We start from the raw sequence: 57,671 nt of genomic DNA on the forward strand, positions 1-57,671 counted from the left end.
CTGAGCCAGGATCAAACTCTCCATTAAAGACCAACCGAAGTTGGTTTATAGAAAGAGCGATAAGCTCATTTTGAAACTGACGAGATAAAATATCTCTTGTTCACTTCCATTTCATACAGCCTGATGGCATGTACTAAAATTTCAGCATTGGATTTTGTAAACAAAATCCGTACTCACTCGTTGTTCAGTTTTCAAAGATCAATCATTTCCGGACATATCAACACCCGGACTAATAATATATCATACTTCGGTGATTCACGCTACTGGTAAATAATACCTCATAGGTGATCCTTTAAATTTTTTTTCCCATCTAACTATTATATCCCTGCCTATCATACGGCCGGATATATAATATATCATTTAGGTTTGCTGATTACTACATGTAAATTACACCAATTAATAATCAAGTTATCAAAATCAGTTCTATTTCTGTACTGCTCATACTTTCGAATTTGTTTTTCTTCATTAAAAGTACCGTGAATCTTTGACCAGATCTACTGCATCCGAAGAATGCTTTTGATGCATCCCCCTTTCAGTTCCAAAAAAGGGACCACTAATAATGAAGCGTTCCAATAATTATCTATGCACATTTGGGAACGTGAAATAGACTAATTTAGAACCATTCCTATAAGCATGCTTTTAGGAACAATAATGAAGTATAAATTTTCACATTATTAGGATATCGCCAGCAAAATGCGGATTTACAACGTTAAAGAGCCTTATATTAAATTTCGTGAATCCGCCTTTAATAATGGATACTAACCCACATCATTTAAGGCAGATTTATTGATTCAGTCGGCCTCAACTGGTAAGTTGATCCTACTAGGCCTAACATAATAAAACAAAAAAGGCTGCCGCGGCAGTCTTTTTTTACTCAACTAATGTTTCCTGCAAGCGTATCAGTGCGCATTTTAAAATTATTTAAAACACCAATTTTAATAGCATTCGAATAAAGAGTTATCCATAGCTTTTTCATCAAACAAACGCTGAATCAATTGGATGTTCGCCAATTCCATTGATGTTGCAGCGAAACTGCGAAAAACGGTTTAACTGAGATTCATGTTCACGCCAATTATATTTTTCCCGTCAATACGAAACAAGGGATTTTAAATAAGTTAAATCAGCACCTCGATCCCAGCCTGAGTTTTCCAATTGATCCGGCCAGCGGATGTGGTGTGATCTTCTCTTTAAATCATTAAGGACTTCCTCTGCTATGTGAATATGAAAACGTTCAACGGACATTATATTTCTCCTCCTTTTTTGTGCACATCTTAATCAATACAGATTTCGCCCCGACCAGACTTACCTTGGTTTATCACTAAGGGAGGCCTGTTTTGGGTTAATGAATGGACAATTCGGAAATAATTCACTCATACCGTCTAAAGGAGGGAACAAATTCATGAATTCTAATGATAATCTATCAGGGCAAAACGCATATTTAAAAGAGCTGAATGCCTTATTTATCCCATTGGACGGAATAGAGAATCTGGACAGCATGGTTAAGGCCATCGGAGATGCAGATATTGTACTGCTTGGCGAGGCGAGCCATGGGACGTCTGATTTTTACCGAGTTCGGGCCGAACTTTCGAAGAAGCTAATTACAAGCAAGGGATTTAACATTATCGGCGTGGAAGGAGACTGGCCCTCTGCTTATCGGTTGAACCGGTATGTTAAAGGGATGGAGGGGGCCGATTCTTCGGCAGCCGATGCACTGGGTGATTTTACCCGCTGGCCGACCTGGATGTGGGCGAATACGGATATTCGTGATTTCGCGGAGTGGCTGAAGGAGTACAATGAGGTGAATCAAGGGGGCGGCAGTGACTGTCCCAAGGTTGGATTTTATGGCATCGATATGTACTCGTTATGGGAATCAATGGAGGCAATCATCGCTTATTTGGAGGATACCAAGTCTCCCCAGCTGAAACAGGCCCGCAGGACATACGCCTGTTTTGATCCATATAGCAGGGACCATCAGACTTATGGCATTGCGGCAGGACTGCTCTCAGAGAGCTGTGAGAAAGAAGTGGTTGAGCTACTGAAGCAGATTCAGAGCCGGCGCATGGCGTATCCGGGAAGTGAGGAAGAGCTGAATGCGGAGGTGAACATGCTCGTCACTTCCAGCTCGGAGGCCTATTATCGTACGATGGTCCGGGGCGGCCCGCAGTCCTGGAATATACGGGACAGACATATGGTTGAATCACTGAAGCGAATCATGTCCTATTACGGCGCCTCGGCGAAAGCCATTGTCTGGGAGCATAATACGCATATCGGTGATGCGCGGGCAACGGATATGATGGCTGATGGCATGGTCAATGTGGGTCAGCTGTTGCGGGAGGATCCGGAACATCGTGTGTTTGCCGTTGGCTTCGGGACCTATCAGGGCGAGGTACTGGCGGGAAGAGCTTGGGGAGCTCCGGTTGAGAAAATGACCGTGCCGCCCGGACAGCCGAGAAGCTGGGAGTATTGCATGCACCGGGTGGGAGACGGCCGAAATGGCATGGTAATGCTCTCCGATGCATCTTCCATGCTGCATACGATCATTGGCCACCGTGCCATCGGTGTGGTATATGAGCCTGCTCATGAACGATTCGGCAATTACGTGCCTTCCAGCATGGCGGATCGTTATGATGCGTTTGTTCATCTCGACCGGACCACCGCCCTTCAGCCACTGCCTATCCTTCAACCGGTTGCAACGGATGCTTTATTTTCAGAATAACAGCTCGCAAGAACCGTTTGTGGGATGCAGGATAGCTGGGTATAGACATGCTTGAGAGACATCGTGTTGATGTTATCTGTAAACATCCGCTTTCCACTCACCCATCGCTTCCAAGCACCAAGATGTTTCTTCCGGGTTGCTCTTTAAGTTTCAAAACTTCTTATCACCCATTATAATACTTTGAATCAAGAGATACCCAATCTATTCACGTATGGTTCTCACCTGTGACAAAACTGTCGGATGCTATTAACTAGTTCCTCCGCATGAGTAAGGACAAGCATATGATCGGCCCCTTTGATTTCGGCAAACCTAATTGCAGGTACACGCTTGAAGTGCTCGGCGATATTGTACATATCCGGCCATTCTATGGTTCCTTGTATAAATAACGTACTCGCTGCAATTTTTTCTAAACGTTCAATCGAAGGCGGCTCTAGCCAAAGGACCTCAAAGCTTCTCCACTCGGTGAATACCCTTGTCATGTAGTGATTATGCATTTCAGTCAAAAAACTCCGATGGGGGCTAGCCATCGTAATGCCTCGTCATCTTGTGCATAGAGAACGAGAGCTGATGAGATTATGCGAAAAGTGATGAACAAACATGGCGGAGACATAGCCTGAACCCTTCTACTCAACATGCCCAAAATATTTTTTATGCCTCTAAATCCCTCTCTTTGTCAGCAGAAAATAAAGTATTAGACTGGCTCTTTAAATTGGAACAGCGACAGCCGAGGACAAAAAATAAAGTCCTAGACGGTCGCTGTCCGCCCCTTCACAGCCCGGTAGGAACCGCTTTCGCTATCCAAGTCTCCATACCAGTTCCAACACCATTCTCTTACGTTGCCAGACATATCGTAAATTCCTAACTCGTTGGGTTTCCGGGTACCGATTGATTTTGTTTTATTATTGTTGCTCTCTATGATAGGCCAGTTCCAGTCTCCAGATAAGTATTTGTCTCCGGCATTTTTCCAATACCATGCGACCTCGTCGGCATTATTGCTTCCGCTGTATGTGTAGCCCTTGCTCGCCTGACCTCCGCCTGCAGCATATTCCCATTCTACTTCTGTGGGCAAACGGTAACCGTTAGCTCCCTGATTGATCGTTACTGTCCATTTTATATTATCATTATCATTTTTAAGGAACATTAATAGCTTTCTCATTGATATATCTCCTTTAAGCTGATAGGAAAAATGATAGGCCATGACGGTCTGAAACTCGCCTCCAGCAGTGTTGAAGGCCGTTCGCCTGGCAGGAAACGGCCTGCAACATCCGCACTGACGGATAGACTGGAGGGGGGTCATCGGCCTGTCTACAATACTTAGGGCTCGGTGAGTCCTCCATGATGGATTCATTTAAACCCTATCATCAGACAGCTCTCAAAACCCGCTTATCCCGTGAGACAGTCCCAACCGCGCCTGTTCGTTGAACAGCTTGCAGTTGAGTGGTTACCACACCGTTACGTTAGAGCTCCCACTACTCTGATACCCCTCTGTTGCCAACACCTGGTAAGACCAGTTACTTCCCAGATTCATTCCTTTGCTCGCCCATGCTTTCACGTGGTTGCTGAAAGTGATCGTGGAGTTGCCCCCGGTCGGTCTCTTCGACTGTCGAACACTCCAGTACTGAATAAACGTCGTTTTTTGGCCTTCAATGGAAGGTGCGTCGTATCGCATTGTTGTGTAGATGTCATATGTGCCCCCATCACTGGTCACCGTACCTTTATACGTTCCGGTAGGTCGATAAGTACCCCAGCTATCAACGACGTAATATTCGATGAGTGAGTTTCTCGTCCACCCGTAGAGAGCCAGATATCCATTACCGGACGGCGCCCAGACACCGGCATTGTAGTTAATCGTTCTGTTTGGCGATCCAGTAGTCCAGCCTTTGCCGACAACAAAATTCCCGGTATCCTTCCATGTTACGCTGTAATTACCCCCTGATCCATTAACAGCATTGACCGTCCCACCACCATCGGTCCAATTTTGCCAATAGTCTGTCGCTGCACTTGAGGTTGTTGCAAACAACCCAAAACTCATGGAAGCTGCAAGAACTACCGTCATCATTTTCTTACTAAAATTAAACATACTCTACCTCCTAAAATTTTTGTGTTTGTCCCATACACCTGCTTGTTAGTTGATTCTCTTTGTAACACATTTCTTATCTGTGCCATATCTCGTTTTTTACTTTTACCTCCTTTCTGTGTAAATTATAGAATGATAGCGGTTACACAAAAACCTAGCAAATTAAAGCTTTAACTTTATTATATTTAGCTTTCTTTGAAATTTATAGAAACATTTTTAAAGCGTTTTTTAGATATTCATCTAATCGGCAACGATACCAAAATCTTGTCCTCCGACACCTTTGTAGTCTTTTGATTGTGAAAACCAACATTTTTTATTAATAGAAACAACAAAAGAGACTGCTTTAAAAAGCGCTCTCTTTGTTGTTGAGGGTTTTCCGGCGGTTCAAAAAGTCGATTGTCACTTTCAATCACAATATTCAATTTTTAGAAGTCAGCACCAAGTTGAACAGGAACGGAGTGGGCGGAATGGTGCTGTACAAGCGATAGCGTTCGCCTTTGTGCCCGGATTTCAACCTTCTTAGCTTGATTAAGAAATCCGGGCACAACAGCGATGGGAAGCACCATCCGACCGCGTAGTGTCGCCTCGTGTACATTTTTAACTCAGCTTATAAAAAAACTTTATGCAAATAACGCATAAATATCAATATTCATCCATCGCATGCTGTAAAATGTGCTTGGGTGATTAGCAGTGCATAAGGGAATTCTCGATTCACGTGAGGACAAACACTTAACTTTTCATAGGGAGGCATGATGAAAATGATTTTGGAGGATATGTATTATGGGAATTGGCGTCCCAGTGAACAAATAAAGTCAACCGACCCTGAATCTCAAAAAGTTAATCAAAAAATTAGTGAATATATGGAGATGCTAAAAAATAAATTACCAGAAGTCGATTTTGAGCAAATGGAAGTCATATTTGATTTATTAAACGAGTCCACCTCCCTGCACTCCGCAGCAGCATTCATCCACGGGTATCGAACGGGAGCCTTAACGATGATTGAAGTATTTAGCGAGGAGAAGTAATTGGTTGTTCGTAATAAATAATGAAACAAGTGTGAAGCGAACCAGTTATGGATGGGGAGATTTAACGAATGAGTTCAGAAAAAAGCACCTCAAACGGCAAAAGTAATCTTTTGCCTTGAAGTGCTTTACTTTGTATGCAAATCCCTTAACTTCGCTTCTAGCGCTCGGTATTGAGCCAGTTGAAGAACAATCTGCACGCGCAGCGCGTCCCCGACACACACTCTAACAAGCAACTATGTTTTTAAGCTTCCACCCGATTCAAAAACACTTTCGTCCGCTCCAGCTGCGGATTACCGAAAATCTGCTCCGGCGTACCGGATTCCGCAATTTCGCCATTATCCATAAAAATGACACGATCCGCCACATCTCTCGCAAAGTTCATCTCGTGGGTCACGATGACCATCGTCATATGCTCCTCAGCCAGCTTTTTGATAACTCGCAGCACCTCACCCGTCAGCTCGGGATCAAGGGCCGAGGTCGGCTCGTCAAACAGTAAAATATCAGGGTTCATCATCATTGCCCGGGCAATCGCCACGCGCTGCTTCTGTCCCCCCGACAGTCGGGATGGATACGCCTCTGCTTTATCTGCTAATCCGACTTTAGCCAGCAACTCAGCGCTTTGGCGACGCAGTTCAGCCTTGCTCACCTTTTTCACCAGCTTCGGAGCCAGCTCCAGATTATCCTGCACCGTCAAGTGAGGGAACAGATTAAAATGCTGGAACACCATGCCCATCCCGGTGGTAATGCCCTTAATGTCACTTGCCGGAGCGTACTGACCGTTCTCCACCAGTGCTTTGTCATGAATGCGGATCGTCCCGCCCGTCACATCTTCCAGATGTACCAAACTACGGAGCATAGTGCTTTTCCCTGAACCTGAAGGGCCAATGACGGCTACAACCTCGCCCGCTTTAACGTCGAAGCTCACTCTTTTCAGAACGTCGAGCTTGCCGAACGATTTTTTCAAATCGGTTACTTCTATTGCGTTAGTATTCATATCCCGACATTCCTTTTACTCGAATTTAAAACGTTTTTCCAGCGCTCTGAAGAATAGCGTCAGCACCAAAGCTAACAACAAATAAATAACCGCTGCTACAACATAAGGTACAATCGAGAAATCACGGTTTACAGCCGTATTGGCAAAATGCAGCAGTTCCGGTACTGCTACTGCATACAATAGTGCCGTATCTTTTACCAGTGTTGTCGCCTCATTGGTTACCGCAGGCAAAGCGATCCGTACCATTTGCGGCACAATGACTCTAATCAGCGTCTGCGACTTGCTCAAGCCCAGCACTTGCGAAGCCTCGTATTGCCCTTTATCAATCGACAACATCCCGCCTCTGAAAATTTCTGCAAAATAAGCCGCATAATTCAGTACAAATGCCAGTACCGCAGCCGTTGTCCGATCCATTACCAAATACTCCCCAATGACAGGCAACATCGGCAGTCCAAAACAAAAGAACAATAATTGCAGCAAAAGCGGCGTGCCGCGTATAACATAAATGTACGTATGCATCAGCCAGGCAATAGGCTTAATCCGGCTTTTCGCCAGCAACGTAACGATAAAACCCAGCGGAATGGACAGGATAAGCGTGATGAAAAATAAAATAACCGTCATCTGCGCCCCTTCAAGCATAGGCTTCATAATTCGTAAAATATATTCCATACTCATAACCTTCGACTCCTAAACCCTTAGTTCAATACACTACGTATTAATTTAATACTTTATCTTCACCAAACCACTTTTTCGAAATTTCAGCTGCCTTTCCGTTCTTGTGCAGCTCATCCAAAGCGGATTGCAACTGCGTCAACAGCTCTTCATTTCCTTTTTTCACGCCGATGCCGTATTCCTCAGGAGCCAGTGATTCATCAAGCAGCTTATACGTCCCTTGTTCCTTCGACATATAATACTTGGCAACGACTTCATCAATGACAACCGCATCCAGACGCCCGGTTTTCAAGTCCGTCAAAGCGAGAACATTATCCGGGTACTCGGACACAGACTTCAACTGGCTTTTGATCGGATTCGCATCCAATGCATCGGCTGCTGAAGACAGCGTCTGGAGTCCCACCGTTTTGCCCGCCAGATCAGCCAGCTTGGAAAGACTGGAAGTAGCCGGAATGACAATCACCTGACTGTTTTTCAGATATGGCTTCGTGAACAGCACTTTTTCCTTACGCTCATCCGTAATGGTGTATCCATTCCAAATGAGATCAATACGTCCGCTGTTCAGCTCGGATTCTTTGGCAGACCAGTCAATCGGCTGAAATTCCACCTGTTTACCCATTTGTTCCCCGGCCGCTTTCGCGTAATCAATATCAAAGCCGGTCAGCTCATTATTTTCATCCCTAAAGCCCATCGGGGCGAATTTATCATCAATGCCAATAATCAATTTACTGTCATCCTTACCGCCGGAACATCCGGCCAACACGATCATCATCAATCCAATTAACATCGTAAACATGGCTGCTTTTCTCATCTTATTCCCCTCCAACAATGGTGACCCCCGTATCCAAGAACAGGTGGCAAACGCTTTAGTTCGTTAACACGTTATCAGAGTATCATCATAACACACCGCAGGATACTCGTCGAGAGGAATGAGCGGAATCTTAGCCTTATATAAATGGAAAACCTGTGACGAAAATTTGACCTGTGTTCTATAATGTAAAACCTTACCTTGACATGTCACCTAAACCGTCTTATTATTTCCTAGTATTCTTATATACTTTTATTTATTTTAAAATTTCAGCAGCTATAGTATGTAAATCAGCTTGATAGACAGGAGAAATTAAGCCCCATGTACATTTTAAAGCGTCTTTTTACGATGTTCATAACGTTGTGGATTATCGTTACTTTAACGTTTATCATCATGCACATCATTCCGGGTGATCCATTCTCGAACGATTCCAAAACCATTCCGGAAGCCGTATTGCAAAATATGCGTGCCAGGTACAATCTAGACAAGCCGCTCGCTGTGCAGTATGTGTTGTATCTCAAAAATCTGCTAGTGCTGGATATGGGCCCGTCTATTCAATCGAAAACGACGGACGTCAATATGCTCATTGCCCGAGGTTTTCCACCTTCTGCATTGCTGGGTATTCAATCTATCGTGGTCGCGATTATTGCAGGGATTTCGCTCGGAACACTGGCTGCTCTGCACCATAATCGACCACTGGATTATATCTCGATGTTTATCGCCATTGTTGGTATTTCCGTACCCAGCTTCATATTGGCACCGCTGCTAATCAAGTATGTTGCCGTCCAATGGCACCTGCTTCCGGTCGCCTCATGGGGAACCTGGCAGCATACGGTGCTCCCGTCGCTGGCTCTCGCAGTTTCGCCTCTTGCTGTTATCGCACGCTTTATGCGGACGAGTATGCTGGAAGTCATGCATGAGGAGTACATACGCACTGCCAAAGCGAAAGGGTTGTCTTCTTGGGCAGTAGTTCTGCGTCACGGATTACGCAACGCGTTGGTTCCGGTGCTTTCTTTTATCGGACCGCTATTCGCTTCCGTCATTACAGGTACCTTTGTCGTTGAAAAAATATTCGCCATTCCCGGTATCGGTAAATACTTCGTAGATAGTATCTTTAACCGGGATTATCCAGTGATTATGGGGACGACCATTTTCTACAGTACCATTCTGGTCGTTACTTTATTTTTAATTGATATTTCCTATCGCCTTGTCGATCCACGAATCAAATTAGTCAGCAAAGGAGATTAACATGAAAGCAGCACCTACTGTCGAAAAGGATAGCCTGTTCAGTCTTGTAGACCGCAGCCAGATGCCCACCCCCACGTTGACCAGACCCAAAGAATCACTCTGGCGAGATCGGCTACGCAGACTTTTTAACAACAAGCTTGCTCTGTTGGGGCTTTCCCTACTTATCATTATTATTGTGCTGGCGATTGTTGGACCTTCCTTGGTTCCTTATGCACCCAGTGATCAATCTCTTTTGAAGACAAATCTCTCTCCTTCGAAAGAGCATTGGTTTGGCACGGATGATCTGGGAAGGGACGTATGGGCACGAACATGGGCCGGAGCTAGAATTTCACTTATGATCGGCTTTGCCGCTGCCGCCATTGATTTGGTGCTTGGCATTCTCGTCGGCTGTGTTGCTGGCTATTGCGCTGGGCACGGTAAAACGGGCGATCGGATCGACAGCATTCTCATGCGTATTATTGAAATTTTGTATAGTATTCCTTATCTGCTGGTCATCATTTTGCTGCTGGTCATTATGAAGCCGGGACTGCTCACGATGATTATTGCACTATCTATTACTGGCTGGGTCGGTATGGCCCGTGTAGTGCGTGGGCAAATCTTACAGCTGAAGCAGCAGGAATATGTGTTAGCAGCCCGGAGCTTGGGAACATCTCATTCACGTATTATCTTCAGACATTTGCTACCAAACGCAGCGGCAATCATTATCGTGAATTTGACGTTCACTATTCCGTCGGCAATTTTTGCCGAATCATTCCTGAGCTTTCTTGGTCTGGGGATTCAGTCTCCTTCGGCCAGCTGGGGGACGATGGCTAACGATTCACTTGGTGTTATTTTAAGTGGTCAATGGTGGCGCCTATTTTTCCCGGGGCTGATGATATCGCTCACCATGTTGGCGTTCAATACACTTGGAGACGGGCTTCAGGATGCACTTGACCCGCGCTCACAACATTAACAACAGAGAGTCCCAAATTGGACAAGGAGGGGTGTCACCATGATCCGCAGCTTCTCGCCTAACGGCAGGAAAAACGGAAGTTCCTTTATCGAAGTGCGCACACGCGGCATACCTGCGGGAAAGGAGGATGAATAAATCCCGGTACGGTGTACCTTATTTTTTTGCATAACTAACCATAATAACGGAGGAAAACCACGATGAAAAAAATGCATTGGATGACGATCATCTTACTTTTAGCCGTAACGGCTTTGGCAGGATGCTCTGGCACTGCGGATAAGACAGCAAGCAACGACCCGTCCGCTGCACCTCAAGCAGATATCCCGCAAGAAATTACTGCCAATCTGGCAGGTGGAGAACCTTATACACTAGACCCTGCTTTCGCATCAGATACAACGTCCTACTTTGTGATTGATAACTTGTACGAAGGGCTGTATACATACGATAAGGCTGGTAAAATCGTAGAAGGCGCTGCCAGCAAAGTAGACGTATCTCCTGACGGCAAAACCTACACCTTTACGATCCGTGACGGTGCAAAGTGGTCGAATGGCGACCCACTGACAGCTAAGGATTTTGAATACTCCTGGAAACGGGTACTGAATCCGAAAACGGCTGCCTACGATCCTTCTGCTCTCTACTACATCAAAGGTGCCGAAGCGTACAACACAGGCAAAGGTAAAATTGAAGACGTTGGTGTTACAGCCAAAGATGATAAAACTCTGGTAGTTGAGCTGAAATCACCGCTGAGCTTCTTCCCAACGATCGCAGTGGGTCATGCCTATCTGCCAGTAAACCAATCGGTTGTTGAGAAAAATGACAAATGGGCAGCAGAAGCGGGCACAATTGTCGGCAACGGTGCGTATGTAGCCAAGGAATGGAAACATAACGAGCAAATTACGCTGGCGAAAAACGATCAATTCTGGAACAAAGATGCCATTACAATGGCAACGATTAATTTTAAAATGGTTCAGGACTCCACAACGTATTATCAAATGTACAAAACGGGCGATCTGGACCTGATTTTGAGCCTTCCCGTAGATACCCTGGATCAGGAAAAGAGCAACAAGGAATTCCTGTCGCATCCATCTTTCAGTGTGTACACCTATTCTTTTAACGTAAAACAAAAGCCGTTTGACAATAAAAAAATCAGACAGGCCATTGCCTACGCGATTGACCGCGAAGCACTGGCTACCAGCGTAACCAAAGGAGGCGAAACTCCAGCTTACGGTTATGTTCCATACGGAACAACAACGCCATCCGGCAAGGACTTCCGTGATGAGGCACCGAAAAAATACTATGAGTTTGACGCTGCAAAAGCGAAACAATTGCTGGCCGAAGGTCTGAAAGAAGAAGGTTTGACACAGCTGCCACCGATCACCTTCAAATACAACACTTCAGACAAGCATAAAAAAGTAGCTGAAGCGATTCAGGAAATGCTGAAAACAAACCTGGGCGTTGCAGTGACGCTGGAGAATCAAGAATGGAAAACGTACATTGATACCTTTAAACAAAAGAACTTCCAGATCGCTCGTATGGGCTGGGAAGGAAACTTCCTGGATCCACTCGGCGTATTGGGGCATTATACTTCCAAAAATTCGAACAACTTTACCAACTGGAGCAACCCGGAGTATGACAAACTGATTGAATCCTCAACCTTTGAGCTTGATCCGGCAAAACGCTTTGAACAGCTCCATCAGGCAGAAGACGTATTAATGGAAGATCTGCCGATTATTCCGATCCAGTTCTCTGCGGACACTGCATTGATCAGTCCTAAGATTCAAGGTATCGTATTTGATGCTCGTTCGAACCCAGACCTGCGCTTTGCGAAACGGGTCGAAAAATAATGATTTTACGTTTCGGGATCACTGCCCTGATTGTCGGTACTTTAGGATTTATGTACGCCACCCCCCATCTCTTGTATGGTCGTGAAAACATGGCTACTGCGAATCTGCTATTCCTGTTGGGGTTGCTGGGCTTGGTGATCGGTGCAATCTTCCACGTTCTGCAAAGCGGTTTTCTAACCCTCTTCTTGCGGGGATTTGCTGACATCAGACAGTTGTTCATTCGTCAATCTAAGGCATTACGAGAGGAAAATGAGCGTTTGCGTTCCGATGAATCTCTGTCAGCCTGGAAAACATCCATGTTCCGCCACCTCAAGGTGTATACTTCGGGGTGCGGGGCGGGGCTTACACTTTGCTCGATGATATTAATGGGGATAAGTTAGTTAGGGCGTATGAGAAGCTTTCTTGCGGTTGATAGTCGCTGCGCGTGCAGATTGTTCTTCCGATCGCCACCGCCCCCGGATTTTTATTATTGTATACAACCTGTAAAGGTTAAAATCCGGGGACAAAAGCGAACGCTTCGCTTCTCCAAAACAATTCTGCCCGCTCCGCTGGCAACCGCCGTAATGCTTCTATACGTTTTAGAGGTGTGTAAAGAAAAAAGAGAGTTTCGCAAAGGCGTTTGCTGCGGAACTCTCTCTTTTTGCATTTTTTTATATATTAAGCTTTGAAAAGGGCTCATAGTACAATACTTAGTAGCCTTAATAAATATGCTTTTCCTTCGCTTCTTGCAGCCATGAGGGGAACTCATTAAGCAATAGTTCGTAGAGTTGATTGTCTTCCATAGATTCGATATCTTGTATTTGAAAAAAATTAGCGTTATCTACCACACGGCCTTCTATATTGTCCAGCTTCTTTAATACGCCAAAATCGGATTCACCCACACCGATAAATTGCCAGAAAATCGGCTCTCCTGACGAATCAATGACTGCGTTGTCGATATTATCTCCTTTTCCACGCTTCACACCGCCATCATTAATAAAAATAACAAAGGCCGGATCAGAAGAGGGTTCTTCGTTGGTGTATTTGGCGATAACATCGCGCATCACAGGCGGCTCATCATTACGACCGAACTTGGGCAAATAATCATTGGACAGAATATGTCTTTCAACATAGTTGTCAACGTCATTTTCGGTAACGGACGGCAAACGTGAAAAACGGTGATCATACACCCATACGTCCAGTACACCATCATCATCCAAAGCACTCGCTACTGCAACAATTCGTTCCAACACCTTTTGAACGGTACCATTTTTGTACAAACTTCTCATAGATCCTGAAATATCGAGCACCAATCCAACTCTCGCAGTCACATTTGTTAGATTCTTTTTAGTCAGTACCAGTTGCGCATTCTTTTTAAGTAAAGAAATACTGCTCATGTTCCCCACGCTCCTCTATGATGTTTGCGTTTGTACGTCTAGTACGTCTACTCTACCATCTGCGTCGTTCGTCGCCTCTCAGGGGAAAGTCGCTTAATTCTCCGAGTTGGTCATGTGCAGCCTTATAAATGCGAAGAATAGCTTGTACCTTGTTAAAATCATTATCTTCCGGGCCGAATCCTTCCATATACATTTTTTGAATGATGTTTTGGAAGAAATCCATACGCTCGCGGACAGAATCCTGCTCAATTTGCAGTACCTCTTCAAAGCTGTGTGTCTCAGCAAAATCAGACAGCTCATCAAATTCCTGTTCCTGATATCGCTCTCCCCGAGTTTCGGGATTGAGATCAATAGAGGTACGCAGGGTTGACAGCAAAATATTTTCGCGTGCCAGCATGACATGAAAATCTTTGTTCTTAAACAGATCCGTAACGATCAGACGGCACATTTCCTTGTTCTGCAGCAGAATCCCGTCAAAAGGATGCAGCGTCCACACACCGTAGTTAAAAAATAAATTAAAATTAAAGTTGCTGCTTCCATACTGATATACAATGTTGATTTTCGATTCGTCAATGATTTCAAATGAAAATTCCAGCATGCATTCTCCTTTGGGATTCCAATATTTAACTCTATCCTATCAGAAAATGCATGATTTTCAATAAAAAATTTTATTTCACAGAATCATTTAACTCCACAATTGAATCTGCTTTTTCGCTACTGGCAGCCACGAGTAAATAGACAATCACACACCCTAAAATAAAGGACATCATACGCTCGCTCTCTCCTTTTGTCATTCGCTTTTTAAGAGTTTATGCACGAGAATGCTATGTATGTTCATCATGTCCTTTATTAGCTGCTGCCAAACCAAAAAAAGACGCCTTTCGGAGTCATCCCGGCGTCTTTTTAATAGATTTCTAAATTATCATCAGTTCAAAAACGAGCTTAGACCCTCAGAAGAATTACTATCCTTCAGCGGTTTGGATGGTTCTTTTCCTTCGATCCCCAAACGTTGGCTAAGGTTGGCATTGATTGCTGTCATTTTACTTGTGTAATCATGGCAGCTTTCAATAATCCGACGGTTTGATTTTTCAGACAGATCCAAAGCAGATACCAAATCACCAATCGCCTGATTCACAGCCTCCAGTGACATAGAAGGCTTGCTAAGCAGATCTGTCGTTCTCTCGGTCGTCGTTTTGAGAAGCTTCGCATTTTCCTTGAATTGATCTTCAATCGTACGGTTGGTCGCATCGACGGCTGAAATGATTTTATCCTGATCCGCCAGCGCCATCGCGATCATAGCCGACACAGTGATCAGATTCGATGTTTTATCAATCGCATTATTTACAGAATCAATCAGTTTATCATTATTATCATTAATAATATCCGTTGCCGCAATCGCCTGATTGTATAACAAAATCATTTCAGTCATCGACTGCGTACGAGTAACCACCTTGCGCAATCCCCGCTCCAGATGAGGCTTACGGTTTTCGTTTTCTGGCTTGGCAATCTCGGTCTCAAACAGTTCTTTCAAACGATTACCAAAGGCAATCTTCGTCTGTAAATTGTAGATTTCTTCAATGGAAGCCTTCTTCAACTGCCTCATGCTGACGATGTTTTCTTCCAGATTATCCTTACCATCTCTCAAGGCAGTAATAATTTTCTCGATGTTCGTCTTCACCGACTGATACTTGTAAATGTAGTTTTTTAACGGACTTTTACGCAGAAGCTTGCCAAAAAAACTCACATTTTTGCTCTGCTGGAGCGTTTCGCATTCATCACGTAGCTTTAAGATCATATTGGATACCTCAGCCCGATCACCGGACATGAGGTCGTTTACCGGTCGATCCAGCATTTTAAGGGTCTGCCCCGCACGTTCCTGCGTTTTAACCCCCAGCTTACCGATATCATCCATTAAGGTATCCAGACTCATGACATCGCTTTGTGATACCTTCTGAATCAGCTGTGAAGCCTCCTCAGTCACCTTTTGTTCATCTTCTTTTTTCAATTCAGCCCATGGGGTCGCCATACGCTACCTCCTATTCTGAAAACAACTGTTACCCAAGTATAATCGTTGTTATTCAGAGCAGCTATACTGCTACTTTTTTATTTTCTCAAAAATCGCCTACAATTCGGAGCTGCTATATCGCTGGTGAATAAGCTCCGCTTTGCTCTGTAATTCCAGCAGATCCTTATGCTCCACCGTAGACACAATTACCGATATTTTGCTGTCCACATCCCGTAATCCGTTTAATAACGTCCTCCGGTTGGTCCGCTTCGCATCGCCGCTGAGCCGAAGAAACGGATTAATCAGTCCGTTCAAATCCTTCAAAATCAATCTCCGAACCGTATGATTCACTTCGCTGTTGCTCAGTTCATGCAAAAGCGGAATGACCCGTTGCAAACGTGCAAATAGAGCCAGCGCCTTCTCGACAATCTCGTTATCAAGCGCATCCTTCTGTCCCTCGGAGATCACCATATCCTCCAGTACCTCCAAATACTCCATCACCTGAGCAAATTCACTGCTCACCTGACCTGGTTGACGTACTTGTCCTGTTATAGACTCCGGTCGAACGCTGGCTTCCTTTTCATGCTGCTGTGTCTCACCGACCTGCTCCTGCACCACCGGAATCACGGAACCGGTCAGATTGGGGCGAGGATGGCGAACGGCCATGATGGCGCTGTATCCTCCCAAACCAATGATCGGAATCGCCAAACACACAAACAGTGGCAACCAAAAACTTAGTAAAAGCGCAATCAGGTAGCTAACCACAGCAATCGTGGCACCCCACATTTTTGACGTCATAGCTTGTACCTCCTGACGTAAACCCTTACCATATTGTAGAAAACAATATTTGTGTGTGTCAATGTACGGATTTACGTATGGTGATTGGCTGCTCGATATGACTGGCTAAAATGTCGTATTGCGGATGAAGTGAACCGATCTCATGACCCAAAGCCGATTTCACCGCTAGATAAGGAAAATTGATACCCGACAAACAGGATACATGAAGTCCTCCGGACATCCGCGGATTGATCTCTAGCAGCTTGGCATGCTCGCCGTTATATTTTACCTGAATGTTATAATTGTACGGAATGTGATACGCCTCAGCGACCTTTTGTGCCACCTCCAACAGCTCGGAATGCTGCTCCAGCAGCCGTAATCGTCCTCCTGCCTTCCTACGCGGAACTGCCGCTAGTAGCTTCCCATTCCGGTCAGCCAGGCAGTCAATACTGTATTCGTATCCCTCCAGCAGCTCCATCACCATCAGATTGGGAAATGATTCTGTGGATGACAATACGCGGTGTGCTTCCTCGAACGAAATATGATTCAGCGCATGGCCGAACAGTTCCTCCAGCGGATTACGTTCATTGTCGATGATACGAAAGCCCATTCCACCTTCTGCATTACATGGCTTGAAGCATACCTTATGCCCAAGTGCTATTAACGACTCATAGGCCTGTTTAAACTGCTCGGCATTGCTGGCAATGGCATAATCGGGAATCGTGACAATGTCCTTTTGACGAATGGATTCATAAAACAGATCCTTTTCCATCAGTTGCTCCAGCAGTTCGGTATCTTGGCATACCATTACTTTTGTCCCAATATCATCGAACAAATAAAGATGCTTGCTAATATCGAGCATATTCCACCGTGGGATAAAGACATCAATTCCGTGCCGCCTGCAAAAATCAGCGCAAAACCGTGCGTACTCCACACCACTGATGCGTGGCTCTACTTCAGCTACATCACTGGCCTGTAGCGCCATATGCTGCGGATCTGAGTGTGTCGCATAGATCTCGAACGGAATACCGTCCTCATTGTTACGAATAGCATTCATATAATGATACGCCACTGAAAACCAGCGGTTAAAATACACCTTAACCTTCTTCACAGAGCCACGTCCCCTATCTATTCTGAAAATGAAGTTTGAGCTGCGAACACACTCCGGTGTATTTTATGAACATACGCCATGATTTCGTCCGCTGCATAAACCCCCGACACTTCTGTAAAACGGTAATTGACCTCCAGCTTATCTCGCAGCTGTTCCCGATACAATTCACCATGACGCGGAGCAATCGCATAATCGGCATAGTCCAGCAGACAACGGTCCAGCAAAGAGTCACCGGACGCAACTACAGCCCCTCCATTCGTGAGATTACGGATATGCTCCACGGCTACTTGTTTATTCACGGCTGCAGGCACCAGATATATCTTACGACCTTGAATGGATACCTCCCAGCCCATTTCACGCATAATCCGCGCCTTCTCCAGCACCTGTTCCAGCGGCATACGATCCCGTTCAATCATGAAAGCATAGAATAACTCGTCGCAAAAGCGTTCGTTTACCACCCAGTCTTCATGCAGCACCTGTCCGAATACCTGACGTGCTTCTTCCGCATGAGCACCATCACGGCGTACTTGTTCGTGAATACGTCGATTCCACTCTCGATCCACTTCGCCTCCGACGATGATGTTTCCGCCATTACTCGTCACGGCATATGTGGGAACCAATTCCGTCTGAAACACAGTGATTCGTCTATACTGTTCTATCGTCCGAGTCGTCACGGGCATAAACATCACATCTTCAGGCAGTGCCTTTAGCAATTGCAGGGCTTGTTCAGAAATAAAAGCCGATGTCGCCCCGTCTATCTGCTCCGCAGGCAACAGCCCAGGGGACTCCAGCGGCACACCAAGCGAACGCTTGGAGTAAATCAGTGTCTGATCCAGATCACTTGCGTAGATCATTCTTGTCCCCCCTTGAGCGGCTTGATAATTCCGCAGCAGGAATAAGTCAATCCTTCAAATACCTCTACAGGCACTCCACGATCCTTTGCCAACAGCATAATATGCTGGAGATTCGGATTATCTTCGCGGTCAATCAAAATTTTCCACGGCACTCTGCGCAGCAGTACACGAGTCGTCTCCCCCACTCCGGGCTTGACCAGATTGATATCCCGAATACCAAATGCCTGCTGAATCGCCTCAATATCCCGTAAGCCCTGCCATGTCACCGCAGGCGGATTCATTGTCATTTGGTCAGCATATGCAACGGCCGTTTCAGCCACGTCTTTAAAGTAGCCGGATACCGTATCCACAAACGTATTGGACTGATCCACTGACCGCCAGGATTCATAAAATTTGGCCCCATGGAAATCGTCAGGGCCTATGAGATCTTCGCGTAATACCGTCCGACTCATCAAACCTGATACAGTCGAATTCAGACAAGCGCTTGGGATCAAATAATCTTCTCGTGTACCAAAGGTTTCTGAACATCTGCCCGGATCGGCCAGCACCGCCAGATCATCATTTAGACGCAACCCGTAATCCGTGTTCATCTCACGACAGGCCTCAATCAATACCTGGCGAATCGCCCCTTTCCCCGTCCAACCATCGACAAACTGAAGTTCAATCCCCAGCCCATGCTGCTGTAAAATGTATAATATCGCATTCCGGTCAATGCCTTTGCCACGAATAATAGAAATGCTGTAATGCGGCAAGGATACGCTATACTTCCAGTCAATATAACGCTTGATCAGGATACCAATGGGCGTCCCTGCTCTAGCCAGAGAAACAATCGCCGTGTTTAGGCCTCTTTTTCTCACAATCATCTCAGCCACAGAAGCTGCCGCTAATGCAACCTTTTCGGCAGATTGGGCAAGCGTTTCGTGAAACAATGCAATATATTCTGCTGTGGGCTCGTATTCCACTGGCAGCATTTCTGAATAATGGACTCCCGACTGAATCGCCTCTTCACGATCCTCCGTCCCTTTTTCCAACGTAACCCGGCTTAAATCCTTCAATAAAAAAGTGACATCCGAGGCAGGATAACTGCCCAGCGATTCGGGCGGATGAATGTTCTTCTGCTGTATTTGCTCCATGAGTGCTTGCTTCATATCCGCGCTCCTTTACTCTCCTGTCTAGTTAAACCGTTAAAATAAACGACATGCACTTTATCGCAGCCCAGACGGTTCAAAGCCTCCAGCATGGGGTTCATCCGCTCCGGGTCCGACTCCCTTTCCATCAAAACGAATATCTCGTCATACTGACCAGGGTCTACATTATAAATAAAATTGCGTATCGTACTGTCCTCAGGCGATGGATATGTCACACCACAAGCGACTCCATACCCTTCTTCTCGGTGGGGATACACCGGGCTGCGTGTCGTCGATTGAAAATATACATCCGGGCCTAACTCTGCTGCAATCCGCATTGGAATGTACATGAATTCTCCCGTGCCCATAACCAGCGTGCATTGCCCAGAACGAAGTTGGTTCAGTCGTTCAGCTGTACGCGTGATTTCTGCATCCAACGCTGAATTGTCAGCGGATTGTAGACCAAAACGGCCTGTATATTTTAGATAAGGAGCTGTATTGATGTACCCGTCCGTTGACATGGAGCTGTGTACTACCCGCTCAAAACCGGAAGTATCCTGTTCAAAACGGTGGTCAATTATTCCAGAAGCCTCTTTATTAACCTCTGCCATGCTAGTGGCTGCATGTTCTGGGTGCCCAGCCTGTCCAGCATATTCTGCGTGATCCAGTATCGGTACTCCCTGTACCTCAATCTTTCCTTTGAGCAAGCTTAAAGGCGTAATCGTAATGCCTAGCTCTACCTCCAGATCAGCGAAAGCCTGCTCGTCGCTGTCTGTCCGCCAATCCAATAACGAAGCAATCACATACTGTTTACGCGGAAAATGCTCCTGAATATCCCGTATGATATTAAGCGTTGTTTTCCCCGTCGTAATTTCATCATCTACCAGCACAATCGGGCCATCACCCGCAAAAGCACCTTCATCCAGTGCATAGCAACGATGATCAACAGCGTGCGAATGCTCTTCTTCAAACCGAATAATAGGTCGAAGGTCCGGAATATCCTCGCGCGTCGTATGAATATACGAGGCCCCGTCGTCAAACAACCGATACATGCTGTGTCCCAGTGCTGTAGCCGTCTCGGCAAAACCAACAAACTTGATCGGCTCCGTAAAAGCAAAAGCTAAACGTTCATCCATCAGCTTTCGGTAGGCCTCTTTCGCATAGTCCGGGTCAAGAAGTCCTCTCACGGCCTCTCCTATCAGTTCGTCCATCTGTTGTCCCGCTTGTGGGACAAGCTCCTTATATAGTAGAATCGCCAGCGCTGCACCACTGAGTAGAGAAGTGTATGGGTTTACCGGAATATGCTTGCCCAGCACCTTACTGACAAATAAAAACGAACGCTTTTTATTGACCCGTGCCGCCATCGCAAACAGCTTGTCCACAGGAAGGCGGAATGGATTATGTGTCTCCGTAATTTTAACGTTGAACTGCTCCAGGATTGGCAGCAGATGTGTTTTCGTGGTTGGGTAAGAGACTGACAAAATGTTGTTGTTCATGTAACACCCCGTATACTTTTGATCTATTGATAATACGATGAGCCCAATTCAAATGCGGCTTAATTTCATTCATTTTGTTGGCATAGGTACTTTTGAATACCCCCAGACTACCGTCGTTACGCTCAATAATTTCAAGCGCATCCATATACTCTTCATGTGTCACCGCATACATGGCCTGTACCGGTTTAATATGGGAGGGATGAATAATTGTTTTGCCGATAATCCCATTCTCTTTGTCCATCATGACTTCTCGGATCAGACCGTCTACGGCATCTGAGATGAAATCCATCCGCAAGTGTCGACCTGGCTTCCCAAGTGCATCTTCGAAAGGAGACACTCTTAATTGAGGTTTAAAGACACGTTCTCGGTGAGAAAAATATTCCCATACAGGACCGGAAATGACGTAATTTGAGCCCACGCGTCCAAACAAGTTAATAATATCTGCGATACAATCCCGAATGACGGCAATTTCATAAATCGTAATATCCGGGCTGCGTCTCAAGCCATATAGACTGGAGAAATCGGTTGCCCCAATTCGTACATTCAGCACATATTCCTCATACTCGTCTAAAATTTCTTTTATCGACAGCAGCTCTTTCCAGCGGGTTTCCCGATAAATGATTTTGGAGCTTTCAAGAATCGGTAATCCGTACAGCACAGGCATGTCGCTTGCGCCTCCTACCCCTGTATGCATACTCTGGTTATATTCGGCAATGAGTGCAAAATACGCCCGGCCATTATCAGAAGAGAACTTAGGTAAGACAAAGCCCGTGAGCAGCGACAAAGATTCTCCTAAACCATTCAGTAGTCGTTCCAACTGCTCCACAGAGCGCACACGCACAAATAACAAAGGTAATTGCTGTTCACTCATCATCCCCGTCCGTACATAGGATAATAGTTGAAGCAGTTGCTGTGCCAGCGATTGTTCTGCCTGTCCGACCTGCTGATCCCCTATAGCATCCTCCAAATCCAAAATGACCGTTGTTAGTCCTTCATGTTTTCCATTTTTAATCTCTTCCGCTACTTCCGAGCGGGTGGCTGGCATGTACAAAGCCGCTCCTATCGCATAAGCCAATATACTTTTGGGAGAACGGTTATGAAACTCCAACGGTGGAGTATAAAAGATCGCTTCTACTTCCTCAGAGGTTAAATCATTAAAATATTTCAGGGCCCTTCCCCTCCTCTTGCTCTTTCTTGCCTGACTAAAGCCCTGTGCTTCGGGTATAAAAGAAATCCCCCCTTAGTTTCAGGAGGGATTTCGCTATACTTTGTACATTAAGCCTCTTTGTCGGCCTTTTTCTTTCTTTTCGCCGAGCTGATAACCATTGTGCCTACAAAGACAGCAATCAAAATGCCGAAGAATAAAACCTGCGACATATGAAAGCCAAAAGCAGCAGCCAGCATTTTACCCCCGATAATGGCGATCATAATAAAGGCTGTCTGTTCCAGTTCCGGAAATTTATCAATGAGCTTGAGGAACACTTGAGCAACACCACGCATCATCAGAACGCCGAGAATACCACCCAGGAACAGAACCCATACTTTCTCGCTCACACCGAAAGCCGCAATGACGCTATCAATACTGAAGGCAATATCCATCAGTTCGACCATTAATACCGTTTTCCAAAAAGAAGTAGGTTTGTTTTTCACTTCTCCATCACCTTCGGACTTGAATAAGCCCTTATAAGCGATATAGAGCAGATAAGCCGCACCCAGTACCTTAATCAGCGTGAACTTAATCAGGAATGTACCCAGGCCGATAGCCAGGAACCTGAATATATACGCACCCAAAATCCCGTAAAATAAGGCTCTCTTCTGTTGTTCCTTGGGTAAGTGTTTAACCATAACTGCGAGAACCAAGGCGTTATCCGCCGATAAAAGTCCTTCCAGCAAAATGAGAGTTCCTATAATCCCCCAACTCACTGGATCAGTAAGCGTAGCTACAACATCACTCCATGAGAAGAAATGACCGTAGTTCTCGCTGATATTTTTAAATAAATCATTCAACATGAAAAGAGTGCCTCCGATAATTCAATTTATTTGCTACCCTGCGACCAGCGCATGCCCCAGTTATAGGCCCGATCCAACTCACGATGACCGCCATAGAACTGCACGAGTCTTTCAATGCTGAACGTTTCATCGTTTACATTTTGGATCATGGCAATCGCACACATCCCTTTACGATTGTCATGTTCATTCATGTGAACGATAATGTCTGGCCCGTCCTTCTGGTACAGCGTGACCACACCGTCTGCTTGTGACCAGTTCGTGACTCCTTCATAGATGAAGGTGAACACCAAAATTCGCTTAATTTCCGAAATTTTAGCACCATTAATGCGGAGATTTTCCCCTGTTTTCACAGAGCCTGTACGGTCGTCGCCATCCAGAGCAATGTATGGGAAGCGATTTAGAGAACCGAAAACTTCTCCGAGCGCCTGCACAACGCCTTTGTCTCCGTTCTTCATCTCATACAAGCAGCCCAGATCCAGATCGACCCCCTTGGATCCGCGATTGAAGAAGCCCTTGCTTTGCTGCACCTGATTCCAGTTCAGATTGATCAGGATTTCACCCAATCCGCCTGAGCCTTTTTTCAGGTTGATGGTGTCGCCTTTCTTTTTCAGCTCAATTTTCCGCAGATTCAGATTCACCGGTGTTGCAGATGGCTCTGGCTTCGGAGCAGGTGGTACTGGTGGCGGTGTTGGTGCTGGTCGAGGCGCTGGAGACGGAGGTGTAGGCACTGGTGTGGGAGGAGCCGGATTATTTTCCACTTCAATCCCAAAATTAACGCACAACGCATCCAATCCACCGGAAAAACCTGCGCCAATCGCGTTGAATTTCCATTCCCCGTTATGACGATACAGTTCACCAATGACAATCGCCGTTTCCACTGTAAATCCACTGTCCAAATTAAATCGCAAAACCTCTCCGCTAACCGGATGAGCAAAACGTATAAATCCGCCTTGAACCTGTCCAAAATTTTGCTGTTTCTGATCCGCATCATAAATCGTCAGCGTAAACGCAATCTTCTCGATGTTTGCAGGAATTCGCGTCAGATCAAGGGCAAATTGTTTCTTGTCACCGGACTGTTGTCCATCTGAATAAGTGATAAAGGGGGTGGTCGGATTATTGTAAAAGATCAGATCCTCATCGCCCGATACTTTTCCTCCAGAACCCAGCAAAAATGCCGAAGTATCCAGCTCCAGAGACGCTGGGGACTCCCAGCCAATCCCTACGTTGACATGGGTCAGGCCCGGATTTGTTTTCGTCAAATCCGCCTTCTGTCCCTTTACTACGATAACAGCCATGATTGTGTCACCTTTCTGTCCGTTTGTCATGTGTCAGCGTACGCTAATGTAGCATTTTGCATCATTCGATTCCCAACGCTCATAAGTACAATATATAGACGAATTAAAGCGTTTCGATCTATATATTGCTGATTTGAAAACGCTCTTGGGATTTATGCAAAATGCTCAATGTAATAGCTTAAAAAGAAAGGGTAGCGCCCTATGGACACCACCCCAAGTGGATATTATTGAGCGTCCAAGCCATAGTTTTTAGCAAGCGCACCCAATCCACCAGCAAAGCCACTACCGATAGCCTGGAATTTCCAGTCCGCATTCTGACGGTAAAATTCACAGAATACGACGGCCGTTTCGGTGGAGAAATCTTCTCCCAAATCGTAGCGCAGCACTTCACGATCCGTTGCCGCATCTACCACACGTACAAAAGCATTGGACACTTGTCCAAAGTTTTGCGCGCGTGCCTCGTAATCATAAATGGTAACCGTGATCCCGATACGGTGGATGTTCGCAGGAATCTTCGAGAAATCAACGATGATTTGCTCGTCATCCCCATCGCCCTCACCTGTGCGGTTATCGCCTGTATGAGTAACCGATCCTGCTCCGCCTGTCGGGTTGTTGTAAAATACAAAATCATCCGCAGCTTTGGCTTTACCGTCTTCATAAAGTAGGAAAGCAGAAGCATCCAGGTCAAAGTCCGCGCCACCACTGTATTTATTCGTATCCCATCCAAGACCTACAACGACACGAGTCAAGCCGGGATTCGTTTTGGTCAGATCAATACGTTGTCCTTTGGAAAGGCTAATGGTCATTTCGCATACCTGCTTTCGTTGTATAGATTTTTTTACGCCAAACCGTAATCGCGCGTTAATCCTGCAAGACCATCTTGGTAGCCGCTACCAATGGCATTGAACTTCCACTCACCGCTATGACGATACAGTTCGCCTACAACAACGCCTGTTTCGATCGAGAAATCTTCTCCCAGATCAAAGCGGACCAATTCTTCATTGTTCGCTTCGTTTACGATACGAGCGTAAGCACGGGACACTTGTCCAAAGTTTTGGCTGCGTTCTTGTGCTTCATAGATTGTAATCGTAAAAGCGATCTTTTCAACGTTAGCTGGCACGCTACCCAGATCAATTTTAATTTGCTCGTCATCTCCGTCGCCATCACCTGTGCGGTTATCCCCTGTATGAACGACAGAGCCGTTCTCATTTTGTGGGTTATTAAAAAAGACAAAGTTCTTATCGGATTCTACTTTACCTTCCGCATTAGCCAAAAACACGGATACGTCCAGGTCAAAATCTTTACCGCCATCATATTTGTTTGTGTCCCAACCAAGACCTACCATGATTTTGGACAAACCTGGATTTGTTTTCGTCAAATCAATTTTTTGACCTTTGGATAAGTTAATTGCCATGAGTAAGAACCCCTTTTCACATTAAGTTTTGTATGAGCAACCTAAAATTACATATAACGCTGAGCCAGCACATCAATATGTACGGCATGGGTTCCTTCACCGATTGCAGCAAACTTCCATTCGTTGTTATGACGATAGAGTTCTCCACAGACCAGTGCGGTCAGTCCCTCATAATTATCAGATAAATTAAACGTCACCAGTTCCTTGGAATTAGCACCGTCCAGAATGCGGATATACGCCTTCTCGATCATGCCGAAATCCTGTTTCCGGTTTACGCAATCATATATATTCACAACAACAAGCACTTTGTCGACATTGGCAGGAATACGTGCCAGGTCAATCGCAATTTGTTCATCATCGCCGTCACCTTGTCCAGTCAAATTATCACCGGAATGCACGACAGAGCCGCATGGACTTTTTTTATTGTGGAAACACACTACGTTATCTGACTGAGTCAGTTTTCCGTTGGCGTCCAGCAAAATGGCAGAAGCATCACAATCAATGTTCGGTTGCTTCTTGATGCCAAAAAATCCTTTGGACTGCACTGGGTCCCATCCCAATCCAGCTATAACCTTGGTTAGTCCTGAGTTCCCTTTGGTCAAATCAATTTTCTGGCCCTTGACCAGATTAATTACAGCCACTGATTAACACACCTCCCTTCCGTAAAATTTACAGACTAAATTCAGACGGATTCAAACCAAGCGCGCCACAAATCTCAGCCACAATTCGCTGCTCATTGGCATCAAAGTCACCATCAGCTGCGCCAATAGCGCTACATACACCAACGACGATTCGGCCTACTTCAGGCTTACCTTTCAATCTACCAATCGCTTTCAGTGCTTCCTGTTTGCCGATTTCAGGTGAAAACTCAAAGTTCGCTACATAGTGATTGAAACGGTTGATGACCTCCCCCATATCAAACACTTTCAATTCTTCACTGATATTTATGTATCCGGCCATTTTTGTTTTCTCTTCCGGACTAATCGTACCGTCAGCAAACGCTACTAATGCACAGCCTGCAACAACAGCCTCCATAAAATCTTTATTCTTAAACTTCTTAACTTGGTCTCCAAGTCCCTTTTTAGTTGTATTCAACCAATTTTTAAAATTACTCATGTTTCCCTCCACAATTACGTATTTGGGTAAAGGCATCCTAGTTAATTTCTTCCTTTACTATAACCTGAATTACGATCTTTTTCTACAATAATATACAAAAATACGGTAAATCCGATCTACCTTTTATAGGTATCCTCTCTATCTTTAGCCCTATTTCTACATAAAAGTCCCTCTTCTATCATCCATCATTTGGTACCCCAATTGCAAGTCTGTGGAATGGTAGAGTTGATAGAAAGGCACAGTCTTCCAATTCAACAGAAGCACTGTGCCTTTTACCATAATCCACGGTTCACCACCGCTTTTTTTAAATTTGTATAGAACGCTTCAAGATCCGTGTGCTCAGGCAGTCCCGAAACTTGCCCATCTCCTAATTCTATAATAATCCATTGCCCTGCTTGTGTACGAGCAATATCCATTGTGAAAAATGGACTTTGGATTTGACGTGCAATCTGAATAAATTCATCCAGATCTGTAGGAACGGTTTCATATGCGGCCTCATCCCAGTAATTAACCGTAAAAACAGGCTCTCCGAACATGAAGAAAAGACGATATTCTTTAGACAAGGGCATACCACTTTTGGGGTGAAGGGTAAGAAATTCTAAAGGTACGAACTCCCTTAACACAATTCCTCCATTCAATTCTGTCCCTTGAAGTTCAACAAAACGACGAATCACCCGTTCCACATGCACCTGATCTGACGCATCCGGGATATAACAGGCGTCCAGCCAATCATGTTTCCGTGATTTAACGAAATCCTTCACTATTATTGCTGTCGTTCCAAAAGGCATGACCGCCTCTCGAATATACTCCGCATCTAATTGGTCCCGCTCCAGCCATACACTCCGAGGCGTGAAATTTTGAATTAACGAGTATGAATCGGGAAAATAGTGACAGTTCCTATAACTCTCAGCACTTGTCAGCATCCTGATTCGATTTGCCTCCAAGGCTGCAGTCCAAGCATCATACACTTTGGGCCTTAACATCCATCCACGGTATAGCGCATTCACGTACTCGCTTCCCTGTTTAGCAATATACTCTCGCATATTCTTAGAAACAATATATGGGTTAGACCCTGATCCTTCCCGTTCAGCCTCAATCAGATTATCGAAATTGACCAACCCTGTATCAAAACCAAGACTCCGTGCAACCTCACACTCTTCACGGTAGTCCATATCTACACTTTTAGAATTCAGAGGATCGCTACAAAATAGAAGATACATATGAGTTCCTCCCATTAACAAACGTATTAGGAATTTATTTTACTTACCAGTAATACAATCATTTTCTATTTAATTTGCTCATTTTGTCTATAAATTTATAATCCCATCTCTCTGATCCGATCTTGGTTATCAACAGTTCTTTGAATTGTCGGCGCTCCAGTCTACTAGAAAAAATCCGCTTGGGGACCAATATAAATTTATGATTAGGCAGCAATATATAAAAGGCAGTCAGCGTATTAATGACCCCCTTTACTTCATCCCAGTTGTAACCCGCAGAGTACGTAAAATGAAGACCCTCCTTTGAAAACTCATAATCTTTTTCAATAGGCCATTGTGGGTGATTTAGGTAGTTAGCTTTCACTTCTTTAATAGTAAAGAAAGGAATAATTACAAAAACTAAGAATGGAAAGAAAAACATCGCTATCGTATTAGGATCTACTTCATTATCTACTATAAGCTTGTATGTAGCCATAATGACCAACAGAAACTGGATTGATGCCATCAACTTAAGCCCAGTAGACTTCTGATACTTCAAACAAAAATTAAATAACATGATATCTTTCAATGTTAGCCTGTACGTGTACAGTAATGTCTCTGATTGTTGCATATAGTAACGCCTCTCCCTACCCTCTCAAAACAACACGACTACTAATGGATGTTTTTTTCATTTACTATTTCTCCCTCTAATTCAGAAAAAATGGTAAACAAAAAAATCCACAGACCTCTCCGGCTAGCGAGTTGACAGTTTCCACTGCCGCTCACCTGTTCCAGAAAAAAAGACTGTAGATTTTATAGACACTCCTATTCACGTTGCTATCGTTCACAGCTCAAGATCTAGTTATAATCTTCCCAATAGCGATACTCCATTTCATTCTCACCTTTGGTGACGATGATCATGTTCTCAATATGTCCGGTTTCTTTATTCGTTCGGTAGATCATGGTACGAGTTTCGCCCTCATCGGGTACGGAGAAGAGTACTTTGTCACTGAGCATGCCGCCACCAATGCCGACGACGTGTTCCCCCCAGCCGGAGGCTGCGCCAGTACCGATGCCCGAACCTGTCCCACTAACACCAGCCCCGCGCGACAAAATAAGACCTATTCCATATCCGGTGACGGTCTGGGCCGTTTTACCTAGAGCGTGCTCTCCGGCTGATTGGGTATGCTTTTGGACCCAGTAATCGTATTTATCCGTATTTTGCTCATAACTCACAACATTCCCTTTTTTATCTATAGATATATCCGTTTTGCTTCCGTCTTTACCTGTCAGTTCGGTGACAGCGACAAGGGAATCGGATGTGATCTTGGAGGTCTCTCCTGTATTGTAATCTGTACGGGTAACGGCGTCCTCATATTGCAGCTGTAGGACATTCATCTGGTCGTGAATCTTCTGCATAACCTGCTTGTCGCCGATGGCCTCGGCGTTTTTCAGTAGTTCCTCATATTGACGATATTTATCCGCGTCTGCCTGATCCCATTCGTCTATGTTTTTGGGCTGCTTGGCAATTTCTCCACCATGATCTCCAGCCTCTCCACTGCCTGCCAGCGCTGCGCTAGCGTTCATTGCTGCTGCTAGGGCTGTCCAGAAGCCACGTGTGCTTTCACCATCCGCATTTCTAAACTTCGAAGCGATGCTTTTTAGCTCAATTTCAATGGATTGAACCTTATTTAATACAGAAGAAAGTGTATATTTAGCCGTTCGATAGTCATTATAAAAACGATTCCTCTCCATACCATCCCACTGGCTGTGAAGGCGGTTCATTGTGCTATCCAGGCCGTTTAACTGGTTATACAGTGTGCCGTGGGCATTGGCAAATTGGGAGGCCACGTTGTCCAGCTGCTCCGGTGTGACTTGGATTTTTGTCATGGTGATCACATCCCATCTAAGAAAATAGGAGATAGAAATTATATCTTACAGTAATCCTTATTTCATATTGTAAGCTATAGAGGTCGGACATTCATGAGGATTTATACGTATTTGTGTATTCAGAAGCAGTTCCTTTGATATAATGAATCCATATGAGTTCATTTCGACAATACATTATTGAAAGTCAGGTGTAGGGACATGTCAGACAAAAAAATTATCTTTTTCGATATCGACGGTACATTACTGGACGATGACAAGAAAATGCCGTTAACGGCAGAAAAGGCCGTCTTTGCTTTGAAAGAACAAGGTCATGAGGTAGCCATCGCAACAGGCCGTGCGCCTTTTATGTTCAAAGATATCCGCGAGCAGTTGGAAATTGACTCCTACGTCAGCTTTAATGGGCAATATGTCGTGCTTCGCGGGGAAGTGGTCGCTACCAATCCGTTGAACAGAGAAGCCTTGCAAGCGATGACTGATCTGGCCCTCACACATAATCATGCTCTCGTATATATGGATCATATGGACATGAAGGCCAATATTCCTAACGATGAGCTTGTAGAGAAGTCGGTACAAACGCTTAAGGCCAAGATTTCAGTTGGATACGATCCGCTCTATTTCCAAGGAAGGGATATTTATCAGACGCTGTTGATGTGCACAGCAGAAGAAGAGCCTTTCTATGAAGCGGTATTCAAGGCGTTTGACTTTGTGCGCTGGCATCCGAGTTCTGTGGACGTTGTTCCTCATGCTGGCTCCAAAGCGAAGGGTATCCGCGAAATTACGTCCAGACTGGGCATTGCCGCTGAAAATCAATACGCCTTTGGCGATGGCTTAAATGATGTGGAGATGCTGACAGCTATACATAACAGCGTCGCGATGGGCAACGGCTGTGATGAAGCCAAAGCCGCAGCTAAAATGGTCACAAAACGCGCAGATGAAGACGGTATTTTGTACGGACTGCAAAAGCTTGGTTTGTTAAGCTAACAGGATTGCTGACAGACTGGACATGTTTCGGAAAAAATAAAGTCTGTTTAAAGACTTACATATGAGAAAATAGGAGGTTGTCCTTAAATATGGAGACGGAAGGCTTACGCAATGTCGAACAACTAGCCATGAAGAAGTACAAAATTTACAAGCAGAGCCTACTCCGGTATTTGGCACGTTCCATGCTGGCGAGTATGTTCATCGGGTTCGGCGTTATTGTAGCCTTCAAGACGGGCAACTTTTTTTACATGGAGCATTCTCCATTCACTTATCCCATGGCGGCACTCACGTTCGGAGCGGCCATCATTCTGATCGCTTACGGCGGCGGGGATTTGTTTACAGGTAACACCTTCTATTACACTTATGCTGCGCTCCGTAAAAAGCTGCGCTGGGGGCAGGTGCTTCGATTATGGGCTGCCAGCTATGGCGGTAATTTGCTGGGTGCGGGGGTATTTGCACTCCTTATTTACTTGACCGGGCTGTTTGACTCCTCCAGCGTGAACAGCTTTCTACTGAACGTGGTTGAGCATAAAATGGAAGCGCCTGCAATGCAGCTATTCTTCCGAGCTATTTTGTGTAATTGGCTGGTCTGTCTTGCCTTTTTTGTTCCCATGTTTATGAAGGAAAATGGCGCAAAGATGTTTGCCATGATGCTGTTTGTATTCTGCTTTTTCATTTCGGGATATGAGCATAGTGTGGCTAATATGTGTACTTTCGCCATTGCGCTCGTGCTGGACCATCCGGGTACGGTTTCTGTTGCTGGCGTGATCCATAATCTCGTTCCGGTTACGCTCGGAAATCTGGTTGGTGGCGTGCTGCTTATGGGGGTTATGTACTATTCGGTGAATCTCCCGTTTTTGGACGAGGAAGAACACTAAAAAAAGAAGCCGTGGGACTTAGGTTCCACGGCTTCTTTGCGTTATTTTAGTAATAGATCATCAGTGTCTATAGGTGCTTTCTTGCCTTTTATCCTTCTTGAGCAGGAAAATGGATAAACTCCTCCAACTCCTTGAACAGCTTCTTGGGATTAACATTGTCAGGTACAACCAGAGTTAGCGGCTCATCCAGCTTCAGCACATACATGCCTAAAATGGATTTGGCATCTGCCATGCCGCTTTTGCCATGAATCCAGATGTCGTAGGTATAATTCGAAACGATTTGATTGATTTTTTCAATATCCTTAACGTCTTTTACCTTGATGGGTGTCATCATTGCACAGCACTCCCCTGCATTGAATTGGGGCTTACGAAACAAGCCTTAACATCACTTTACCCCATATGAAGCCTGTTGCAAAATCTTAATTTAGAAAATGACATGCGGCGCGGAGCTGATTTTCCAGTAGCTGCCGACCTTTTCAAAATTCACAGTGATTTTCTCATTCGCCTGCTTGGTTTCTGCCGGATAAGGCACGGTCAGCAGGTAGCTGCGCTTCACCGGAGTCATGGTTACCATTTTCGCCGTAGCCCGGTTGAACTCTAGCAAATTGCCACTATCTGCGTTCAACTGAGCTAGTCTGCCATTAACTTCAACGAAAAATTTACCGACAAATTGCTCACTGGCCTGTTTAGTATAAGCCTGCGTCAAATAGTTGATGAGCTTGCTCTTCGTGCCGATGTCCTCGGACAGATAGCGGTAGCTTTTGCCGTTCAACTGGAACGCCTCACCTACCGGGCTACCACCGCTGACCGCATACTGATAACGAGATTGTGCCTCCAGCACAAGCGGAACCGCACTCTCGTGATTCAGCTTGTCCAGCTGCGTCGGTTTCACGCTGGTAGCCGCGGCTGCTGGCGCCGAAGTGGACGGCTGTTGCGGCTTAGACGGCTTCACAGTCGACGGTACGGACGGAGCAGCCGCTGGCGCTACCGATGTAGATGGACGCTGTGCTGGTGCAGTCGGAGCTGCTGGTGCAGCAGCTTTGGCAGAACCTGCGGCTGCGGCCGGGGTCGAGGCTGCTGGAACCGACGGTGCTTGTGCTGGGGCTGGGGTCGTAGCCGACGCAGACGCTGCTGGTACTGGCACCTGAGCCGGGGCGGCTGCGGCCGGACTGGCAACGCTCGGTTGTGTCGCTTCCGCAGGAACGGTCACGGCGGGCGCGGCTGCGGCGGCCTGTGCCACGCTCATAAGTGTGGCCGCAATGCATAGTGCGGATAGCTTCGTATTTAATTTCATACTTATATACACCTCCATAATCATATGTCTGCATAAACTGCACACGTTTCTATTATAAGAATTTCGCTTCTCGATTGGGTTGCTAAATTGTTTCTATTTGCCTTTTTTTGTTCATTCTGCACGAAGTTTGTCCGTATTTGCCGGGGACGGTTGTTCTGACTGTTTCACTTGCTTTGCCTCCATCTCTTCCAAAGATAGCGACAGTTGCTTAACAGATCGGTCCAGCTCCTCCAATCTGCGGCTTAGGGTGACGAGGATGTATTTTAACAGAATCAGACTTAAAGCAGCAGGGAATCCGACATTAGTTACGAGCTCGATCATACCTTCAGTCGTTAAAGAACTCACAGATTCCGCCTCCTTTTTCATACATATATTCCATTGATAAGAACTAATGTTCCCATTTTTATGGAAATCATACGTTGTCTTGTGGGCTGTCATGACAAAAAGAGCTCCAATTAGCTTGGAGCCCTTTCTCTTTTTGTTCATTTCCCTGCTTTCAGACCACTACCGAACGACATATCAAGGAGTATATATATTCGGCTGCTGGGGCTTGGACATCCCTTCTCCCAGATAAAACCCGGTGTGCGGTGGCTGATTATAAGCTACGTTCTGCCAGGCAACACTCAGGCGATACACTGGATCATGCATAAGCGTATAGAATCGATGTTCTGACTCGTATGGTGTTGTGTAGATACGCAGCGCCGAATTATCACTTTTACGCCAAATGACTTCCTCACGCCAGTCACCGAACAGATCGGCCTGCAAGGACGGCGTTCCTTTGGTTCCGTTATTGGAACTCGTTCCTGTTGCCGTAAGCAAGTTGGAAGTAGTCGAGTTCGTATAGTTCCACTTGTCTATCTTACCAGCGCTTGATGAGGTATGATCCAGCAGTTCACGGAGGAGATCCCCATCCCACCAGATGCCAAAATTAATGGAAGACGGTAGCGTGTTGGTAATGAGCTGCCCCTTGGCTGAACGCAACCCAATACCCGGTGCCCACTGCTCGTTCCCTTTGGTCCGCGGGTCAATGTCTGCTGACATGCCTCTTCCGGTATCCTTGCCTGTATTTACGCCCCATAAAATATTTCCATTACGCGGGTCGTACATGGCAGCTCCGTAGGTGGCATTTTTGTCCTCATTCACCTTGAACACTTCATAACCTGAACGATCGGGGTCCAGATCGCCAACATGAAGTGCATCTCCATGTCCCATCCCCGTGTTAGCCAGCTTCGCTCCGTTATCGTCTACAACCAGCGAGCCATACACGATCTCATCCTTATCATCTCCATCCACATCCGCCACACTCATGCTGTGGTTCCCCTGTCCAGCCGTCCCGGTATTAGTGGAGCTGTTACTATCAAAGGTCCAGCGTCGGCTCAGGTTACCGTTCCGCCAATCATATGCGACCAGAACGGTGCGGGTGTAATAACCACGTGCCATCACAATGCTGGGTCTCACGCCATCCAGATAAGCAACCCCGGCGAGAAAACGATCTACACGGTTACCATAATTATCTCCCCAGCTCGATACCGTTCCGCGCGGTGGCACATAGTCAATCGTACTAAGAGCTTTGCCTGTATCACCTGAGAATACAGTTAGAAACTCGGGCCCTTTCAAAGTATATCCACTCGTGTTTCGATGATCAACCGAAGCGTCCCCAATCTTTACACCTGTACCATCTACCGTGCCGTCTGCTGTTTTACATACGATCTCTGCTTTGCCATCTCCGTCAAAATCGTAGACGAGAAATTGCGTGTAGTGGGCTCCAGCCCGTATGTTCCGTCCCAGGTCGATCCGCCATTTGCGTGTTCCATCCAGCTCGTAGCCATCCAAAAATACATTTCCCGTATAACCGGATTGCGAATTATCCTTGGCATTGGAAGGGTCCCATTTTAACACAATCTCATACTCGCCATCCCCATCGAGATCCCCTACGCTGGCATCATTGGCATGGTACGTGTAGTTCACGTTGTCCGGAGTTGTGCCTCCCGTGGGCTGCTGGATCGGAACATCCAGATAGTTGTTGCTCCATACCTTCACTGCAGTAGAAGCGGCCTGCTCTGCTCCATTGACCACGGCACGAACGGTATACGAAGATGAGGTCGTACCTGCCTTGTCCAAAAAGTTGGTTCTCGATGTAATCGGCGCATCGTTCACCTTGCTTGTCCCTCTGTACAAATTAAAGCCGACCGCATCCGCTTCCGCGCCCAACAAGCGCCAGCTCACCAGTACACCCTCAGGCACCTTAACAGCGACGGCTCCCCGGTTCAGCTTTTCCATTTGCCTCGTAGAGGCAGCAGAGACCTGGCTATCCATCGGAGTGACCACTCCACTCAACATGACACCGAGACAGAGCAACACAGTATACCAAAACCTTTTGTTCATCTGAATCATTAGCTCCTTTCATGGTTTGTATTTTCAATAAATTTATTTTATGTGACTGATAAGTTATTGTTGTTTAAATTTTATGATAGCGCTTACATATATGTAAAGGGACGAATACGTCCTTTTTGTTCAATAATCCGGGCTAATGCTTTAAAAATCAGAGGTCCATGAATAATCGTTCTTCATCCGCGATGCTCTGGATATCCTCCGAGCTGATGCTGATATACTGATAGCCTTCTGCCTGTTGTTTTTTCAATGCCAGTTCCTTCATAAAACGTGGGCTGCCCTCTCCGGCATCCTCATCGTAAACAAGCAATAAACCATCTGTTTTGCGGAAAAGAAGTTCATCCCGTGCCTTGAGTTGCCATATTCCCTGATAAGGCTGACGGCTGACCACTCCCACATAGTCAACTTCGGCACAAATCTGCTGAAAATATTCTTTTTTGTCCTCTTTCCATTTTTCCTCCATATTTTGATAAGCCATCATAATAGAGCATTTTAGGTGGGGATATTGCTGTTTTAGTGCAGTAACGACCTCACAGGCCCACAAATCCACCCCGTATTGGCCAGGGGTAATCACCCATTCCAGTCCTTCTTCAATCAGGGGAATAAGCCTACCTGCAATCGCCTTTTTAATGTATGGAATGCCTTCGTGCTTCTGACTGAAAATATTCAGTTCATGGGCACGATAGCCCGAAACGAGCAAGTTTTTCATCTTCTCAACGTCCTTCTCCGATTATCATAAAGGTTATTGTACCACTTCAGAGCAGGCCACTAAACACTTCATTTTTTTGGAGGAACGAATTGAATATAACGCAAAAGACGAACCTCTTCCAATGGGGCTGGATCAGGTTCGTCTTTTGGAAACTTGGTGTTAATCAGAATTGCTTTTTTGGTGCTTAATGAATTCCTATTACCTCCGCGTATCACTCCTCGGACGAGTTCACGCGCCGATCTTGAATTCTAACATTGCTACTAAATATACCGGCATCACTACTTAGCTTGAACGACGGGTAACTAGGGTCTGCCTCAAGCCGCATTCTGCTATCGAACTGCTGCTCCTGCTGCTGATCTACCCAAAAAGAATAAGGCTCAGACTGTACTGCTTTATCAGTTGCATTAGGCGCGGTGACAACCAAGATAACAAGTACACCGTTGCATCCGCAATCTTCTGTATCATAAAACAACTTGAACATTCCCGGTCGTCCTGAAAGGGCCATTTCTAGCCTTTCAACGGATAAGGAATCCAATTCCAAATGTATGCTCATGAGATGAATCCTCTCCTTTGTGAGTGAAGTGTGTGGAACCGTCAGCCCAAAAAGACTAAATTTAAACTATATGTACATTATAGTCATGTTTTTGTATATGTCTATGTGACTGCACTCACTGCTATAAATGATCTCTTTTATCATTACCTCTTTGTTGATACATAAAAAGGTGTAACCCTCCATAGTTGATGGGTTACACCTTTTTAAGAATTCATGACCTGTCTTCAAAAAACAGCGATCGCAGACAAACATACCATTTATGGTGTATGAATGCCGACAAATTGAAAGGTCCCTTTCGGGAACGCATTCCACTCATCTGGCTGATTATAGGCAGACGATCCGTAGGATATTCCTGGCTTGCGGACGAACGTTCCTCCTTGTGGAGTAAACTGTTCATGTGAATTTGGATTTCCTAATACATCCACCACTTGTCCTTGGTATTTTAAAACGTATGCAACAGTGTTAAATTCGTTCGGGTTGTAGAAATCTCCCTCATCATTGAAATACCAAGCATTCGTAATATCCATGAAATCATAAAAGATAGTGTCGATGATTATATATGGCATGGCAGGATAAACCGGATTAATCGGTAGAGTGGTAACTTTCATTTGGTTTGTTTTCTTCATCCATTGATGAAACTCCAGTGAGTAACCGTCTGCCTGATGGGAAGGACCTCCATTCCCGTTATAATGCAATTGCAAAACAATTCTTCCATCCCCGCCATCCACATATTGCGAGAAATATACAGCAGGCGCTTGCTGTGGTTCCTGTTGGACCTGAAACACGACAACTCTTCCATCCGCTCCTACCACCCATACCAGTAAAGGTTCGGGGGAAAGGGGAATGGAGGTGCCCATGAGTTCTACAGGACCGATGAATGTCGATGATGGCGTTCCTCTATATACCAGGAATTTAGATTGTCCTGGGAAATAACTGGACAGATCCACGGTTCTGTGCGGCAACCCGTATTTAACCCCTATCGGAGTGATCCCGCCGGAAATCAGTTCGGCATTGCGTGTATTCAGCGTGTATTGCACAGAGCCTCCCCGACCATCCGTGGCTGTAATGGTAATAACGGTAAGACCGCTACCTGTTCCAGAGGCCACCGTTAAGATACCGCTATTAATTGATGCACTCACCAAAGTCGGATCACTGGAGTTGACCGTAAACTGAAGCACATCTCCATCCTCATCGCTGAACAGCTGCTGCAGATCATAATCTCTTTCCTGTGTAACTCCGGGGGTTAATATCTGCTCGTTTATCACGGAAACGACTTGAGGAGCATGATTGAGCTGAGGCATGCTGACGGTAACCGGGAACGTCGCTCCCTCTGCACGTCCGTACTGATCATACACACTGAGTGTTACACTTGTGGTCCCTACACTCACTGGGTTTAACTGTAGTTTCTGACCATTCATATGGGCCGTAGCAATTCCTGGATCATACGTGTCTGCTGTCACTGACAGGGATACTAGATCCCAGTTCAATAGGAACGGTGAAAGATCCAGTTCTGATGCAGCATCTCCCAATTGAAGCAGCTGCTCAGGGATCGCTGTAATAGCTGCATTTTCCAATAGATGAACCTGTAGGTCTGTGCTAATCTCTCCGCCTCTATCGTCTTTAGCCGTGATGGTAATCACGGTATTGCCGCTAGTCAGCCCATGAATGACAAGCTGATCATTTTGAACTGTAGCATCTGCCACGGCTGAATCAGACGAACTGATCTCATAACGAATCGGATCATGATCCGGGTCAGCAAAGATGGTGGACAGATCCACGGTTCCGTCAGCCTTGCCTAAAATCAGATGTACAGCGTCTGGTGCACGGGTTACTACCGGGCTACTGTTAGGTATGGGCAAAACCGTTACAATCAAGGTAACAGTTTCTGTTCCACCCTTGCTGTCGTCTGCCGTCAAGGTAATACTTACACTCCCCGCTTGCAGCGACTGCAAAGAAAGCTGATCTCTCATTATGGTAGTCTGCACGATGGAAGCATCCGAACTGATCGCTGTGAACACAAGTGGGTCGCCATCTACATCCGTAAATATCGTTGAAAGATCCAGTGTCATATCCGGCTGACCCAATGTGACGGTTAACGGCTGAGGAGCTTGTCCATGCGGAGCATGGTTAGGAGCGCCCTGAACTGTTAGCTTGAAATCAATCTGCTTTTGGCCTGTACTGCCATCTTCTCCTTGCTGTCCGTCATTGGCAGTGACATGAACGCTCGTACTGCCCGCTCGAAGCGGACTCAGACGCAATTCATCCTCCGCAAGCACCACTGACGCTACAGCAGGATCATCAACAGTAACCTGATACGTTAGGCTTGCATTTTCAGGGTCCTGAACATAGTCGTTCAAATGCAGTACCGAATCAGACTGCCCCACAGTAAGCGCCTTATCGGGTATACCTGCAGATACAGGATTGCCATTCACGATAATTTTGAAGGTAGACGACACCCTTTTCCCCCGTCCATCATTAGCCGATACACTGATGGATGCTTTTCCGACACTGACTGGCGTAAGCTTTAAGGTATTGCCTGATACAGATGCTCGTACAATGCCGGATTGAAGAGAAGCTGCCGAAAAGGTCAAGCTATCCCCATCAGGATCGGTAAAGAATTGGCGCAAATCATACAATTGTTCACCAGCGCCTTCTGTAATTACACGCTCTACAGAAGCATTCACAACTTCCGGTGAACGGTTAGCGCTGCTGGATGAACCGGATGAGCTTCCAGAAGATGAGGACGTACCTGTTACACTTGCTGAAGCTAGACCCGTAACAGCGTTGGAAGCTACTCCGGTACCCAGTGTGACCGCAGATACCTGTACATTTCCACTCACATTGACCCTAGTTGCCGGATTGCTGACTTGAATATTTTCAATACTACCTGTAGTTTTCAATTCCAAGGCACCCGTCCCTGTGACGGTCAGCTGCTGGATTGTGCTAGTACCTGTCATCTCGACGGACTGGCTGCCAGTTACCTGAACGGTCTGAACCGTTCCCTGAAGATTGACTTTGTCCGCCCCTTCATTAACATTCAGCTGCGGCAAGGAAGCATCCGCGCCAACTTCAATGCTTGCGCTGGATTGCACGTTCATGACTGTTGCACTTGCGGTACCACTAAGTACAACGTGAACTTCCGGCTTTGTGACATCCATTTGTGTCAACGTTGAGCTATCAAATACAACTGTATTGTTATCTCCGCCATTAATATGGGTCTGTCCCTGCACCTGTACATCCTGTGCATAAAAATCCTGCTGAACCCGGGCATCTACCGTTAACTGCTGTTCCACTTTCAAATGCAGTACCGATGTAAAATCCCCGGCGATCACCAAATCTCCGTTCAGCGTGGAGCCGTGTCCGTCCAGCACAACGTTGCCACTGAACTCCGCTTCGCCGTCACGAGCCGAAGTCCCGCTGCTGCGAAGCTCCAGCCAAGTGACCTTGTCCACCGTCCGGCCTGTGGCATGGAAACGGATGCCTGCGTTGCGCAGCGCGGTCTGATTATCCGCGTGAAAAATGCCGCGCAGCGGCTCTGCCACGTCATAAGCGATGCCATTGATCCGTATCTGCTTGCCGTCCATTTCTTGGAGCTGCGAAGCACGCTCCTGTGGAAACAAAGCAGATACGAGCAGGCTGGCCGCATCTACGCGGCTTACCGAGTCTTTGGCGTGTAGATTTCCGCCAAATTCACTCATCAGCCCGTTATTCAGCGCCGCCCGAATCATCGGGGCCGCCCACGGGCTGGCATCCTTCCACGCCGTCGGCAGCGTCTGTGCCGACAGCGAGTCGGTTGTGCTGGCGGGCGTGCCCGCAGACGTACCCGTCTCAGCAGACCTGACCAACAGCGCGATCAGTTCCTGAGCGCTGATCAGGTCATTCGGACGGAAGCGTCCGTCGGTGTCGCCCTGCATCAGCCCGGCCTTACGGGCTGCCTCTATAGCTGGGCGCCCCCAACTATCGGCGGGCACGTCCGTGAAGGAGGCAGCGCCGTCCAAGTTGCCTGTCGGAAGCTGCAACGCTTTGACGAGCAGCACGGCTAACTCCTGACGTGTGAGCTTCTGCTCAGGTCTGAGCGTTCCGGCTGGATCGCCTTGGATGATCCCGAGTTCACGGGCTTTTTGCAGTTGTTCCAATTGCTGTGCTGTAAGCTGCTGTACGTCCGTCCAGGTGGCAGTATTGTTCCCTGTGGACTCCTTGGATACGGAAGCCGTATCTATCACGGTAGCTTGTTCTGCTCCGGCAGGAAGCGAGGGGCTCAGCAGCAGCAAAGCAGCTGCCAGCTGAGCGGTTAACTTCTTATTTTTCATGGTGCCATTCTCTCCCTACCGATAAAGTCACCTAAATTAACAGGGTAGTTCGTCCCCTCAACATTCCATTCGCCAGCTTGATATGGATCTGTATTACCAATGACCGTACCACTGTTCCGTCCCAAGGCCTGCCCTTGGCCAATAACTGCCATATCAATGAGCACGTTATTGTAGTACAACTTAAGCGTAACGGGTTCCGAATTGTTATTTTGTAACTGCAGGAAGGTAAAATACCACTCCTCCGATACGAATGAACTTAGATCATCCGCAATAACAAAGGTTTGCCCAGGCATAATCACATCCCCGTCATTGGCATTTATGATAATCGGCTCCGGTTGGTCGGATCGCTCAATCCAGATTTTATTTTTCTCCAACGGTCTGTTGGTAGGGTTGTACAATTCAATCGCCTGGTCCAGATAATCTGGTTCGCCTTGCCACACGACTTCGGAAATGAACAAGTCTCTTTTCTCAACAATCACTGGAATCGTAAAAGATGTTGTTTCACCACGATTATCATTTGCGGTAATCGTAATGAACGTCAGACCATTACGCAGCGGTTGTATGGAAAGTGCATTCCCTTCTACCTGCCCTCCTGCCACCAATGGATCAGAAGTCACCACAGTATAGGTCAGCGTGTCGCCATCCTCATCAGAGAACATATCATTCAGCTGCAATATTTGCTGACCATCTCCCGGGTCCAAATATTGAGGTTCAGGCACACGGGTCACTATCGGACGATGATTTACGGGTTGAGGAGCTTCAACTTGGAGCATAAATGAAGTGAAAGAAACGCCCCCACGGCCATCATTTGCCGTAATTCCAATCATCGTAATACCAGCGTTATGCAGTGCTACAAATGAATCTTCTCCATTCTCCACCACACTGCCTACTTGGGGATTGGAGGAAGTGAGGGTATACGTCAAGGTGTCGCCATCCTGGTCCATAAATAACGAACCTGGATACAGCATCAGCTTGTCCTGTAACACATTAGTTACTACGATAGGTAAATGAGGCAAAGCCACAGGTATGTGATTCTCAGGCTGCGGATCAGGCAAAGGCGCATTCACCATAGCAGCAAACTGAAGCGAGGCTGTGCCTCCTTTGCCATCATGGGCTGTTATCGTCATTAGACTAGTGCCGGCTTGAAGCGGCGTAAGCATGAGCTGATCGCCTGTAACTTCTCCTGTGGCCACTTCTGGCGAAGCCGATTCCACCGTGTAGGTCAGTGCATCGCCATCCTCATCGTTAAACAAATCAGACAGGCTAATCTGCTTGCCACCTTCATTTAAGAGCAAAGGAATATCATTTAGGCTATTGCTCACGACAGGACTGTGATTAATGTCCTCCTCATAAGTAGAGCTGGTCACTGTATAGTTGAAAAACACGCTCGCTTTACCGCCTTTTCCATCCTCTGCCGTAACAAATACCTGCGTGCTTCCTACTGATTTAGGTTTTAGTGTAAGCTGTTGATTTGCCACTTCTGCTTCTGCTACGTATACATCCGAAGTGACCGCATGATACGATAGCTCATCCTGATCGGCATCGTAAAACACATTTTTCAAATCCACTAGCGTATCTCCGGAACCCATAATGGCATATTGATCGGAAGGAACGATAGCTGAGACAGGTACATGATTAGGTTTTGGCGTTGGATTCGTTGTAGAACTGCCACTGCCACCGCCACCACCGGATGAACTTTTTTTAGTGCTTGTTGAGGATGTATCCGAAGATGCATCCAACGTGGTATCACGTATAATTTGAGTCTCTGTTCCCCGCTCCGCAAGACGGGTCTGTACAGTCTGTATCCCATTGGCAAGACGTACCTGTGTGTCGGCAAAATTCAGTTTAAGCTGCTGCCATACACCACTTCCCTGGATCTGAATAGGCTCATGCGTATCCACGATCATTTCGTTTACGTCTGCATGTATCTCTACATTTTTGGCGCCCTGCATCAAGGTTACCTGAGGTAACGTATCTCCTTGAATTCGCACAAAATCCGCTGCAATAGCTAACTTGCCTTTAAATTCTGACCCTTTGCTATACAAAGTCACCGGATGTTGGGCTGTACCACTTTGCACAATTTGAAGCGCCGACAGATCAGCTACGTTTCGGTTCGATGCCTGATAGGTCAGGGTAGCCCCTTGAAGCGCCGGCACATTGTCCGCTCCGAACAGTTGCTTCAATTGCTGGCCGATCAAATAGGGCTTTCCATCCATATAAGCGATATCCCCGTCGATACGAGAAAGGATTCCCGTCCGTTCACCCGATTGGAACACATTCACCAGAAAGGCTGCGATATCTTGACGTTTTACCTGTACTTTAGAGTCAAACCGATTATCCGGCGTATCCATTAACCCCAGTTTGAGAGCTGCTTCTACGTTGTTTTTGGCCCATGCGCTCACCTGATCCCCATCAGAAATGTCTTGAACATCTCCGCCTTGAGCATGGGTTCCTCCAATCGCTCTCACCAGAATGGCTGCCAATTCCTCACGGCTCACCGCAGCATTCGGGCGGAAAGCACCTGATTCATCTCCGGTCATTAGACCTGCCGCACGTACAGCTTCTATATAAGAAGCGGCCCAACTCCCCTGCGTATCCTTAAAAGTTACTGCTTTCTCCGTTGCGTCAAGCTTAAGTGCATTAGCCAGCAAAGCTGCAATTTCCTTGCGCGTTAACGGTTGATCTGGACGGAAGGAACCATCTGGATAACCCGTGATCAGTCCTTGCTTCACAGCCTCCTGTACCGCCTGTAATGCCTGGGATGACATAGTGGATTGATCTGTAAAAGATACTGTACTGGCTTTAGCCACAATCGCAGACGTCTCCCCTTTCGTTTCCGCATGAACAAGCTGGGGCCCCCATGCCATACCTGCCAGCAATGTCACCATCAGCACTTTTTGCCATTCTTTATTTGTTTCTTGATTCATCAGACTCTCCCCCGTAAACGGTTCATTCTTGTTATTAGTGAAAAGATCTTATCATCCGCCTCTGAACCAATTCTGAACAATATTAAAATTTTATCTTTTTCACAGTCTGGATTTTGCTAGCAAATGAAAAAAGAGCGCTCAGCCAGATGGGCTAAGCGCTCTAAAACTTCTATAAACGTTAATGTACAGACCATGTCAGGAAGAAGTAGGATCATCCCATTGAAAGGTAGCTGCGGACTTGGATGGAAGGGTAGATTTGAAAACCTTATTTCCCTGCCGAACCTTAAATGTCTTTGTGTTCTCTCCCGTATTGGCGGCAATCAGGACAAGCGTACCGTCGGGGTTGCGGTAGGCGACCGTTTCGATACTTCCACTATAATGTGTAGAATCAATACGTACCGCACCTGGACGGACGAATTTGCTGGCGTGCCCAATCGCATAGTATTCCACATTCTTCGTAACGGCACCGCTTAAAGGGTCAATGGTCACTACACCTCTACAGTTGGTGCACCCCCCATTGGTCGGACCCCCGGACGGGTCAAGTGCGATATTCCAAAAGAGGACATTTTGCGACCAGTTTCGGGGGGCACCAATGATCAGCTTGGACATGTCCCAGCTCAAATCATCTCCAAAGCCCGGGCTCCACGCCCCCCCACTACATTCTGTCATATATACAGGCTTATCAGGAAAAGCATTATGCACATCTGACATCGCTGTGGGCTCACCCTTGTAGCAATGAAAGGCCGTTCCGTGCGTGTAATTACGAGCCTGTTCATCTCCTAACACGGTCTTGGCATATTCACTCCCTGTATCCCAGTTATGGTCAAAGGCAATAATGTGTGTGGATAAATGGTTTCGACTTAGGGCAGGACCCAGATATTGTTTAATAAAATTCGCCTGTTCTGCTGCTCCCATACTCATGCTGGGATACTTGGACGTCGTGAATTCTGGCTCATTTTGAATGGAAATCGCCTGAATCGGGATTCCCTCGTTCGCATAAGCCTGTAGATAACGAACAAAATAGTCAGCATACGCCTGGTAGACACGCGGATCGGTATAGTCCAAATACCAGCCGTTATAAATCTGTTCCCCATATTTCATCCAGGGCGGGGCCGTCCATGGAGTCCCCATAATGCGCAAATCCTGGTTTCTTCTCAGAATTTGCTTTAGCACATCAATTACATCCCGATCCTTTGCAATGGAGAAATGGTTCAGCTCATAGTCTTTGCCTGTTGCCACATCGTCATAGGTATAGCTGCCAGGCTGTCCCTGTTCATCTACGGAATAATCTGAGGCTCCAATGGTATGGCGAATATAACTCAGTTGAACGCCACTGGCTGTAAACAAATCATTTAGCAGCTGATCGCGCTGATTGGCAGACATGCCATAATTCATCAGGTATGCGGACGAACCAGACACAGCTGCGCCAAACCCTTCCATCGTCTGGTAATGAATATCTGGCTTAATCTCAACCGTCAGTATATCCGTATTCGCTACATTTTCTTTACTGTTATCCTTATCCCAACGGATCGGGGCTTGTTGGGTTAGGCGATTCGCCGGATCGGGTGTTGTTAGCCACATGTTGACGTTATTTTCTGCTTTCGGCCCCGGAACATTCCGTATAGCCATACTGGCCAAGACCGCACAGATCAAAATGGCTACTGCAGCTATAAGCAGCCAGATGTCAGTACGTCGTTTCTTTTGGAGTTTCTTCATCTAATATCCTCCTCTCCCCATCATTAGCCTGTCCCCATCCTCCCTACTATTTCAGCTTTCACTTGGGTTTCCCGTTGCATACCTGTTGGACGTTACATACCGATAGCAAAAAGAGAGCCGGTGCTTGTGCCCGCGCTCTCTTGAATATAACCATTTTAAAACAAATGTAACGGGATTACTTTTTTGCCTTTTCTGTAGAGGTGGCCGGAATCGTAACACTTCCTGTCAGTCGTAAATCCTGAGAGGAACTGCCCACATAAATGGGCACTTCACCCGCCGGCATAACCCATGCTTTGGACTTTTCATCCCAATAAGAGAAAGCTTTCGAGTCGAGCTCAATGCGAACCTTCTTCTCTTGACCCGGCTTTAACTCTACCTTGGACCAGCCTGCCAGTTGACGGGATGGAGTCTCTACATTTGTCGGAAGCTTACCGCTGTACACCTGTACAACCTCAGCCCCGGCTGTTTTGCCAGTGTTCTTCAATTTTAGCGAAACTTCGATGGAACTCGTACGATCGGATTTTTTTCCACTCGCATGCTGTTTTGTTTTTAGATCGCTATATCCGAATGTCGTATAGGATAAACCGTGTCCAAAGGAGAACGCCGGTTGAATCCCCGATTTCTCATACCCACGATAGCCTACAAAAATACCATCTGAATAGTCACCTATACCGTTCACACCCGGAAACTTCTCTGGTGAAGATACAGGTGTAGACTGCTCGTTAACCGGGAAGGTTACCGGCAACTTGCCTGAAGGATTTACATCTCCGAATAAGACGCGAGCTATAGCATTCCCTTGCTCTTGTCCAGCAAACCATGCTTGTACGATGGAAGGGACTTTATCCTGCCATGTATCCATTTGCACGGCTCTGCCGCTCATTTGTACGACAATGGTTTTCGGATTTGCAGCCGCAACCGCGCGGATCAGCCGATCCTGATTGTTCGGGAGTTCCATATCGGAACGCTCAACATATCCTTCGCTCTCATACGTACGCGTAACAACAATTGCAACATCCGATTTTTTCGCCAATTTCACAGCGTTGTCAATCAACTTATCTGACGTATCTGCCGGAGGTTCCCAGCCCAGACGAACCATACCACCGGAATCACGACCATTGGTCGGATAATCAGCGCGGTATTCAATACGTATCTTGTGCTTTTCACCCGCTTTAAGGGAGATGTTCTTCTTCGTAGTGCCCAGCTTTTCACCTTGATTGTCCACGAAAAGCTTATCGTCGAGATACAGCTTGCTTGATCCCAAACTGGTTAATGACAATGCATAGTCACCATCCTTGGGAGCTGCAATTGCCCCTGTCCAGCGTGCAGATATCAAGCCGTTCAGTGTCGTTGGTGTATTTGGAACTTTAGGGGACTTCGCATTGAAGCCCTGATAATTATAAAATCCAAGGTTCATATTGACTTGGTCATCATTACGTACAAGAATCGGATTGCCTTCCATCTTGTTATTCTTCCAGTATTCGCCTCGAAGCCCCTGTTCGCTATCTCCATAAGTAGCATATCCAACACTGATATCCTCTTTCTGATCAGATGTAGTCAACAGTGAAGACGGAACAGCCGATGGGCCTGGCATAATGTCTCCTGCAGAGATCGGGTCTGTACCCGGTGCATATTGGACAGTAACTCCTTTACCGACACGATTGCGGATGCCCTCTAATGGACTCACGGTATACGTCGGGTTCACCAACGAACTCCCTCCGCCTGCCACAGTGCCGTTATCTGCATCGGGGCCAATCACTGCAATAGACTTGAGTTTATCTTTAGACAACGGTAATGCGTTGTTTTTATTTTGAAGCAGCACCATACTTTCCTCAGCCAATTGACGGGCTGTCTTGCCATGGTCACGGGCATCAATTTGATTATTTTGAGCCGGGTGATCGAACAGACCTTTGCTGAACATTTGCACCAGAATGCGCTCAGCCTTATCATCAATCGTTTTTTCACTTACCTTGCCATTTTTGACAGCAGCCAGCAGCTGATCTCCCCATTTACCATATGGTGTACCCGGTGTTTCCAGGTCCAAGCCACTATTTGCCGATTCGACTGTACTCAAATTCGCGCCGTAATCACTCATCACGAAGCCCTTGAATTGCATTTCCTTTTTCAAGAGATCTGTCATGATGGTCTTGTTTTCACATGCCGATTCACCGTTGACCTTGTTAAAGGAGCACATAGCTCCGCCCAAATCTGCTTTGGCAATAGCCTCCTGAAACGGACGTATGTAAATTTCATGCAACGCACGGTCACTGACTTTGACATTTGTTGTGAAACGCTCTGTCTCCTGATTATTCATAAGGTAATGTTTGGCAGTCGCCAAAACAGGATGGCTTTGTATACCTTTGACATAAGCGGTCGCCATTTGCGATTGCAGTAGCGGGTCCTCGCCCATAGATTCAAAGTTTCGCGATCCCCATGGAATACGGGCAATATCCATCCCGGGTCCAAGCACCACATTATGAGTTGTATTAAAAGCCTCGTCTCCGAGCAAATCCCCATACTGTTTGGCAGCTTGGGTATCCCACGTTGCAGCCAGCGCAATTGGAGCAGGCAACGCCGTCGATTGCTTGTCCTGCACATCTGGATTAGCGATGCGCACACCCGCAGGTCCATCTGCCATTGTCAGCGCCGGAATGCCCAACCGCTCCATCGAATTATTATAGAATCCATAGTAATTGTTGACCTTGCCAGTCACCAAATCTATTTTTTCTTCCAACGTCATTTCCTGCAGCAGCAACGCTGTCCGTTTCTCAGCCGACAGGGCCGTGTTCATCCAAGGCCGATCTGTCCGACTTCCCGCCGCTCCTGCAATATTCATAGGTCCGATCACAACAGCCGCGATAACTGTCATCATCACCATACGGAACAACCATGTTGATTTTACTTTCACGTTTGTAATTCCTCCTTGATGTTTGGTCATGAGGTGAATGCCTATTCAACGCTCACAGGCTTGCAAAGGCTCTCGATCCTGCGAGCTCCGACAAGAATCCAGAGCCACGGGATAAGCAAGCAAGTCAGCAAAAGCCGCAATGGCTCAAGTGACACGTTTACCACCCTACCGTACATTTTCGAAAATTTCATTGAAAGTTTTTGGAAGTACAGCACTAGGACCATCAATCTTTTTCATGAAAAGAGAGCGTTAACAATTCAGTTAACTGATCATAAGATTACACTTTTGTAACTTTTTAATGACGGTTTTTTAACTAATTTCAATCACAAAAAATGATTCATATGTCCCACTCTTGATTTACTCATATGGCGTTTCCTAGCGTGCGACCAAAGTCACTATTCTTAAATTGGAAATACTTATGTATGAGGATTTTGCAAAATCCTGGTATAAAAAAACGCTCATAAACAAAAAAATTCCAGAGAACCTGAAAGGTCCCTGGAATGAATGTGATTATTCAAACGGATACCGAAGCCCCCACTGTGAACGAATCTGATCCATCAGTTTCATAATTCCTAATGATTCATCCAAAGAAATAGTAGAACTTTCGAGCAAGCCTTCGTTCAAGCAACGCCCGACTTCTTCTGCTTCAAAGGCATAGCCTGTAGAGGATCGGTCATCCTGAAAGTTTTGTGCCTCTTCACCGTCCACAACTAAAGTAGCCGATGTGCTATTCAGGAATGACGGAATGTGAATATAGCCTTTTGTTCCATGGATGTATGCCTCATTCGTCAATCCGAGACGAACTGCCCCGTTAAGCATAGCCGTGCGTCCTTGTCCATAATCCAGCAAGATCGAAAATGTCTCGTCAACGCCTGTCTCCCCGATATGAGCAGTGCTCCATACATGCTCAGGTTCAGGACCGAAGACCATTGAAGCAAAAGAAACCGGATAAATTCCTGCATCTAATAGAGCACCTCCGCCCAGCTCAGGGTTCAAAAGCCGCCCTTCCGGGTTCCAGTCTACTCGAAAACCAAATTCCGCCTTAACCAGCTTTACCTCGCCAATGTGTCCTGCATGTATCCACTCCCGCACTTGGCGAATCGGAGGCAAAAAACGTGTCCACATTGCTTCCATCAGGAATAGCTTACGCTCACGTGCAAAGCCGATCATTTCCTCCAATTCTTTGCTGTTGACGGTGAAGGGTTTCTCACACAAGACCGCTTTGCCCGCCCGAAGAGCCGTCAGAACATTTTCTTTATGAAAAGGATGAGGAGTCCCTACGTAAATAGCATCTACCTCGGGATCTTGTGCTAATTCCTCATAGCTCCCGTAAGCCCGTGATATTTGATGCTTAGCTGCAAATTCGGTAGCGCTTTCAATAGTGCGTGATCCAACAGCATACCCTTCTCCATTCGAAACATGCGCCAAATCCGCCACAAATTGATCTGAGATCCAGCCCGTGCCGACAATTCCCCATTTAATCTTTTTGCTCATACTTGTATCCCTCCCAGCAATTTGGTTAACGTTGACTTACAACATACCCTTTTATTCTAGCAAACGCCTGTCCTAAACAAAAGAAACATTTGCTAGACGACAGTTTCTTTTGTGGCCCAGCAGCATCTTCTTTTATACCCATTATTGAATGACGTATCTGTAAAACTTTTTATCCACTTTCATGACTGGAAAACCAATCGGCAATTCTCCTGGACCTACACTAACAAAGCCGTTCTTCTCATAAAAACGATGAGCTGCTACGAATTGTGGTGTTGTTCCAAGATAGATTTCTTCAATAGACCTCTCCCTGGCCCATCCTATGGCATGATGCAATAATTGATTCGAAACATTGAATGTTTTACCTCTATAGTTTTGTTTTACAAACATCTTTCTGAGTGCTGTCTTATGGTCCCCAATATCTAACAAAGCTATAGTCCCTACTACGGTTCCTTCACTAAGAGCCACCCAGAAGTTGCCGTTACCACGCTGATAAAAGTTTTCAATTTCAAGCAAATCTGGCTGATCTTCTTTGGTTATGGCGATATTATATTCATCTTTTTGAATATGTAAAATTAAATCGACAACTTGTGATTGATACTCGGTTGAGTACTCTTTTAAAAAGATACTATTAATCATCGCTGTGTTCTCCTATGATCGTCAATTGATTTGTCGTCACATTACTTTTAAAGCCTAATATATGACCCATATCTTCTAATTCGTGCTCGATACACGCTCAATATTAAATAACTCAACCTCCGCAACTAAACTAAGTTTCCACCTACACAGTAGAGGATTTGAAACCATTGTCTAGGTGCGAACGTTGAGTTAATTATGAATCTATATATAACAGAATTCTATTCTACGCTTGAAGCTGTGTAAGAATTTGCGGGTCCTTGATCTTCTGATCCTCGGCCAACAACACAATTTTGGATAGAATCTCGGCTGTTCTTGGGTCTTCGTCCAGAAACGGCAGGAAGATGCGTCCACGATGCTGCGAATGCACCGGAATAATATGCAGTGCTCCCTTCGCTTGCTTGTAGACACCCCCGCTTCCCAGATGCACAGCATATTCGCCAAGAGTCCCCTCTACACGTGCATAATTCCCATCCAAGCGTACATTGCTAATTTTCAGCAGGCGAAGTGATTCCTGCACAATGACCCTACGCATCTCAATCGTCGTCAGACTGGCCTCTGGATCAACGCCGCCTACATGGGCAACACTGACGACCAGATCCACGTCCCGCATAACTTCAGAGAACAGAACAGGAGGGACTTCGTCCAACGGAACGCTCTTATACGTTGTCCGATCAAAGAACTGCACTGTCTCCAGTGTAGGAGCCTCGGTATCCGCTGGTGAGAACCAGTCTGCCATGGCATACAGGTTCGCAATCAGATTCTCGGCATAGTACACCTTCTGGAGTCCGTCCTCATAGCTGACCGTCCATTGGCGACCTTTCAATAGGGATACCGTTTTATTGGGCTGTACCTGGTGTCCCGCATATCGACGGGAAACGGTCACATTTGCACGTTCATCAGCATTCAGCAGGTACAGCTCACGGAACACCTGCTTAAATGGCTGGCGTATCTGGCGGTCGAATAAGTCCTTCTGGAAGTCGCTCCAACGACCACTTTCGAACAAATGAAGGGGATGAGCGATAATCAGCTTGTCCTCTTCTCCTATAGTATGCTGTTCAGCAAAAGGGGCCGTCAATACCAACGTTTCCTCATTAAAATATCCGAGGTGATCATCAGCCTTGAAAACCAATGTCCGCACCAACGGAGCAAGCACAGGATTACCCAGCAATCCTCTCAATTCCCTCACCATAAAGGTCGTACCAGACTCCATAGAGCGTTCCAATTCTTTGCGAGCTCTGCGGTACTGATCCACTAGATCTCCTTTAAGCTCCTTCAGCGACGTAACATACTCATCCTTCTTGAAACGAGCCGGAATGGATTTCAACGTCTTGCCTTTGCTGACAATTTCAATATCTGCCGCTCCTTCATCATCAATGACGAGCTGCACGGTTGTAGCCTCGTCCAACGCATGTGGCTCAAAATAAGACCGGAGATCATCCAGCTTACGAGCTTCCATGTCCCATACGAGACGAGTTACATCATCATAACCTGCGTTACGTGCCAAATTACCGAGCGCAATTCGTGAAACGAGTGCCTCACTGGCCTTACGTTGTGCCCCGAATTTTTTGCTTTGTTCCAGAAACCTCTGGATAAAATCATAACGTTCGCGTACATCTGGTTCAGGCGGCTGAGCCAGTGGAATCAGACTGTAGGTCAGCAAATGGTCTTTGTTTCGCTTATCTTCCACTGATTTTTCCATTTCACTCCGTTTAAGCTTACCCAACGTCGCATCCGCAAACAACTGGGATCGACGATGATTAGCTCCAGCCGAAATATACTTGGCACAATCGTATAGCAGATCAAAACGTTCCCCGCCCAACGTCTCATAGGCCTCATGAAACCAGTGAATATCAAAGGCACCATCATTAAAATCTTGTGGAGCAATCGGCGAGTAATGAGCTACAATCGTTTCCTTCTCGGCCGAAAAACCTTCATTGATATGTGCATGGAAATACCAGGCCGCACTGCGAAGTCCTTCCCATCCGAGATAATCCGCTACAATCTCAATCCACTGCGGGGCATACATAGCAGCCTCCAGCAGACGTTTATCTGTAATTTTAGTGTTTTCGAGCTTTTCCTTGAGCAACGTGGCATCCTCGCCATCACTCGGATAACATGCTTTGAGCAAGTGGCTGAACGATTCCTTTTTAGTAATGCGATCACCGTAGCCGTACACATAACCACGTACAAACGTTTCCTTGTCAAGACCCTCCAGAATACGGATGAAATAATTCATGCCTTCAATATGACTCAAGCCCATAACCTTTGGCGTAGCCTCGGTAGGCAAATCGCCTCGAACCAATTCAACCTCTAACAGTCGATCAATAACCGTACGACGTATTTCCAAAAATTCCGGTGTGCCGGAAATCCATGCATTGCGAGCATTGGTTAAGGTACTCATATGTCTTCTGCTTTCACTACCGGCCAGCAGTTCCCGATATACTTCCCCTACACCGATCAACCCTTTTTCATAGGCTTTGAAATAATCCTCCAGATCCAGCGGAGAATAAAAACGATTTTCCGCTCCTGGCAGTTCTGAGTAGTTCACAAAAGTATGGAAAAAACGCTTAAAGGACTCATCGTCATGGACCTGCCCCTTCTCCAGTGCCACCCACGGGCCGGACAAGAGATGAAACATTCCCATATCCTCTGCAGGTCTGTCCTTAGGCACGCCCTGCATTAGTGAATTTAAAGCAAGGTCAATTACATCAAATGTTTGGTCACCGGATGTATCCATAAAATAAGCATTAACTAATGTGCTTACCTGATCGGAATAGGTCAGCTCTGCCATCCACTTCTGAACTTCGTGAATCCGATCCAAAGGATACATTTGCTCAGCGAAGTCTTTACGCCATCCTTCCAGCAGCTTGTGCTTGCTTAGCTCTGAATAGTCCATGTTAAAAGAAAAGTATCGATAGTAGCGATCAAGCGTTCGGCCCATAGACTCCAATCGGTCATAAAAAACAAGCTCCAGCAGTTCACGCGCTTCCATGCCGCTTTCCTGCAAATAACGGTCCCACTCCTCATAGAGAGGATATAAAGACAGTCTGGAATCTACTTCTTCATCGACCTGAACCAGCCGTAGAGGACGAAGGTTCGTCCCAATAAGCAATGTATCTTTGTAGCCCGAATAATACTCCGCAGTATATTCCACATCACGATGCTGATGAACAAGCTCATCCAGTCCACTCAAGAACTGCTTGAGCTTCTCCAATGGACTAACAAAAACATCGGCCAATCGAAAATCACCCAGATCCACTTTCTCTTCCAGCCAAGCTTCCTTGACATTCGGATCGTACAGGCCAAAACCGTTAGCCCCTGTATAAGCCTCCTCCTGTCCCAACTTGGTCAGCAGTTGTTCCTCTTTGGCTGTCGGCTGCTGAATGATATCCGCCAAAGCCCGCAGGCTTTCATACTGTTCGGCACGATCCGGGTCTGCATATATCTTCGTCAAAACTTCTAGTCCACCCAATCGTTGCAGCTCCGACTTAGCACGCAGCAAGCGTTCCAATGAGCCAGCGAGCGGCTCTTCCGATTGTGAGAGCAACACACCAATGACACTTTGTCGCAATGATCCCGTCTTGAGCTTTAATAAGGCTTCCATTTGTTGCATTTCTGGTTCCGACAGCGTCAGCTTACGAGCCTTGGCCACAGCGAACTCACGGATACTCATACTTTTGTCGGACAAGCTGGAAAAAATAAAATCACGTTGTACCGTATCCTCGGGGTTTTGCACAAAATGGTTCAACAGCTCGCCACGCAGATTAGGGCTAATCTGTTCCTTTAAGGCTATGATTTCCCCAATCCAAGAAGCATCCATATCATAACCAGCGAGATACAGCATTTTTTGAATAGGTGCATCTGAGCGGTGATACAGAGTTACAAAATCCAGCACCTTGGAGGGCTCGGTGGACTCACCCTTTTTCATATGTACGAACAGGTTATGGAGTCGTTCAAAATCCTTACGCCGCTCCTCTTTGCTCTCCAGCAAAGGAGTGCGCACCACTTTAACAATCCGATCCGCGACCGTCCCGCCTTCTATCCATTCATAAAAATAATTGCTTGTATAGTTCGTCAGTATCCAATATTGAAGCTCCGGGTCCGTTTCATCCAGATATTCTCTCGCAATTCCAAGGCGCACATCCTTGTTGTCACTGTTAGACAGTACATACAGTGCTACGATCTTCTGGTAAGTTGCTCCTTGCTCCATGAGTTTCCGAACCTGTCCATACAGATCACGTTCCTCATGTACTGCAGTAGCCCACAGACTCATATACACTTCATTAGCATTTGAGCTGGTCAGCCATTCCTGGCGTAGTTCATTACGAGTCAATGCTTCATATGCCTGCTCGATCAGTTGGCGAACGACCCGCTGATTGGCGGATTCCAGGCCCATTCCCGTCCATACTGCAAGTGCCCGCACCACCGAACTGTAACGGATGAAGCCTTGGTCGATGATTACCTTTAACAGATATATTAGAGCCTCCGGGGTTCCTTCATCCATTTGTTCCACGATACTTTGGCGCAAGCCCTCCTGGAGTTTGGCGGCTGCCAAGAGCTCGCCGATCATGCGATAATTCTCCTCCTGATGACTCAGGAGCATGCCTTTAATCATATTGCGTGTAAGTAACGCCGCCTGATTATCCCCATAAATAATAGCTTTTAACGCCTCAAGCACCTGTAAATTACCGTTATCCAGCTCATAAGCAATCCAGTCACCAATCATTTCCTGAATCCGGTAATCTCTGCCTGGTTCATAATCCTTTTTTGTTAAATAATCCATCACGGAGAACCCGATACAGTCCATTCGGATCAACTGCACCATTTTTTTATAAATCCGGGAAGTATGGGCCGTAATATCCGAAGTGCGAAACGGTTTTCGCGCATACCCTGTGCTGTATGGATATTCAGTCACATGCTCTGTTAGATGTGCGAATACATCGCCCGCTGTTTGTCCAATTAGAGCACGTAATACCTCTGTCAGTGGCTTAAACAGCGGTTCTCCGCTTTCTGTCGCCCGTTCTTTTAATATTCGCTGACATTCGTTAAATGGCTCCTCGTTCTCCTGTATGTAATGAAGCTTACTCAGTTCCACAACATACTGGGCCAACTCCTGTTGTTGTCCATCCAGTTGCGCCGCGCGCTCCTTCAGTGTGGTGAAATATTCTTGTTCATTGTTCTCCTGATGCATATTTCATTTCCCCCTCTACCATAAGCCTCCAGCCAGCATTGTGAAGCGTATAAATACAATCTCATTCCCATCCTTAAGTGACAAAGGAGCATCCAGTTCAATAGTTTCCTCGTCACACACAAAAACTCTGTATAAACCATCTTCAAAAGCCTGCATCGCCGTGTTCACGGCATCCTTAATATCCGGGACACCATCATTATATATGGAACCGAATCCTACTTTGCCTATCTCGCCTTGTGCTTGAACTTCCTCTCCCGTGAGGAACGGAATCAGCGCGACACTCTCCTGCTTTTCCCGTAGCTTTTGAACATTCAGAGCAACAGTTGCAGTAATCAAATCTCGCAATGTTTCTGGAGCAGGACTCAGCTCTATTTCCTGTCGTGCGAGTGCGGGCTTGCGTTTTCCCAGACTTTTTACAGTTACAAACAGCTTCATGTCGTTCCCCTTTCCTTTTTTTCCACGCTTTTGGCCCGTTGTCAGCTGAATTTTTTGACCCATATAAAAACACCGTTAACGAAATCGAAAACGAATGTTTGTTCGTATATTTATTTTAATATGTTCCTTATCATTACTCCATCGCCCTTTATGACCAAAATTCATAATGCTGTAATACACTAAAATCTTAAAAAATAAGACTTTGTACCCTGATTTCGATGAAATTTATCCATATTAAGGATGAAAAAAAGACCTGCACAAGGAAGTCTGCTCTTCACAGACTTCCTTCCATTATACAGGTCAAATATCATCATAAATAATGTTTCAATACTTATTTCAGGATTTTGCAAAATTCGATTCCAGTCGCTCCAACGTGCAAGATATAGACGAACTAAACCATTTCGATCTATATCTTATTCATTGGAAGTCGCTTATTGGATTTTTGCAAAATCCTCATTTATTTAAAATGCTGGAACAACGCTATCCTTGTAATTGTCCTCAAAAAATTTACGTACTTCCGGTCCGGTCATTCGCTTTGCCAGCTTTTGAATGGCATCGGAATCTGCATTATCCTTACGTGCTACCAGATTAATGGCAAAGTGTGTATCGTCTTTTTCGGTAATCAGCGCGTCCTTCTTCGGTGTCAGACCGAGCGGCTTGGCATATGCGGGATACATGGCAGCCATGTCCACATCATCCAGTGAGCGCGCCAGCATCAACAAATCCACTTCTTTAAACACAAACTTTTTCTTATTCTCAATAATATCAGCCTGTGTAGCATTATAGCCTACGCCTTCTTTGAGCTTGATCAAACCGTTTTGCTCCATCATTACCAAAGAACGTCCTGTATTGGCGGGGTCATTGGCAATGGCAATAGTCGCACCTTCGGGCAGGTCTTTAACGTTCTTGTATTTTTTGGAGTACGCGCCATAAATGGCGTTGTAAATTGGTTTTATCGCTACCAAATCGGATTTGTTGCTTTCATTATATTGTTGCATGAAAGGAGCATGCTGAAAGAAGTTAGCATCCACTTCATGGCTTGCCAATGCGTTGTTCGGTTGGATATTGTCTGAAAGCACGACGATTTCCAGATTAACTCCGTCCTGTTTAAGCAACGGCTTCACGATATCCAGCACATCTGTCATCGGCGGGATGAGTGTTGCTACTTTCAAGGTCACTTCTTTTTGGGAAGTTGCTTCTTTAGACTGTGTTTCTTGAGCAGCCTGCTTTTGACCACCGCATCCGGCAACC

The 57,671-nt window shown here is 46.1% G+C and carries 46 protein-coding genes and 2 pseudogenes (1 of these 48 running past the window's edge); 8 read left to right on the plus strand and 40 right to left on the minus strand.

Annotated features, from left to right (window positions below):
• Positions 1-975: 975 nt before the first annotated feature.
• Positions 976-1,242, minus strand: a pseudogene (locus AC5ELV_RS18415) (epoxide hydrolase N-terminal domain-containing protein).
• Positions 1,243-1,399: 157 nt separating this feature from the next.
• Here AC5ELV_RS18415 and AC5ELV_RS18420 point away from each other — a divergent pair.
• The gene (locus AC5ELV_RS18420; protein WP_493431336.1) at positions 1,400-2,716 is read left to right on the plus strand and encodes an erythromycin esterase family protein; all 1,317 of its coding nucleotides are present in this window, start codon (positions 1,400-1,402) and stop codon (positions 2,714-2,716) included.
• Between the two features lie 218 nt (positions 2,717-2,934).
• Here the strand turns inward: AC5ELV_RS18420 and AC5ELV_RS18425 are convergent, their stop codons facing one another.
• The 3 genes and pseudogenes from AC5ELV_RS18425 to AC5ELV_RS18435 form a co-directional block, all read right to left on the minus strand.
• Entirely contained in the window at positions 2,935-3,243 is a 309-nt protein-coding gene (locus tag AC5ELV_RS18425) for an alpha/beta fold hydrolase (RefSeq protein ID WP_493431337.1), read from the minus strand.
• Positions 3,244-3,479: 236 nt separating this feature from the next.
• A pseudogene (locus tag AC5ELV_RS18430) lies at positions 3,480-3,848 on the minus strand (formylglycine-generating enzyme family protein); the annotation flags it as partial.
• Positions 3,849-4,157: 309 nt separating this feature from the next.
• Positions 4,158-4,796 carry a glycoside hydrolase family 11 protein gene (locus AC5ELV_RS18435; RefSeq protein ID WP_250272909.1) on the minus strand — a complete coding sequence of 213 codons (639 nt, stop codon included), beginning with the start codon at positions 4,794-4,796 and terminating at the stop codon, positions 4,158-4,160.
• 755 nt (positions 4,797-5,551) lie between these two features.
• On the opposite strand from AC5ELV_RS18435, the gene AC5ELV_RS18440 reads away from it, so the two are divergent.
• Positions 5,552-5,818 (plus strand): DUF6809 family protein, encoded by a 267-nt coding sequence (locus AC5ELV_RS18440; protein ID WP_493431338.1) that lies wholly within the window; start codon positions 5,552-5,554, stop codon positions 5,816-5,818.
• A 241-nt stretch (positions 5,819-6,059) separates the two neighbouring features.
• Here AC5ELV_RS18440 and AC5ELV_RS18445 read toward each other — a convergent pair whose 3' ends face one another.
• From AC5ELV_RS18445 to AC5ELV_RS18455, 3 genes are read right to left on the minus strand one after another with little or no spacing between them, the layout of a single operon-like run.
• On the minus strand, positions 6,060-6,812 hold the full coding sequence (locus AC5ELV_RS18445) for an amino acid ABC transporter ATP-binding protein (RefSeq protein ID WP_493431339.1): 753 nt from the start codon (positions 6,810-6,812) through the stop codon (positions 6,060-6,062).
• A 15-nt stretch (positions 6,813-6,827) separates the two neighbouring features.
• Positions 6,828-7,487: an amino acid ABC transporter permease gene (locus AC5ELV_RS18450; RefSeq protein ID WP_013308988.1), complete on the minus strand. Its 660-nt coding sequence runs from the start codon at positions 7,485-7,487 to the stop codon at positions 6,828-6,830.
• A gap of 40 nt (positions 7,488-7,527) precedes the next feature.
• Entirely contained in the window at positions 7,528-8,295 is a 768-nt protein-coding gene (locus AC5ELV_RS18455; RefSeq protein ID WP_493431340.1) for an amino acid ABC transporter substrate-binding protein, read from the minus strand.
• Positions 8,296-8,613: 318 nt separating this feature from the next.
• Between AC5ELV_RS18455 and AC5ELV_RS18460 the strand changes: the two genes are divergently transcribed.
• The 4 genes from AC5ELV_RS18460 (at position 8,614) to AC5ELV_RS18475 (ending at position 12,713) form a co-directional block, all read left to right on the plus strand.
• Positions 8,614-9,540 carry an ABC transporter permease gene (locus AC5ELV_RS18460; RefSeq protein ID WP_493431341.1) on the plus strand — a complete coding sequence of 309 codons (927 nt, stop codon included), beginning with the start codon at positions 8,614-8,616 and terminating at the stop codon, positions 9,538-9,540.
• Position 9,541: 1 nt separating this feature from the next.
• Positions 9,542-10,492 (plus strand): ABC transporter permease, encoded by a 951-nt coding sequence (locus AC5ELV_RS18465; RefSeq protein ID WP_493431342.1) that lies wholly within the window; start codon positions 9,542-9,544, stop codon positions 10,490-10,492.
• Between the two features lie 197 nt (positions 10,493-10,689).
• Positions 10,690-12,333, plus strand: a complete 1,644-nt coding sequence (locus AC5ELV_RS18470; RefSeq protein ID WP_493431343.1) for a peptide ABC transporter substrate-binding protein — start codon at positions 10,690-10,692, stop codon at positions 12,331-12,333.
• Entirely contained in the window at positions 12,333-12,713 is a 381-nt protein-coding gene (locus tag AC5ELV_RS18475) for a DUF3899 domain-containing protein (protein ID WP_493431344.1), read from the plus strand. The genes AC5ELV_RS18470 and AC5ELV_RS18475 overlap by 1 nt, the downstream gene beginning before the upstream one ends.
• A gap of 318 nt (positions 12,714-13,031) precedes the next feature.
• Here AC5ELV_RS18475 and AC5ELV_RS18480 read toward each other — a convergent pair whose 3' ends face one another.
• The 18 genes from AC5ELV_RS18480 to AC5ELV_RS18565 form a co-directional block, all read right to left on the minus strand.
• Positions 13,032-13,709: a vWA domain-containing protein gene (locus tag AC5ELV_RS18480; protein ID WP_493431345.1), complete on the minus strand. Its 678-nt coding sequence runs from the start codon at positions 13,707-13,709 to the stop codon at positions 13,032-13,034.
• A 52-nt stretch (positions 13,710-13,761) separates the two neighbouring features.
• A complete protein-coding gene (locus AC5ELV_RS18485) occupies positions 13,762-14,307 on the minus strand; it encodes a hypothetical protein (RefSeq protein ID WP_023987205.1) in 546 nt (181 codons plus the stop codon).
• A gap of 327 nt (positions 14,308-14,634) precedes the next feature.
• Entirely contained in the window at positions 14,635-15,735 is a 1,101-nt protein-coding gene (locus AC5ELV_RS18490) for a toxic anion resistance protein (RefSeq protein WP_039272510.1), read from the minus strand.
• 96 nt (positions 15,736-15,831) lie between these two features.
• Positions 15,832-16,512, minus strand: coding sequence for a hypothetical protein (locus tag AC5ELV_RS18495; protein WP_493431346.1), 681 nt, complete (start codon positions 16,510-16,512; stop codon positions 15,832-15,834).
• Positions 16,513-16,570: 58 nt separating this feature from the next.
• On the minus strand, positions 16,571-17,602 hold the full coding sequence (locus AC5ELV_RS18500; protein ID WP_493431347.1) for an ATP-grasp domain-containing protein: 1,032 nt from the start codon (positions 17,600-17,602) through the stop codon (positions 16,571-16,573).
• Positions 17,603-17,619: 17 nt separating this feature from the next.
• Positions 17,620-18,456, minus strand: coding sequence for an HAD family hydrolase (locus AC5ELV_RS18505; protein ID WP_493431348.1), 837 nt, complete (start codon positions 18,454-18,456; stop codon positions 17,620-17,622).
• A complete protein-coding gene (locus tag AC5ELV_RS18510; RefSeq protein WP_493431349.1) occupies positions 18,453-19,604 on the minus strand; it encodes a cysteine protease StiP family protein in 1,152 nt (383 codons plus the stop codon). The genes AC5ELV_RS18505 and AC5ELV_RS18510 overlap by 4 nt, the downstream gene beginning before the upstream one ends.
• A complete protein-coding gene (locus tag AC5ELV_RS18515; protein ID WP_493431481.1) occupies positions 19,601-20,947 on the minus strand; it encodes a phosphoribosyltransferase family protein in 1,347 nt (448 codons plus the stop codon). Before AC5ELV_RS18515 ends, AC5ELV_RS18510 begins: the two co-directional genes overlap by 4 nt.
• A gap of 52 nt (positions 20,948-20,999) precedes the next feature.
• A complete protein-coding gene (locus AC5ELV_RS18520; RefSeq protein ID WP_493431350.1) occupies positions 21,000-22,187 on the minus strand; it encodes an HpcH/HpaI aldolase/citrate lyase family protein in 1,188 nt (395 codons plus the stop codon).
• 167 nt (positions 22,188-22,354) lie between these two features.
• Entirely contained in the window at positions 22,355-23,089 is a 735-nt protein-coding gene (locus AC5ELV_RS18525) for a TerC family protein (RefSeq protein WP_023987196.1), read from the minus strand.
• A gap of 26 nt (positions 23,090-23,115) precedes the next feature.
• Positions 23,116-24,384 (minus strand): TerD family protein, encoded by a 1,269-nt coding sequence (locus AC5ELV_RS18530; protein WP_493431351.1) that lies wholly within the window; start codon positions 24,382-24,384, stop codon positions 23,116-23,118.
• Positions 24,385-24,608: 224 nt separating this feature from the next.
• A complete protein-coding gene (locus AC5ELV_RS18535; protein WP_023987194.1) occupies positions 24,609-25,190 on the minus strand; it encodes a TerD family protein in 582 nt (193 codons plus the stop codon).
• Between the two features lie 32 nt (positions 25,191-25,222).
• On the minus strand, positions 25,223-25,798 hold the full coding sequence (locus AC5ELV_RS18540; RefSeq protein WP_025720839.1) for a TerD family protein: 576 nt from the start codon (positions 25,796-25,798) through the stop codon (positions 25,223-25,225).
• 47 nt (positions 25,799-25,845) lie between these two features.
• Positions 25,846-26,439 carry a TerD family protein gene (locus tag AC5ELV_RS18545; protein ID WP_493431352.1) on the minus strand — a complete coding sequence of 198 codons (594 nt, stop codon included), beginning with the start codon at positions 26,437-26,439 and terminating at the stop codon, positions 25,846-25,848.
• Between the two features lie 28 nt (positions 26,440-26,467).
• Positions 26,468-26,914, minus strand: coding sequence for a tellurite resistance TerB family protein (locus AC5ELV_RS18550; protein ID WP_493431353.1), 447 nt, complete (start codon positions 26,912-26,914; stop codon positions 26,468-26,470).
• Positions 26,915-27,186: 272 nt separating this feature from the next.
• On the minus strand, positions 27,187-28,134 hold the full coding sequence (locus AC5ELV_RS18555; protein WP_493431354.1) for an ATP-grasp domain-containing protein: 948 nt from the start codon (positions 28,132-28,134) through the stop codon (positions 27,187-27,189).
• 58 nt (positions 28,135-28,192) lie between these two features.
• Entirely contained in the window at positions 28,193-28,741 is a 549-nt protein-coding gene (locus AC5ELV_RS18560) for a YcxB family protein (protein WP_493431355.1), read from the minus strand.
• Between the two features lie 227 nt (positions 28,742-28,968).
• Positions 28,969-30,000, minus strand: coding sequence for a WXG100 family type VII secretion target (locus AC5ELV_RS18565; RefSeq protein ID WP_493431356.1), 1,032 nt, complete (start codon positions 29,998-30,000; stop codon positions 28,969-28,971).
• 198 nt (positions 30,001-30,198) lie between these two features.
• On the opposite strand from AC5ELV_RS18565, the gene AC5ELV_RS18570 reads away from it, so the two are divergent.
• Both AC5ELV_RS18570 and AC5ELV_RS18575 read left to right on the plus strand, forming a co-directional pair.
• The gene (locus AC5ELV_RS18570; protein WP_493431357.1) at positions 30,199-30,981 is read left to right on the plus strand and encodes a Cof-type HAD-IIB family hydrolase; all 783 of its coding nucleotides are present in this window, start codon (positions 30,199-30,201) and stop codon (positions 30,979-30,981) included.
• An 89-nt stretch (positions 30,982-31,070) separates the two neighbouring features.
• Entirely contained in the window at positions 31,071-31,859 is a 789-nt protein-coding gene (locus tag AC5ELV_RS18575; RefSeq protein WP_013308962.1) for a formate/nitrite transporter family protein, read from the plus strand.
• 88 nt (positions 31,860-31,947) lie between these two features.
• Here the strand turns inward: AC5ELV_RS18575 and AC5ELV_RS18580 are convergent, their stop codons facing one another.
• The 15 genes from AC5ELV_RS18580 to AC5ELV_RS18650 all read right to left on the minus strand — a co-directional run.
• Positions 31,948-32,193, minus strand: coding sequence for an HPr family phosphocarrier protein (locus AC5ELV_RS18580; RefSeq protein WP_023987189.1), 246 nt, complete (start codon positions 32,191-32,193; stop codon positions 31,948-31,950).
• A 90-nt stretch (positions 32,194-32,283) separates the two neighbouring features.
• Positions 32,284-33,153 (minus strand): DL-endopeptidase inhibitor IseA family protein, encoded by an 870-nt coding sequence (locus tag AC5ELV_RS18585; RefSeq protein WP_493431358.1) that lies wholly within the window; start codon positions 33,151-33,153, stop codon positions 32,284-32,286.
• Positions 33,154-33,264: 111 nt separating this feature from the next.
• Entirely contained in the window at positions 33,265-33,498 is a 234-nt protein-coding gene (locus tag AC5ELV_RS18590; RefSeq protein ID WP_039272563.1) for a hypothetical protein, read from the minus strand.
• Positions 33,499-33,672: 174 nt separating this feature from the next.
• Positions 33,673-35,538 (minus strand): rhamnogalacturonan lyase, encoded by a 1,866-nt coding sequence (locus AC5ELV_RS18595; RefSeq protein ID WP_493431359.1) that lies wholly within the window; start codon positions 35,536-35,538, stop codon positions 33,673-33,675.
• 157 nt (positions 35,539-35,695) lie between these two features.
• A complete protein-coding gene (locus AC5ELV_RS18600; RefSeq protein WP_039272489.1) occupies positions 35,696-36,253 on the minus strand; it encodes an SLOG family protein in 558 nt (185 codons plus the stop codon).
• 211 nt (positions 36,254-36,464) lie between these two features.
• The gene (locus tag AC5ELV_RS18605; protein WP_307353907.1) at positions 36,465-36,806 is read right to left on the minus strand and encodes an iron-sulfur cluster biosynthesis family protein; all 342 of its coding nucleotides are present in this window, start codon (positions 36,804-36,806) and stop codon (positions 36,465-36,467) included.
• Positions 36,807-37,063: 257 nt separating this feature from the next.
• Entirely contained in the window at positions 37,064-41,116 is a 4,053-nt protein-coding gene (locus AC5ELV_RS18610) for an S-layer homology domain-containing protein (protein WP_493431360.1), read from the minus strand.
• Positions 41,113-44,043 carry an S-layer homology domain-containing protein gene (locus AC5ELV_RS18615; RefSeq protein ID WP_493431361.1) on the minus strand — a complete coding sequence of 977 codons (2,931 nt, stop codon included), beginning with the start codon at positions 44,041-44,043 and terminating at the stop codon, positions 41,113-41,115. The genes AC5ELV_RS18610 and AC5ELV_RS18615 overlap by 4 nt, the downstream gene beginning before the upstream one ends.
• A 195-nt stretch (positions 44,044-44,238) precedes the next feature.
• Positions 44,239-45,759, minus strand: a complete 1,521-nt coding sequence (locus AC5ELV_RS18620) for a glycoside hydrolase family 30 protein (protein WP_493431362.1) — start codon at positions 45,757-45,759, stop codon at positions 44,239-44,241.
• A 175-nt stretch (positions 45,760-45,934) separates the two neighbouring features.
• Complete coding sequence (locus tag AC5ELV_RS18625) at positions 45,935-48,664, minus strand: glycoside hydrolase family 3 C-terminal domain-containing protein (RefSeq protein WP_493431363.1); 2,730 nt, start codon at positions 48,662-48,664, stop codon at positions 45,935-45,937.
• Between the two features lie 510 nt (positions 48,665-49,174).
• Positions 49,175-50,158, minus strand: coding sequence for a Gfo/Idh/MocA family protein (locus AC5ELV_RS18630; RefSeq protein WP_493431364.1), 984 nt, complete (start codon positions 50,156-50,158; stop codon positions 49,175-49,177).
• A gap of 141 nt (positions 50,159-50,299) precedes the next feature.
• Positions 50,300-50,794, minus strand: a complete 495-nt coding sequence (locus tag AC5ELV_RS18635; protein WP_493431365.1) for a GNAT family N-acetyltransferase — start codon at positions 50,792-50,794, stop codon at positions 50,300-50,302.
• A 223-nt stretch (positions 50,795-51,017) separates the two neighbouring features.
• Positions 51,018-55,985 carry a DUF4132 domain-containing protein gene (locus AC5ELV_RS18640; RefSeq protein WP_493431366.1) on the minus strand — a complete coding sequence of 1,656 codons (4,968 nt, stop codon included), beginning with the start codon at positions 55,983-55,985 and terminating at the stop codon, positions 51,018-51,020.
• A 15-nt stretch (positions 55,986-56,000) separates the two neighbouring features.
• A complete protein-coding gene (locus AC5ELV_RS18645) occupies positions 56,001-56,420 on the minus strand; it encodes a hypothetical protein (protein ID WP_061830603.1) in 420 nt (139 codons plus the stop codon).
• Between the two features lie 461 nt (positions 56,421-56,881).
• Positions 56,882-57,671: the 3' portion of a MetQ/NlpA family ABC transporter substrate-binding protein gene (locus AC5ELV_RS18650; protein ID WP_493431367.1), read on the minus strand. It continues 68 nt past the right edge of the window; the window shows 790 of its 858 coding nt (coding positions 69-858); the start codon falls outside the window, past its right edge; the stop codon is at positions 56,882-56,884.

The sequence above is a fragment of the Paenibacillus sp. NMA1017 genome (genome assembly GCF_058895805.1).

Excerpts from the sequence above, each read along its gene's own strand:
- AC5ELV_RS18420 (WP_493431336.1), top strand. The coding sequence starts at position 1,400 with ATGAATTCTAATGATAATCTATCAGGGCAAAACGCATATTTAAAAGAG.
- AC5ELV_RS18425 (WP_493431337.1), bottom strand. The coding sequence starts at position 3,243 with ATGGCTAGCCCCCATCGGAGTTTTTTGACTGAAATGCATAATCACTAC.
- AC5ELV_RS18435 (WP_250272909.1), bottom strand. The coding sequence starts at position 4,796 with ATGTTTAATTTTAGTAAGAAAATGATGACGGTAGTTCTTGCAGCTTCC.
- AC5ELV_RS18440 (WP_493431338.1), top strand. The coding sequence starts at position 5,552 with ATGATTTTGGAGGATATGTATTATGGGAATTGGCGTCCCAGTGAACAA.
- AC5ELV_RS18445 (WP_493431339.1), bottom strand. The coding sequence starts at position 6,812 with ATGAATACTAACGCAATAGAAGTAACCGATTTGAAAAAATCGTTCGGC.
- AC5ELV_RS18450 (WP_013308988.1), bottom strand. The coding sequence starts at position 7,487 with ATGAGTATGGAATATATTTTACGAATTATGAAGCCTATGCTTGAAGGG.
- AC5ELV_RS18455 (WP_493431340.1), bottom strand. The coding sequence starts at position 8,295 with ATGAGAAAAGCAGCCATGTTTACGATGTTAATTGGATTGATGATGATC.
- AC5ELV_RS18460 (WP_493431341.1), top strand. The coding sequence starts at position 8,614 with ATGTACATTTTAAAGCGTCTTTTTACGATGTTCATAACGTTGTGGATT.
- AC5ELV_RS18465 (WP_493431342.1), top strand. The coding sequence starts at position 9,542 with ATGAAAGCAGCACCTACTGTCGAAAAGGATAGCCTGTTCAGTCTTGTA.
- AC5ELV_RS18470 (WP_493431343.1), top strand. The coding sequence starts at position 10,690 with ATGAAAAAAATGCATTGGATGACGATCATCTTACTTTTAGCCGTAACG.
- AC5ELV_RS18475 (WP_493431344.1), top strand. The coding sequence starts at position 12,333 with ATGATTTTACGTTTCGGGATCACTGCCCTGATTGTCGGTACTTTAGGA.
- AC5ELV_RS18480 (WP_493431345.1), bottom strand. The coding sequence starts at position 13,709 with ATGAGCAGTATTTCTTTACTTAAAAAGAATGCGCAACTGGTACTGACT.
- AC5ELV_RS18485 (WP_023987205.1), bottom strand. The coding sequence starts at position 14,307 with ATGCTGGAATTTTCATTTGAAATCATTGACGAATCGAAAATCAACATT.
- AC5ELV_RS18490 (WP_039272510.1), bottom strand. The coding sequence starts at position 15,735 with ATGGCGACCCCATGGGCTGAATTGAAAAAAGAAGATGAACAAAAGGTG.
- AC5ELV_RS18495 (WP_493431346.1), bottom strand. The coding sequence starts at position 16,512 with ATGACGTCAAAAATGTGGGGTGCCACGATTGCTGTGGTTAGCTACCTG.
- AC5ELV_RS18505 (WP_493431348.1), bottom strand. The coding sequence starts at position 18,456 with ATGATCTACGCAAGTGATCTGGATCAGACACTGATTTACTCCAAGCGT.
- AC5ELV_RS18510 (WP_493431349.1), bottom strand. The coding sequence starts at position 19,604 with ATGAAGCAAGCACTCATGGAGCAAATACAGCAGAAGAACATTCATCCG.
- AC5ELV_RS18515 (WP_493431481.1), bottom strand. The coding sequence starts at position 20,947 with ATGGCGGCACGGGTCAATAAAAAGCGTTCGTTTTTATTTGTCAGTAAG.
- AC5ELV_RS18525 (WP_023987196.1), bottom strand. The coding sequence starts at position 23,089 with ATGTTGAATGATTTATTTAAAAATATCAGCGAGAACTACGGTCATTTC.
- AC5ELV_RS18530 (WP_493431351.1), bottom strand. The coding sequence starts at position 24,384 with ATGGCTGTTATCGTAGTAAAGGGACAGAAGGCGGATTTGACGAAAACA.
- AC5ELV_RS18535 (WP_023987194.1), bottom strand. The coding sequence starts at position 25,190 with ATGACCATTAGCCTTTCCAAAGGACAACGTATTGATCTGACCAAAACG.
- AC5ELV_RS18540 (WP_025720839.1), bottom strand. The coding sequence starts at position 25,798 with ATGGCAATTAACTTATCCAAAGGTCAAAAAATTGATTTGACGAAAACA.
- AC5ELV_RS18550 (WP_493431353.1), bottom strand. The coding sequence starts at position 26,914 with ATGAGTAATTTTAAAAATTGGTTGAATACAACTAAAAAGGGACTTGGA.
- AC5ELV_RS18555 (WP_493431354.1), bottom strand. The coding sequence starts at position 28,134 with ATGTATCTTCTATTTTGTAGCGATCCTCTGAATTCTAAAAGTGTAGAT.
- AC5ELV_RS18560 (WP_493431355.1), bottom strand. The coding sequence starts at position 28,741 with ATGCAACAATCAGAGACATTACTGTACACGTACAGGCTAACATTGAAA.
- AC5ELV_RS18565 (WP_493431356.1), bottom strand. The coding sequence starts at position 30,000 with ATGACAAAAATCCAAGTCACACCGGAGCAGCTGGACAACGTGGCCTCC.
- AC5ELV_RS18570 (WP_493431357.1), top strand. The coding sequence starts at position 30,199 with ATGTCAGACAAAAAAATTATCTTTTTCGATATCGACGGTACATTACTG.
- AC5ELV_RS18575 (WP_013308962.1), top strand. The coding sequence starts at position 31,071 with ATGGAGACGGAAGGCTTACGCAATGTCGAACAACTAGCCATGAAGAAG.
- AC5ELV_RS18580 (WP_023987189.1), bottom strand. The coding sequence starts at position 32,193 with ATGATGACACCCATCAAGGTAAAAGACGTTAAGGATATTGAAAAAATC.
- AC5ELV_RS18585 (WP_493431358.1), bottom strand. The coding sequence starts at position 33,153 with ATGAAATTAAATACGAAGCTATCCGCACTATGCATTGCGGCCACACTT.
- AC5ELV_RS18595 (WP_493431359.1), bottom strand. The coding sequence starts at position 35,538 with ATGAACAAAAGGTTTTGGTATACTGTGTTGCTCTGTCTCGGTGTCATG.
- AC5ELV_RS18600 (WP_039272489.1), bottom strand. The coding sequence starts at position 36,253 with ATGAAAAACTTGCTCGTTTCGGGCTATCGTGCCCATGAACTGAATATT.
- AC5ELV_RS18605 (WP_307353907.1), bottom strand. The coding sequence starts at position 36,806 with ATGAGCATACATTTGGAATTGGATTCCTTATCCGTTGAAAGGCTAGAA.
- AC5ELV_RS18610 (WP_493431360.1), bottom strand. The coding sequence starts at position 41,116 with ATGAAAAATAAGAAGTTAACCGCTCAGCTGGCAGCTGCTTTGCTGCTG.
- AC5ELV_RS18615 (WP_493431361.1), bottom strand. The coding sequence starts at position 44,043 with ATGAATCAAGAAACAAATAAAGAATGGCAAAAAGTGCTGATGGTGACA.
- AC5ELV_RS18620 (WP_493431362.1), bottom strand. The coding sequence starts at position 45,759 with ATGAAGAAACTCCAAAAGAAACGACGTACTGACATCTGGCTGCTTATA.
- AC5ELV_RS18630 (WP_493431364.1), bottom strand. The coding sequence starts at position 50,158 with ATGAGCAAAAAGATTAAATGGGGAATTGTCGGCACGGGCTGGATCTCA.
- AC5ELV_RS18635 (WP_493431365.1), bottom strand. The coding sequence starts at position 50,794 with ATGATTAATAGTATCTTTTTAAAAGAGTACTCAACCGAGTATCAATCA.
- AC5ELV_RS18640 (WP_493431366.1), bottom strand. The coding sequence starts at position 55,985 with ATGCATCAGGAGAACAATGAACAAGAATATTTCACCACACTGAAGGAG.
- AC5ELV_RS18645 (WP_061830603.1), bottom strand. The coding sequence starts at position 56,420 with ATGAAGCTGTTTGTAACTGTAAAAAGTCTGGGAAAACGCAAGCCCGCA.